This window comes from Serratia sp. SA088 (assembly GCF_049065515.1).
Taxonomy (GTDB): Bacteria; Pseudomonadota; Gammaproteobacteria; order Enterobacterales; family Enterobacteriaceae; genus Serratia; species Serratia nematodiphila.
Genome location: NZ_JBAKGW010000007.1, coordinates 165904 through 220898, shown reverse-complemented (window position 1 = coordinate 220898; position 54995 = coordinate 165904). Strand labels below are relative to the sequence as shown.

Sequence of the window (54995 nt, the reverse complement as noted above, 5' to 3'; positions counted from 1 at the left end):
TTGGCGTCTTTCGCTTCCACCAGCAAGATGGTGTTCTGCAACGGCTGCGTCAGAGTCGCGCCGCCGGAGTGCACCAGCAGGCCGCCGGAGAGACCCAGCCCTTCCTGACGGTATTTAGAGCTGTAGGCATAGCTACCGTCGATGTTACCGATGCTGCTGCTGTAGCCCAGGTTCAGGTTGCTGCTCTGGCCGGAGGACTGCGTATGCCCGGTGGAAACCGAGTAGTTCATGCGGCGGTCGTCCAGCAAGGTGCCGCTGATGCCGGTCGAATAGCTGTCGCCGCTCTGTTTGCTGTGCGCCGCACTGAAGTTGGCGGTGGTCGAGTTGTTGTTCTGCCCCCAATCCAGCGGGATCGACATCGTGAAGTTCACGCTGCGATCGGAATAGCCGTACTGGCCGCGCGTATCCTGTAGATAGACGCCGTAGGAAATGCGCTTGAAGCCGTCGTTATAACCCAGTTGAATCGTGCGATCGTTACCGGACACGCCCCAGTAGTTCTGGTGGCTCACGTTGGCATACAGGCTGGCGCCCGCCCACAGCTGCTGGCTAAGCGACAGCTCGACGCGTTCGCGTTTGTTGCCGTAGCGCGCGGTGTATCGGGTGCGTTTCTGATTGTTGCTCCAGGAAGGCTGGCCTGGCTGCAGATCGTTCGGATCCCAGTAATCGTTGGCATAAAAGCCGTTGCGCCAGCGGTTGCGCTCCTGGACCGCATCGCTGAGGTCATAATAACCGGAAGTCGCATAGCGATAGCCCGCCAACTGGAAGTTGGTGCCCATCTGGTTGAGCGACTTGGAGTACAGGAAACGGAAGCTCTGCCCCTGCTTGCGATCGCCGTTCGCCAGCTCGGTATCGGAAATAGAACCGTCCACGGAGATAGCCCCCCATGATCCCAGGCTCTTACCGATACCCACGGCGGCGGAACGGTAATGTTCGGCGATAATGGCGCCGCCGAATGGCGTCAGGCCATAGTTCATGCCGTACGCCGCGGTGCCTTGGATCAGTTTCGGCTGATAGCCGCCGTCGCCGGTGTGGTATTTACCGGCGGTCAGTTGGAAGTTCCAAATGCCTTCGCGCAGCATGTTGGCCACGGAAGAGTAGGCGACGCTGAACGTTTTATGCGAACCGTCGGCCTCATTCACGGTCACCTGCAGGTCACCATTGTTGGTATGCGGATAGACGTCGTGGATCTCGAAAGGACCCGGCGCGACGTTGGCGCTATAGATGACGTAACCGTTCTGGCGGATCTCGACGCGGGCGTTGGTCGCCGCCACACCACGCACCACCGGCGCATAACCGCGCAGGCTGTCCGGCAGCATGTCGTCAACGCTGGAGAGTTGCACCCCGCGGAACTGGAAGCTGTTGAACACGCTGTTGTTGGTGCTCGCCTGCCCCATCACCAAACGGCTGCGCCAAGGCACGATGTCGGTCTCGGCCCAGGAGGAGACGTTGGTCCAGTTGCTGCTGCTGCCACTCTGTTTGTCCCAGGTGGAGTTGTTGCGCAGGCGCCATCTGCCCAGGTTAACGCCGCTGTTCAACGCGAGGAACATGTACTCGTTGTCGTCAGCGTCATCTCGGCGGTAGCTGTTCTTGTTGTAGTTGAAGTTATAGTTGGCGAACAGCGCGTTGATGCCTTCATCGTACATGCTTGGCGGGATCGCGCCGATCGCGCTCAGATCCATCATGGTCTGAGGCACGGAGATGTTGATCTGCTGCACCGCCGCGTCATAGCTGACGGTGGCGTCTTTAACCAACGCAGGCAGATCAACGCAGCTGCCGGCCTGCAGCGTTTCCGGCAGTTTGATGCCGTAGTTGCGCAGGTCTTCAACTTTCAGGCAGGGTTGAGACGCGGCCAGGCCCTTTACCTGACGAAAAGTAACATCCTTATGATCAACCTGAGCCAGGTTTACATAGATGTCGAATGGGTAAACGCCCGGTTGCAAAGCATCGCCCTGGGCGACCGCTTCCGCGTTGCTCAGGTTTTCATCGCCGTGAATAAACGACATGTTAAACTCTGCCAGCGCCGCTTCACTCCATAACATCGGCGCACTGGCGGCAATGATTGCAATTCGGATCAGCTGTGTCAGCCGCGTCGTTCCGCCTGCTACTTTTCGTTGATTTGCCATTCCCTGTCTCTCTTATTGTACTGGAACGTCCTTGACTTCCGTTCTACCGCCAAAATCGTTGATATAACTGAAAGCAATCTTGTTGCCGACGCTGACGCCCGCCGGGATATTGATCGACAAGCGATCTTTCGGGCTCACCATGTTGGCGTCCACATCCACGGTCTTGCCCGCGCTGTTTTTCAAATGCAGCGCCCCAAAGGTAATATGCAGCGGGCCATCGTTAATCACTTGCAGACGTGAACCTTCACGCTGCCAGCGCAAGTTTTGTACTTGCTCGTCCAGCGTCGTTTTCAACGCCACCGGCCGGTAAAAAAGTTTGATTCGGGTACGCACCGCAACCTGAAGCACGTTTTCTTGCTTCGGCGCCGGTGGGATTTCCTGCACGTTAATCCACAGCAGGGTTTCTTTATCCTGAGGTAAGCCATTACCGGAATAGATAAAGCGCAAAACGGCGGTTTTGGCAGCGTCCAATTTCAGAATCGGCGGAACGACAACGACAGGCAGATTTTTCGGCACCTGGTTTCTGTCACCGGTGTCCAGCCAGGTCTGCACCATATAAGCTTCTGGCGCATCGTTATGAATGGGCAGCGAGGCGGATTTTTCATCGCCTTTATAGATCACGCGAGTGGCATCTACCTGGATACCGGCGTGGCTGTTAAAGGCGCTCAGCATCAGCAGAGCGGCAAAGAACTTTTTCATCGGTTTCCTCTACGGGCCATCCTTGGCCGTGTGTGTCCTGAAAGATGATTATTTGTATTCGATGGTGAACGGGCTGGTGGCGTTAGCCAGACCCGCGGTCACTGCTGCGAATGAACGGTAACGAGCCTGCAGGTTGAAGGTCGCTTTACCGTCAGCAGCGATGGTGACTTTCGCTACGTCGTCTTTGATGTTGGAACCGTCGCCGATAGCGAACGGTTTGCCGTTGTTATCGGTGATTTCGATACCTACGCCGGTCGCCGCAGCGCCGGTGCCACCAACGTTGCTTACGGACAGCAGGTCTGGGTTGCCGGCAACGGTGTTACCGTCGAAGCGCAGGCTGTAATCGCCGGCATCACATTTTTCCAGGGAGATCTGGAAAGCTTTAGATGCGGATTTGTCACCCACGTTTTGGAAAGCGGAAGTTGGGTAAGTACCCAGGTAAACTTCTTTATTCTGAGTATCGCTAGTCACCTGGCAGGTAGACTGTTTGATTTCACCGGTGAACTTAACAGTGCCGCTTGCTGCCATTGCGTTGGAAGCAGTTGCAGACAATACCAACACAGCCAAAGGCAATAATACTTTTTTCATTTCCAGCTCCATAGAACAATAAAATAATCGATTCAGTGGTGGGCTTATATATATTGCCACCACTGAGCATACACTCAGCGATTGCACTCCTTGCTGAAAAGGAGCGTTGCCTCGATGAACTCATTGCGGGACGCAATATATTCTAAGGTAATTCCTAATGTTAAATAGTTTAAAGCATTCACATCACCAAAGTTGATAGGAAAAAACTATCGACAAATACCTATCTATCGATATTGACGATTCAACCCAATGAGCATAATCTTTGTTCTAGAGAGCATAAGAGCTTATCAAGTCACCTTAAGCGCAATAAATCATTATATTATTCTGATATTTGCCGCAAATTCAGAATATATCACTATTGAAATTTGAGTGCCTATTGGGCAATAGCCGTGTGACGAAGTGGCGTTGAAGCATGGCGCCATTAATAAGAAATCTACCAATAACCAACGGAGTATTTTTCTTTTTCCACCCAAAAATCAATTGATTAAAAACAAACCCAGGGATTGCGCAATGAACGGGTCATTGAGAGAGAAAAATAGCGGCATTAATTACGTTTTTCAGCCGATGTTCGCGAAATCCGGGCAGTTATTGGCCGTCGAATGTTTATCTCGCTTCGCGCTAAACGGCAAATTCGCCCATTTCTCTCCAGAACAGTTTTTTCGCCATGCGGACGGTGAAACACGCATTGCTATTTTGTTGGAACAAATTGAGCTGATCGAAAAATATCAGCAGTGGTTTTATAAAAACCAAGTTATCGCTACTTTAAATGTGGATGACTATTCACTGAAATCTTTGGCCGACAGCGGTTTTTCCGCGCGAATTAATGCCCTGCGCTGTATTCATTTTGAGATCAGCGAAAATTCAACCCGGCTGGTGAAAGATCGCGTGCACGGCGATCCGTCATTGAATAGTTATTCATTTTGGCTCGATGATTTTGGTTCTGGCTATGCGGGTTTTTCCGCGCTGTACAACAGCCAGTTCCGCTTCGTTAAGCTCGACCGTTTTCTGCTTTGGGATTTCATGAAAAAGTCCGGCGGCGAGGGCTTGATGCGCGCGTTACTGCGCTTCTTTTACCTTAATCATTACAAGGTAATTATCGAAGGAGTTGAAACTCCCGAACACAAGAAATGGCTGGATGAAATGCCATATTACGCACTGCAGGGAAAGCTGTGGAAGGAATCCAGCATCAAGGATTTGAACTCGCTTCTTACAGCTGAATACTTTTAACTCGGTATTGGTGTTTGCCCTATGTCTAAAAATAACGTTCTTGTGATCAGTGAGTGTAAGTACAGCTATGTTGGCCTGTCGGTGCTGCTGAAGAAACACTACGGCGCGTACGATATCCGCCTGTTTTCCGATTTCATGCACGGCGGCGCCAAAGCAGAAAAGATCACCAAGCACGATATTGCGCTGATTTTCACCTCGCAAAACCTGGAACAGAGCGTCAACGTGATCGAAAGCCTGGTGTCCCTGCACCAACAGTACAAGAGCAAGACGCGCCTGCTGGTTTTTTATGACGACGAGCGCGTCGTGAAACTGCTGTCGATCCTGGGAATTTCCGTTGAATTGGTCTCTACCCGTATTCCGCTTTATTCGCTGCAGGAAAAAATCCAGCGGCTGCTGGAAAACAAGGAGCCGGGTGGCATCAGAGTGCAGAAAACCCGCGAGCTCAGCCCGGCGGAAAGCGACGTGATCTTCAACCTGCTGCGTGGCGACAGCCTGCTGCACATTGCGGAAAAGCGCGGCACACACCCGAAAACCATCTTCTCGCAAAAATACAGCGCGATGAAAAAGCTGCGGCTGCGTAGCATGAGCACCATCTTCGTCGCCGGCAAATAACCCCCCTGGCTTGTTGCGCGGTACGCCGCGCGGCAACCCACCCGCCCTCCGCCACGTTAAATTAATGTAACAACTGGCGACAAAGCAGCAACAGACACACAACATCCCCTCCTGTTGGTTACGATTTGCACACGGATTATCCGTGAGTCATGTCGTGTGGATTAAAATAAACATCAGGAGATGTTATGAAGTCGTCCTTATTCAGCCGCTATACCTGCTTTGTGCTGAGCATTTTGCTCACCCTGGTTTTCTTGATCATGATGCACAACCATCCGTGGTTCTGGCTGCCGGCCCTGGCCTGCGGTTGCCTGATGGTGCTGGGTATCTACGATCTCACGCAGCAGCGCCACGCTATCTGCCGCAACTACCCGATCATCGGCCGCCTGCGCTTCTTCTTCGAGTTCATCCGTCCGGAGCTGCGCCAGTATTTCCTCGAGCAGGATAATGAAGAGATCCCGTTTTCGCGCACCCAGCGCACGCTGGTGTATCGCCGGGCGAAAAACGAGATGGGTGACAAACCGTTCGGCACCCTGCTGGACGTCTACCAAACCGGCTATGAGTGCATCGGCCACTCCATGCGGCCGGTGGAAGCCGCCGACCCAACCAGTTTCCGCATCACCATCGGCGGCGCCGACTGCCGCCAGCCTTACTCCGCGTCGATCTTCAACATTTCGGCCATGAGCTTCGGCGCGCTCTCCGCCAACGCCATCCGCGCGCTCAACCTCGGCGCGGCCAAGGGTAACTTCTACCACGACACCGGTGAGGGCAGCATCAGCCGCTATCACCGCGAAAACAACGGCGATCTGGTGTGGGAGCTGGGCAGCGGCTATTTCGGCTGCCGCACCGCCGACGGCCATTTCGATCCGCGCCGCTTTGCCGAACAGGCGCAAAGCCCGCAGGTGAAAATGATTGAAATCAAGCTCAGCCAGGGTGCTAAACCCGGCCACGGCGGCATTCTGCCGGCGAAGAAGGTAGATGCGGAAATCGCCGCCACCCGCGGCGTGCCGGAAGGCGTGGATTGCATCTCGCCGGCCTCGCACAGCGCCTTCACCACCCCGCTGGAAATGATGCAGTTCATCCAACAGCTGCGCGAGCTGTCAGGCGGCAAACCGGTCGGTTTCAAGCTGTGCATCGGCCACCCGTGGGAGTTCGTCGCCATCGTCAAGGCGATGCTGCACACCCGTATTCTGCCGGACTTCATCGTGGTGGACGGCAAGGAGGGCGGCACCGGCGCCGCGCCGCTCGAACTCTCCAACTATATGGGCATGCCGCTGCGCGAAGGGCTGCTGTTCGTGCATAACACGCTGGTGGGCTGCGGCCTGCGCGACCAAATCAAGATTGGCGCCAGCGGCAAGATCATCAGCGCCTTTGACATCGCCAGCGTGCTGGTGCTCGGCGCCGACTGGGTGAATTCGGCGCGCGGCTTTATGTTCGCCGTCGGCTGCATCCAGTCGCAAAGCTGCCACACCAACCACTGCCCGACCGGCGTAGCGACGCAAGATCCGCTGCGGCAAAAGGCGCTGGTGGTGCCGAACAAGGCGGAACGCGTCTACCACTTCCATCAGAATACGGTGAAAGCGCTGGCAGACATGCTGGCGGCGGCCGGCGTCAGCCGCCCGGAGCAGCTGACCTCGCACCATATGCTGCGCCGCATCACGCCGACCGAGATCAAGGTATACGCCGATATCTATTATTACCTGGAGCCTGGCGCGCTGCTGCAGCCGGAGATCAAAAGCGAGTTCTACGCCCGCATGTGGCGCATGGCGACGCCCACCAGTTTCGATCAGGCGATCTCGCTGCCGGCGGCATGATGGGATAAGGGATAAAAGAGAGTTGCCCCCTCGCCTTGGGGAAGAGCATATGGAGAGGGGTTGCTTGCTACGGCGGCCCTCCCCCTCAACGGCGAGAGGGCGTGTCGGTTACTGCTTGCGCACCGGCGCATCGCCGGCGACGTAGTAGTCGGCAGTGCTGCGCGGCAGCGGCGCGCGCTGGCGAATGCGATCGGCTAACTTCTCGGCGATCATGATGGTGGTGGCGTTCAGGTTGCCGGTGATGATCAGCGGCATGATTGACGCATCCACCACCCGCAATCCTTCCATGCCGTGCACCCGGCCCTGGCCGTCGACCACCGCCATCTCGTCTTCGCCCATCTTGCACGAGCAGGACGGGTGGAAGGCAGTTTCGGCGTGCTCGCGCACGAAGGCGTCCAACTGCTCATCGGTCTGCACCTCCGGCCCTGGGCTAATCTCGCGGCCGCGGTATTCGTCCAGGGCCGGCTGCGCCATGATTTCGCGCGTGATGCGGATAGCGTCGCGGAACTCCTGCCAATCCTGTTCGGTCGACATGTAGTTGAACAGAATGCTCGGATGCTGACGCGGATCTTTCGATTTCACCTGCACCCGGCCGCGGCTCGGCGAACGCATCGAACCGACGTGGGCCTGGAAGCCATGCTCTTTCACCGCGTTGCTGCCGTTATAGTTAATCGCCACCGGCAGGAAGTGATACTGAATGTTCGGCCAGGCGAACTCTGCGCGGCTGCGGATGAAACCGCCGGCCTCGAACTGGTTGCTGGCGCCGACGCCGGTGCCGTTGAACAGCCATTCCGCGCCGATTTTCGGCTGATTGAACCATTGCAACGCCGGGTACAGCGACACCGGTTTCTTACAGGCGTACTGCAGATACATCTCCAGGTGGTCCTGCAGGTTTTCCCCTACCCCCGGCAGATCGTGCACCACGTTGATGTCCAGACTTTTCAGCAGCGCCGCCGGGCCGACGCCCGAACGCTGCAGAATTTGCGGCGAGGCGATGGCGCCGGCGCACAGCAGCACTTCGCGGCGCGCTTTGGCATGGGTCAGCTGATTGCTGTCGCCCTGCAGATAGTTGACGCCCACCGCGCGCTTGCCGTCGAACACGATATGGTCGGTCAGCGCATGGGTGACGATCTTCAGGTTCGGCCGAGAACGCGCCTGATCCAGATAACCGCGGGCGGTGCTGGCGCGGCGCCCCTTCGGCGTCACGGTGCGATCCATCGGGCCGAAGCCTTCTTGTTGGTAACCGTTCAGATCGTCAGTGCGCGGGTAACCCGCCTGCACGCCGGCTTCCACCATGGCGTGGAACAGTTCGTTGTTACCGGCCTTCGGCGTGGTGACGCTCACCGGGCCCTCACCGCCGTGGTAATCGTTCGGGCCGATATCGCGCGTTTCCGCCTTGCGGAAATACGGCAGACAGTCCAGATAGGTCCAGTCTTCCAGACCCGGCGCCTTGGCCCAGTTGTCGAAATCCATCGCGTTGCCGCGAATGTAACACATGCCGTTGATCAGGGACGAACCGCCCAGCCCTTTGCCGCGGCCGCATTCCATCCGGCGGTTGTTCATGTGCGGCTCAGGATCGGTTTCATACGCCCAGTTATAGCGGCGGCCCTGCAGCGGAAACGCCAGCGCGGCCGGCATCTGGGTACGGAAATCCATCCGGTAATCCGGGCCGCCGGCTTCCAGCAGCAGGACGCTGACGTCGGCGTCTTCGGTCAATCGGGTGGCTAACACGTTGCCGGCGGAACCGGCACCGATAATGATGTAGTCAAATTCCATTCATTATCTCCTTACTTTATTGGCCTGCATGAGACGAAAACGCGAAACGCGGATCCGCAACAGGCGGTATATTTGGCTCTCGGGGAGTGTCTGCCGCAGCCAACCCGGCTGCGGCTCGAAAGACGACGGGGATAGTTAAAATACCGAGGCGTAATCGCCCAGCTCAACCTGCACCGATTTGATCTGGGTGTAGTGCTCCAGCGTGGTCAGGCCGTTTTCGCGGCCGACGCCGGACTGCTTGTAGCCGCCGACCGGCATTTCCGCCGCCGACTCGCCCCAGGTGTTGATCCAGCAAATGCCGGCTTCCAGCTGGTGGATCACGCGGTGCGCGCGGGCCAGATCGTGGGTCACCACGCCCGCGGCCAGGCCGAAGGTGGTGTCGTTGGCACGGCGCACCACTTCCTCTTCGCTCTGGTAGCTGAGGATGCTCATCACCGGCCCGAAGATCTCTTCGCGCACGATTTCCATGTCGTCGCGGCAGTCGCTGAATACCGTCGGCGCCACGTAAGCGCCCTTGCCGAACTCACCGTGGGTGACGCGTTCGCCGCCGCACAGCAGGCGCGCGCCGCTGTTCTTGCCGCTCTCGATAAAGCGCAGCACCGATTCCATGTGCGCAAAGCTGACCAGCGGCCCGAAGTTGGTTTGCGGATCGGTCGGATCGCCGAGGCGAATGCGCTTCACGCGCTCGAGAATTTTCGCCTCAAACTGCGCCTGCAGCGCCGCCGGCACAAAGACGCGGGTGCCGTTGGTGCACACCTGGCCGGAACTGTAGAAGTTGGCCATCATGGCGATATCGGCGGCGCGATCCAGATCGGCATCGTCAAAGATAATCAGCGGCGACTTGCCGCCCAGTTCCATGGTGACTTCTTTCAGCGTCGAACCCGACGCGTTGGCCATCACCTTCTTGCCGGTTTTCACCCCGCCGGTGAAAGAGACTTTGGCGATGCCCGGATGGTCGGTCAGGTACTGCCCCACCTCCGCACCGCTGCCGGTCACCACGTTGAACACGCCGTCCGGCAGGCCGGCTTCGGTGTAGATTTCCGCCAGCTTCAGCGCCGTAAGCGACGTGACTTCGCTCGGTTTGAAAATCATCGCATTGCCCGCCGCCAGCGCCGGCGCGGACTTCCACAGCGCGATCTGAATCGGGTAGTTCCAGGCGCCGATGCCGGCCACCACGCCCAGCGGTTCGCGGCGGGTGTAGACGAACGAGGTATCGCGCAGCGGGATCTGTTCGCCTTCAATGGCCGGGATCAGGCCGGCGTAATACTCCAGCACGTCGGCGCCGGTGACGATGTCCACCGCGGTGGTTTCCGACATCGCTTTGCCGGTATCCAGCGTTTCCAGCGCCGCCAGCTCATCGTTGCGCTCGCGCAGAATATCCACCGCGCGACGCAGGATGCGCGAACGCGCCATCGCCGTCATCGCCGCCCACACCTTCTGCCCGCTGGCCGCGCTGGCCACCGCACGATCGACGTCTTCAGCGCCGGCGGACTGGACTTCAGCCAGAACTTCGCCGTTCGCCGGGTTAATGGCGTTGAAGGTTTTTCCAGCGGTGCTGTCTACATAGGCGCCATGAATATAGAGCTTCTGCAAGCCAAAACGGGACATAGGATCTCCTTGAGTTATCCTCCGGGCGGCGTTTGCCCCCGGAGTTGGAACGTGATGTATTCGGTCGTGAGCGCCAGCGCCTGCGCCTGATTGAACGCGGAGCCGCGCAGCGCGCTGCGCAGCCACAGCCCATCGATCAGCGCCGCCAGCCCCTTGGCCGCCAACCGCGCCTGCGGCTGCGGCATAACGCGGCGAAACTCGGCGCACAGGTTGGAATAAAGCCGGCGGCCGTTCACCTGTTGCAGCCGGTTGAGCTGCGGCTGGTGCAGGCTGCTGGCCCAAAAGGCCAGCCAGGTCTTCATCGCCGCGCTGTTGATCTGGCTGTCGTCGAAGTTGCCGGCGACGATCGCCTGCAGCCGCGCCGCCGGGCTGTTATCGGTCAGCGCCTGCAACCGCAGCTTCACCGCCTCGCCCAGGTGGCTGATCAGATAGCGCATCGTGGCTTCCAGCAGGCCGTTCTTGTCCTTGAAATAATGGCTGATGATGCCGTTGGAAACGCCGGCCCGCCGCGCGATCTGCGCGATGGTGGCGTCATGCATTCCCACTTCGTTTACCGCGGCGAGCGTGGCATCAATCAACTGCTGCCTTCTGATTGGCTGCATTCCTACCTTTGGCATATTTCGACTCTCACAAAACCGACTTCGGCCTTATCTCAGCGGGCAAATTTCACTGCCGTTTCGCCCGTGATTCAGGTCATCATGCGGACTATTAAACTTTTTTTTGATTGAACGTTCAATAAAAATTGCATATATTTTATTGCCGCCTGGTTAAAAATTTGTACTATCTGGTTGTGGAACTGGCTGATTTTTGTGAGGTAATTAACGAATCTGACCAAAATCAGTGGCTGTAAGCGGTTCCCACCGCGAAGCGCTCCGGTGCTTCGGCAACAGGCGAAAGCGGCGTTACTCAGGCCATTCCCATGGGGATGGTCGCCGCCTTCATTCGCCCGTTTTTCGGCGGCGCCAACGCGCCCCGAAATGCGGAGCGGCACGATTTTACTCAGTTCAGAGGATGACGATGACAACACGCGAAACCTCCTCCAAACCGCAGCAGGACCGCCTCAACCCTGTGGTTTTCTTCACCTCGGCGGGGCTGATCCTGGCCTTCTCGCTGATGACCATCTTTTTCACCGACTTCTCCGGGCAGTGGATCACCCGCACGCTGAATTGGGTGTCGACCACCTTCGGTTGGTACTACCTGCTGGCGGCGACGCTGTACATCGTGTTCGTGGTGTTTATCGCCGCCTCGCGCTTCGGTTCCATCAAGCTCGGGCCGGAGCAGTCCAAGCCGGAGTTCAGCCTGATGAGCTGGGCGGCGATGCTGTTCGCCGCCGGCATCGGCATCGACCTGATGTTCTTTTCGGTCGCCGAGCCGGTGACCCAGTACATGATGCCGCCGGAAGGCGACGCGCAAACGCTGGAGGCCGCGCGCCAGGCAATGGTCTGGACGCTGTTCCACTACGGCCTGACCGGCTGGTCGATGTATGCGCTGATGGGCATCGCCCTCGGCTACTTCAGCTATCGCTACAATCTGCCGCTGACCATCCGCTCGGCGCTGTACCCAATCTTCGGTAAGCGCATCAACGGCCCGATCGGCCACAGCGTGGACATCGCCGCGGTGCTAGGCACCATCTTCGGCATCGCCACCACGCTAGGCATCGGTGTGGTGCAGCTCAACTACGGCCTCAAGGTGTTGTTCGAGATCCCGGAAAACCTGACGGTGCAGGGCTCGCTGATCCTGCTATCGGTGATCATGGCCACCATCTCGGTGACTTCGGGCGTTAACAAGGGCATCCGCATCCTGTCCGAGCTGAACGTGCTGCTGGCGCTGGGCCTGATCCTGTTCGTGCTGTTCTTCGGCGACACCGAGTTCCTGCTCAACGCGCTGGTGCTTAACGTCGGCGATTACGTCAACCGCTTTATGGGCATGACGCTCAACAGCTTCGCCTTCGATCGGCCGGTGGAGTGGATGAACAACTGGACGCTGTTCTTCTGGGCCTGGTGGGTGGCGTGGTCGCCGTTCGTCGGCCTGTTCCTGGCGCGCATCTCGCGCGGGCGCACCATTCGTCAGTTCGTGGTCGGCACGCTGATCATACCGTTCGTGTTTACCCTGCTGTGGCTGTCTATCTTCGGCAACAGCGCGTTGTACCAGATCATCCACGGCAACGCCGAGTTTGCTCAGGAAGTGATGCAGTTCCCGGAGCGCGGCTTCTACAGCCTGCTGGCGCAATACCCCGGCTTCACCTTCAGCGCCTCGGTGGCCACCATCACCGGCCTGCTGTTCTACGTCACCTCGGCGGACTCCGGCTCGCTGGTGCTGGGTAACTTCACCTCGCGCCTGGCCGACATCAATAATGATGCGCCGAACTGGCTGCGGATTTTCTGGTCGGTGGCCATCGGCCTGCTGACCATCGGCATGCTGATGACCGACGGTGTGCCGGCGCTGCAGAAAACCACGGTGATCATGGGTCTGCCGTTCAGCTTCGTGATCTTCTTCGTGATGGCCGGGCTGTACAAATCGCTGCGGGTGGAGGACTACCGCAAGGCCAGCGCGCTTAGCACCCTGGCGCCGGTGCCGGTCTCCAGCCACGACGTGCTCAACTGGAAACAGCGCCTGTCGCGGGTGATGAACTACCCGGGCACGCAGTACACGCAGAAAATGTTGGATAAGGTTTGCCGCCCGGCTATGCAGGACGTGGCGCGCGAGCTGGAGTTGCGCGGCGCGAAAGTGGAGTTCAGCGAAGTGCCGCCGACCGAAGACGAACGCCTGAATCACCTGGAGCTGCTGGTGCACCTGGGCGAGGAACAGAACTTCATCTATCAGATCTGGCCGATGCGCTACTCGGTGCCGGGCTTCACCTACCGCGCCCGCTCCGGCAAGTCGCACTACTACCGGCTGGAAACCTTCCTGATGGAAGGCACCCAGGGCAACGACCTGATGGACTACAGCAAGGAACAGGTGATTGGCGATATCCTCGACCAGTACGAGAAGCACCTGAACTTCCTGCACATTCATCGCGAAGCGCCGGGGGGCACCCTGACCTTCCCGGATATGTGACGGTCAATCAATAACCAGAGGGCGTAGCCAGGCTACGCCCTTTTTTATGCCTGCTCGGCCGGCAAGTCGGCTTTCAGCAGCACCAGGGAGCCGGCCAACAACACCAGATCCTTGATTAAAAAGCTGGTGGCGCCGGCCATGGCGGGAAAACCGCCGGCGGAGGGCTCCCAGGCGCCCGGCGTAGAAAAGATCAGCGTCAACGTGGTCAGGTAGGTCACCGTCGATCCGATCGCCCCCAGCAACCCCAACCGCCGCGACCTGAATCCCGCCAGCAGCAGCAAACCGAAGCTCCACTCGGCGACGCCCAGCGCATAACTGGCGCCGCGAATGCCGAACGCCTGGTGCATCCAGCTCAGCAGTGGGCTGTTGCCAATCAGTGGCACCAGCCCCTGCGCCTCGTAATCAAACCACTTGGCGTAACCGAAGGCGGCGAAAATCACCACCAACGCCGCGCGCATAAAGATAACGTCCCCGTTCGAGCGCTGAAAGCGCCGTAACCAACTCGCCAGCATCATCCTCTCTCCTTATGTTGCCCGCAGCCGCAGCGGATCTGCCGCTTGCGGCCACGGGGTGCGGCGGCTTAGTGCCCCATCGCATCCTTCTTCATCTCATCTTTCTTCATGCCGTCTTTGGCCATACCGTCTTTCGCCATGCCATCCTTTTTCATGGCGTCTTGGCCCATCTTGTCTTTCTTCATGCAGTCCTTGCCCATGCACTCTTTCTTCATGCCGTCGTGCGACATCTGGCTCATGCCGTCCTTTTTCATCGCGTCTTTACTCATGCCATCGGCGGCGTTGGCGCCGGCCACACCCAGCATCAGCGCGCTGCACATCATCATTGCGAATAACTTTTTCATGGTATTTCCTTCCGTCATGTCAAAGGCACCGGAGTGCCGGAGAATGGCCGGCGGCCGCCTCAGCTGCCGCCAAACCAGTTGTAGCCCTGGTCTTCCCAGTAACCGCCCGGGAAGCGGTTGGTGACCTCGATCACCTGAATGTGTTTCGGATTCTTGTAGCCCAGCTTGGTCGGCATGCGCAGCTTCATCGGGTAGCCGTACTTGCGCGGCAAGATCTGGCCGTCGTAGGTCAGCGCGATAATCGTCTGCGGATGCAGCGCGGTGGCCATATCGATGCTGGTGTAGTAGTCGTCGGCGCATTTGAAGCTGACGTAGCGGGCGCTCAGATCCGCGCCGATTACCTTAAGAAAGGTGGCGAACGGCACGCCGCCCCACTTGCCGATGGCGCTCCAACCCTCGACGCAAATATGACGCGTCACCTGGCTGACCTGCGCCATCCGATGCAGCTGCGGCAGGCTCCAGGCGCGCTTGTCCTGCACCAGCCCCGCCACCTCCAGCCGATAGTCGTCGCCGTTGATGTCGGGCGCGTCCTCCTCGGCGTAAAAGGCGTTGAACGGGAATGGCCGGGTGATCATCGATTCCGGGTAGACCGGCGCCAGGCGATCGCCGTTGAACAGCCAACCCTGCACCCGATCGTTGAGGCGCGAAATGCGGCTCAGCGCCTGCTCGACGTTAGCGTTGCCGCTGAGATCGCAGCCGGTGAGCATGGCGATGCCGCCCAGCGTCAGACCGTTGCGCAGAAAGCGGCGGCGGGACGACGCGGTCAACAAGCGCTGCGCTTCTTTGACGATCGCCTGCCCTTCAACGATCGTCATGGTCTGTTTATCCTTTTTCATCGTGAACTCCTTAACGTCCGCGCAGCATGGCCAGCAGCGTGCGGGGCACCAGCGCCACCATCACCAGATGGATCGCGACGAAGGCCACCAGCGCCGACATGGCGAAAAAGTGGATATATCGCGCCGCCTCATAGCCGCCGAGCAGCGTGCGCAGCAGCGGAAACTGCACCGATTTCCACAGCACCAGTCCGGACAGCGCGCTTATCACGCCAAGGAGCATCACCGACAGATAGGCCACGCGCTGCACCATGTTGTAGTGACGCAAGTCGGCGTGCTGCAGCCGGCCGCGCAGCGCCGCGCCGACATCGGCGAGAAACTGCTTCGGGCTGAGCGGCCAATATTTGCGTTTGAAACGCCCGCTGGCGAGGTTCAGCAGCAGGTAGCACAGCCCGTTGACGCCAAACAGCCACATGCCGGCGAAGTGCCACTGCAGCGCGCCGCCCAGCCAGCCGCCAAGCGTCAGCTCGTTGAGAAAGCTGAAGTTGAACAGCGGCGAGGCGTTATAGATGCGCCAGCCGCTGGTGACCATGATCAGCATCGCCAGCGCATTCAGCCAATGCGTCAACCGCAGCCAGAGAGGATGTACCGTCTGTCGTTGTTCCGGGGTGAGGGTGAAGCTCATAGCGATTCCTGCCAGCTAACGATGCGATGAACCGAGTATTCCCCGGATTTGTTCCCCAAGACCTCACGCAAAGTTAAATAAAATGTGATAACTCCGCCGGTGGCGGTTGTGTAGACTTCAGAGAGAATCGGGCTAATCAGCGGTAATGAGAATGGACAAGCCAAAACGAATTTTGATCGTCGAGGACGACGGCGACATCGCCGATCTGCTGCAGCTGCATCTGCGTGACGAGGGTTACGCCATCAGCCACGCCGCCGACGGCAATCAGGGCATGGCGATGCTGGAACAGGGCGGCTGGGACGCCCTCATCCTCGATCTGATGTTGCCGGGCGTCGACGGATTGGAGATTTGCCGCCGGGCGCGCACCATGACGCGCTACACGCCGATCATCATCACCAGCGCGCGCTCCAGCGAGGTGCACCGTGTGCTGGGGCTGGAGCTGGGCGCTGACGACTATCTGGCCAAACCTTTTTCCATGCTGGAGCTGGTGGCGCGGGTCAAGGCGCTGTTTCGCCGTCAGGAGGCGATGAGCCGCAACCTGCGCCTGGACGCCGGCGCGCTCAGCTTCAACGATCTGACCATCGATCCTATCGCCCGCGAGGTGCGCCTGCACCAACAGCCGATCGAGCTGACGCCGCGCGAATTCGACCTGCTGTACTTTTTCGCCCGCCACCCGGGCCAGGTATTCTCGCGCCTCAGCCTGTTGAATCAGGTCTGGGGCTATCAGCACGAAGGGTATGAGCACACCGTCAACACCCATATCAACCGGCTGCGCATCAAGATTGAGCGCAATCCGGCGGAACCCGAGCGCATCCTCACGGTGTGGGGCATGGGCTATAAATTCGCGGCCGCGCCGCAAGAGTGAGCCATGAAAAACCTTACGTTAGCGCAACGCCTCACGATTATCTTCGCGCTGCTGATCGTCATCGGCTGCGCCTTTTCCGGCTGGATGCAGGTGCGCAGCAATACCCAGTACAGCCAGGCGGTGATCCAGCGCCTGTCCGGCAACCTGGCGCAGCATATCGCCGACAGCAATCCGCTGCTGGGGGTGAACGGGCCGGATCCGCAGGCGGTGCATACCCTGTTCGATCAGCTGATGGCGGTGAACCCCAGCGTTGAGGTTTATCTGCTCGACAAACAGGGCGCAATCATCGGCAACGCCGCGCCGGCCGGGCATCTGAAACGGCAGCGGGTCGCGCTGCCGCCGCTGCAGGCGCTGCTCGATGGCGCGCAGATGCCGGTGTATGGCGACGATCCGCGCAGCGCGGACGGGCGCAAGGTGTTCAGCGTTGCGCCGCTGAAGGTCGACGGCCGGGTCGAGGGCTATCTGTATGTGGTCTTGCTCGGTGAGGAGTACACGGCGCTGGCCAGCAACGCCCAGTTCAATTCGGCAGCCAGGATGGCGCTGTGGACCTCCGGGGTGATGGTGCTGTTCAGTCTGCTGGCCGGCGGTTTCGCGTTTTACTGGGTCACTCGCCCCATCCGGCGCCTGACCCGCCAGGTCAATGCGCTGGACAGCGGCGGCATCGAGGCGGTGCAGGCCTACGCGGCGCTGCCGGCGGTGCCGGCCGGGCGCGACGAGGTCAGCCAGCTGCAACAGGCCTTCCACCGCATGGCGCAGCGCCTCGCCGAACAGTGGCAAACGCTGGCGCAGCAGGATCGGCTGCGGCGCGAATTCATCGCCAACGTCTCGCACGATCTGCGCACCCCGCTCACCTCGCTGCACGGCTATCTGGAAACGCTGTCGGTCAAGGCCGCCACCCTGAGCGACGCCGATCGGCGCCGCTATCTGGAGATCGCCCTGGCGCAGAGCCGCAAAGTGGGCAAGCTGGCGCAGGAGCTGTTCGAGCTGGCGCGGCTGGAGTACGGCGTGGTGAAACCGCAGAAAGAGCCCTTCTCCCTCAGCGAGCTGTTGCAGGACGTGTTCCAAAAGTTCGAGCTGGCGGCGGAGGCGCGTAATCAGCGGCTGCACGCCGATATTGCTCCCGGCGTGCCGCCGGTGTTCGCCGATCTCAGCATGATTGAGCGGGTGCTGACCAATCTGCTGGACAACGCCATTCGCCATACGCCGCCCGGCGGCGATATCGGCGTGCGGCTGTGGCGGCAGGAAGATAGGGTGATGGTGCAGGTCAGCGACAGCGGCCCCGGCATTCCGCAGACGCTGCGCGCCGATCTGTTCGTGCGGCCGTCGGTCCTGAGCGGCGCCCGGCGCCCTGCGGGCGGGCTGGGGTTAATGATCGTGCGGCGCATTCTGCAACTGCACGACAGCGATATTCAGCTGATCGAACAACCGCAAAGCGGTGCCTGCTTCCGCTTTGCCATTCCGCCGCGTGAGTCCGGCACAACGGTTATTGCGCGAGCGGGAAGCGCAGGCTGAAAATGAGGCTGGCGGCAGACGCGCGCCCGGTACATTCGGCGCGCACCTCACCGCCGTGCAGCGTCATGATGGCGCGTACGATAGACAGCCCGAGGCCGCTGGCATGGCTGCCGGCGCTACGCGCGGGATCGGCGCGGTAGAAACGATCGAACAGTTTTTCCAGCTGTGCCGGCGCGATCGGCGGCCCCTGATTGATGACCTGCACCCACCAGGCATCGGCGCGCCGTTCAGCCCGCAATACGATCAGGCTGTTTTCATCGGCATAGCGCACCGCGTTGGCCACCAGATTGCTCAGCGCCCGCTGGAACAACATCGCGTCCGCCTTCAGCTCGCCTTCCCCTTCGCAGCTCAGCGCGATGCCGCGTTCTTCCGCCAGCCCTTCGAAGTAATCCGCCACCCGCCGCAGCTCGGCCGCCACATCCAGACGACTGTAGTTCAGCGCAGACTGCGCCTCACCGGCGCGCGCCAGAAACAGGATGTTTTCCACCATGCGCGAAATACGCTCCAGCTCATCCATATTGTTCGACAATAGGGTTTCGTACTCCTCCACGCTGCGGGGTTGATACAGCGCCACCTGACACTGGCCCATCAACGCGCCCACCGGGGTGCGGATCTCATGGGCCAGATCGGCGGAAAACTGCGTCAGCCGCTGATAGCCTTCATTCAACCGATCGAGCATCGCATTAAACGCCCGGATCAATTGCTGTAACTCCTTCGGTGCCCCCTGTTCGCTGAGGCGCGTCGACAATGTATTGGGCGCGATCTCCGACGCCTGCGCCGCCATGCGCCATAGCGGCCGCAATCCGCGGCGCATGACCCCATAGCCCAGCAGCGCAATCAGCAGGAAAGCCACAACGACCGCCGCGACAATGCGCCACAGGTAACGCGCCAGCATTTTCTGTTCGTTGACCATCACGTGCGCGGCGGAAATCTGCAGCAAACTGCCGTCTTCCAGGCGCACCATTGCCGACGCCGCGCGCAGCGGCACCCCCTGCGCCGTTTCCCCGCCGCGCACGGCGGCCAGCGTCTGCGCCTGTTCGGGCAGCGTCGGCGCGATCGGCGGCAGGGCCACCCTGGCCGGATTCACATTGATGAGCGGTTTTTGCCCCGGAATTTGGAAAATCAACACATCCTGTTCATTGCCCAGCATATTTTCGAACAGGCCGTTATTAGCCGTCAGGCGCGCCAAAGGAAAGCGCTGCCCCAATAAATGGCGGAAATACTCTACGCGCCCGGTCACCTGCAGATCGCTGCGGAGCGTCATTTCCTGACGCATGGCGCCGAACAGATACCAGCCCGCCCCGCTCACCACGCAGGCGGCCACCAGCGCGAACAGCATGGCGGTGCGCAGCGTCAGCGACACCGGCCGACGTGAAGCGCGGGCGTTCACGAGCGCGGCTCGCAAACATAGCCGATGCCGCGCACGCTGTGGATCAGCTTGACGTCGAACGGCCGGTCGATTTTGGCGCGCAGGCGTTTGATCGCCACATCAACCACATTAGTGTCGCTGTCGAAATTCATGTCCCACACCTGAGAGGCGATCTGCGTGCGCGACAGCACTTCGCCTTCGCGCCGCACCAGCAGATGCAGCAGCATGAACTCCTTGTTGGTCAACGGGATCACCTGATCCTGGCGCACCGCCCGGCGGCGCAGCACGTCCAACTGCAGATCGGCGATGGCGTAATGATCGGCTTCGCGCGCCGGCCCGCGGCGCAGCAAGGTGCGCAAACGCAGCACCAGCTCGGTAAAGGAAAAGGGTTTGATAAGATAGTCGTCCGCGCCCAGCTCCAGACCGTGGATGCGATCCTGTACGCCGTCGCGGGCGGTGAGAAACAAGATCGGCACGTCGCTTTTCTTGCGCAATACCTCGATGATCTGCCAGCCGTCCAGCCCCGGCAGCATCACGTCGAGCACGATCGCATCGTAATCCTGCTCCAACGCGCGAAACAGCCCGTCGGTGCCGGTGCGCGCCAAATCGACGCCGTAGCCCGCTTCCCCGAGCCCTTTCTTCAGGTAATCCCCTGTGCCGATATCGTCTTCAACTACCAGTATTCGCATGCTCGCCACCTCGTTACGTCTGCAAAAATACTAGCAGCTTCGGCGGACAAACTTGATGACATTAATGTCATCAAACGGCCATGGCGCTGACCCAGTAGGTCAACCATGCTTAACCGGCAAACTCATTTCAGGAGAACGTTATGATTACCCGCCATCGTATAGCCGGTTTACTGTTATCCACCTTGCTGCTGTCCAGCGGCTTGGCCGCCGCCGCCCAACCGCCGGGCAAGGTGATTGCGCCGCTGCGCGGCACCATCAGCCAGGTTGCCGACGGCAATTTGCAGCTGACCGATCGCAAAGGCGAGACCCTCAGCGTCAAGCTGAACGATCAGACCAAAGTGCTCAGCGTCTCCAAAGCCACGCTGGACGACATCAAACCGGACAGCTTTATCGGCACCGCCGCCGTGCCGCAACCGGACGGCACGCTCAAAGCGCTGGAGGTGCATGTGTTCGCCGCCAGCCTGCGCGGCACCGGCGAAGGGCACTCGGCCTGGGAATCCGCCGACGGCAAAGTGGACACCATGACCAACGGCACCGTCGGCAAACTGGTGAAATCCAACGGCCGTACCCTGACCGTCACCTACGGCAACCAGCAGAAAACCGTCGTCGTGCCGGAAGACGTGCCGATCGTGACGCTGGATCCGGGCGATCTGAGCCTGCTGAAACCGGGCGTGCACATCGTGCTGTTCTCCGCCGCCAACGAAAAGGGCGAGCGCATCGCCACCCGCATTTCCGCCGGCAAAGACGGCACCGTGCCGCCGATGTAACCGGAGGAATGTCATGAAGACCAACGCGTCGCCGCCGGTGCATCGCTGGCCGGTTCGCATCACTCATTGGATCAACCTGTTCGCCATGGTGTGCATGTTCATGAGCGGTTGGGAAATCTACAACGCCTCGCCGCTGTTCGATTTCCGCTTTCCGCCGCAGATGACGCTGGGCGGTTGGCTGGGCGGCGCGATTGGTTGGCATTTGGCGGTGATGTGGCTATTGGCGCTCAACGCCGTCTGCTATCTGCTGTGGAGCCTGTTCAGCGGTCATTTTCGCCGCGATCTGTTGCCGCTTCGCATCGGCGCGCTGCGGCAGGATATCTGGCTGGCGTTGACGCTGCGCCTGCGCCACCGGCATGGCCACTATAACGCCATTCAGAAACTGATGTACCTCGGCGTACTGGCGCTGGGGCTATTACTGGTGCTGTCCGGCCTGGCGATTTGGAAACCGGTTCAGCTGCAGGGATTGGTCGCGCTGTTTGGCGGCTTCGACTTCGCGCGCTACGTGCATTTCTTCGCCATGGCCGGCATCGGCCTGTTCGTGGCGATCCACGTCTTCATGGTGATCGTCGTGCCCAAAACGCTGTGGGCGATGATAACGGGTGGCAAACATGAATGAGAAAAAACCGCGGGCAACCGCGCCAAAACTGGAACCGGACCAAAAAAAGCAGTTGGTCAATCTGCAGCGCCGCCTGATGCTGCGTTCCGGCCTGACGCTGGGCGGCATCGCCATGCTTACCGGTTGCAACCTGCAAGACGGCGATCGGGTGGATAAAGTGCTGTGGGCCATGTCGCGCTGGAACGACCGGGTGCAGGCCTGGCTGTTCAGCGGCCAACGGCTGGCGCAAACTTATCGGCCGGATCAGATTACCCACCCTTTCCCCTTCAACGCGTTTTACCCGGAATATAACGTCCCCGAGATCGATCTCGCCGGCTATCGGCTTGAGGTCGCGGGGAAAGTGGAGAAAAAAGCGCCCTGGACGCTGGAACAGCTGCAGCGGCTGCCGCAGCAAAGCCAAATCACGCGCCTGATCTGCATTGAGGGGTGGAGCGCCATTGGCCAATGGGGCGGCGTGCCGCTGCGCACCTTTCTGCAGCATGTCGGCGCGGATCTGAATGCCGGTTATGTCGGCTTCAAATGCGCCGATCGTTACTACTCCAGCCTCGACATGGCCACCGCGCTGCACCCGCAGACCATCCTGGCGCTGGACTTCGGCGGCAAGGCGCTGCCGGCGGACTATGGCTACCCGCTGCGGCTGCGTGTGCCAACCAAGTTGGGGTTCAAAAACGCCAAACATATCGCCGCGATCTTCGTCAGCGACGTCAATCCGGGCGGCTACTGGGAAGATCAGGGCTACAACTGGTTCAGCGGCATTTAGTTTTGCGCGGCGCTGCGCATAAGCCTCATCGGCGGCTGGAGGAGCCTCTCCGTCGCGGTTAATAATCTGTTTGTCACAAAGGGGATAACTATAGGAAAGATAATAGTAAAAAGGATTTTATAATGGAGATTGATGTGAGGGAGGTCAATGCACGACCTGTCACGGAGTATAGGTATCGAATAACGGTTTATAAAAAAGCCAGCAGCGTTGCTGCGTATTACCTTGATTTTAAAAAAGCGACGTTAAGGATGCGTCAATGGCTTATTGGGGCTTATCCTGCCTCGGAAGTATTGGACAATGCTTACGTCATGGAACTGTACGATGTAAGAGCATTGGAAAATCGCGCCGAAGTAACGAGATCCTTATTTGATACCTATACCAGGATGGCGTACACCCGGTATGAACGAGAACAACTCTTCATTAATGGCATCGGCCTGGCGATCGTCACTTTTGTGACGCAATACCAAGCAAGATTAGTTTTCAGCGTACCGCTCAGGCCAGCGTTAGCCAGAATTTATGACTCGCTCTTGAAAAAACACGCGCATCGCGTACATTATTTGTACAACCAAGCGCTTATTGAGGACGGATTATATGTCATCGAAATCCCGCCTGTTAACGGCAGAATCCCACCCAACCCCTATGAGCATGAAGGAACGGCACCAAAAAGAGATGCAAGCCTTCCACGAAGAATGGGCTGAACAAAGGCGCCGCGAATGGCGTGAACGCGGCGGCGTTGAAGCCAGTGAACCGCCCGCACGTGGCATCGATACCGAACTTTCATCCTGATCCCGCTTCGTTCTTATTCCTCTTCTCCCGCCGTCAGCAATGCAATCCCCGCGTGCTCAATGGCCTCCCGCGCGGCGGCGGGCAACCCCTCGTCGGTAATGACGGCGTCAAAGGCGGCGATCGGCAGCGCCAGGTAAGTCGCGACCTTGCCGTATTTGGACGTATCGCTGAGCAGAATGCGGCGGCGGCTGGCCTCGACGATGGCCTTCTTCACCATCACCTTGTCTTCGTTCGGCGTCGACAGGCCGCGCATGCTCCACGAAGAGGCGGAGATGAACGCCAGATCGATAAACAGACCGCGCAGCGCCTGCGCCGCCGCTTCGCCGACGCAGGAGCGGTTTTCCCGGCACACGGTGCCGCCGGTGTGGATGATTCGGCACTGGCTGTGTTCGATCAGGAAGCCGGCGATGACAAAGTCGTTGGTCACTACCGTCAAATCGTCACGTTCACCGATCTGTTTCGCCAGCGCCAGCGTGGTGGTGCCGGCATCCAGATAGATACAGCTGTTGGCGGGAATTTGTCGCGCCGCCAGCCGGCCAATGGCGATTTTCTGCCGGCTGAACATCCCCTCTTTGGCCTGGTGCGAAGGTTCGCTCGCCACCCGCTCGGGCGCCTGCACGCCGCCCGAGACCGACTGCACCGCGCCCTGTTCCTCCAGTTTTTGCAAATCACGGCGGATCGTCATGTGCGACACCCCCAGCCGTTCGGTCAGCTCGGCAATGCTGACGACGCCGCGTTCGGATACCAGCGCAAGAATTTGTTGATGGCGTTCTACAGGTATCACGGTTCCCTCTCGTTGCTGCGGTGATAATAATTGTGATTTTACGTCAATTTTCGTTCGCCGATAGCCCTAAATTTTCGCGGCGTGACGGCGCACGCAGTTAGGCCAGGTAAACATAAACTTATTTAAAAACATAATAGTAATGTTGATTCAGGCCAGAAATCAGACGAAAAATCCGTTTCACACATTGTTAATTATTGTGATATCGATCGCGGATAAACCGTCGCCAAGCGCTTACATTTAACACAACAAAACAAATTATCACTAAAATTAACAGGAGTGCAGTATGACACACCCAGGGAATTATGCCGTCTGCATCATCGGACTGGGCGCGATGGGCATGGGCGCGGCGCGTTCGTGCCTTCGCGCCGGATTGACCACCTACGGGGCGGACCTGAATCCGCAGGCGCTGGCGACGCTGCAACAGGCCGGCGCGCAACAAGCGTCTACCAGCGCGTGCGACTTCGCGGCCAAGTTGGACGCCGTGCTGCTGCTGGTGGTGAACGCCGCCCAAGTGAAGCAAATCTTGTTCGGCGAACAAGGCCTGGCGCCAAAGCTCAAGCCAGGCACTGCGGTGATGGTCTCTTCGACCATTTCCGCCGATGACGCCAAACAGATCGAGCAACGGCTGCTGGACTACGGGCTACCAATGTTGGACGCGCCGGTTTCCGGCGGAGCGGCCAAGGCGGAGGAAGGCCAGATAACGGTGATGGCCGCCGGCGCCGACGCTACCTTCGAGCGTCTGCAACCCGTGCTGAACGCCATCGCCGGCAAGGTTTACCGCATCGGCGAGACCATCGGTCTGGGCGCGACGGTAAAAATCATCCACCAGCTGTTGGCCGGCGTGCACATCGCCGCCGGAGCCGAAGCCATGGCGCTGGCCGCCCGCGCCGGCATCCCGCTGGACGTGATGTACGACGTGGTCACCCACGCCGCCGGCAACTCCTGGATGTTCGAAAATCGCATGCGCCACGTGGTCGACGGCGACTATACGCCCAAATCGGCGGTGGATATCTTCGTCAAGGATCTCGGGCTGGTGGCGGATACCGCCAGGGCGCTGCACTTCCCGCTGCCGCTGGCCTCCACCGCTTTCACCATGTTTACCGCCGCCAGCAACGCCGGTTACGGTAAAGAAGACGACAGTGCGGTAATCAAAATCTTTGCCGGCATCGATCTGCCGCAAAAAAAGGAGGCGCTCTGATGCTGCTTGGCGTAATCGCGGATGACTTTACCGGCGCGACCGACATCGCCAGTTTTCTGGTGCAAAACGGCCTGCCGACGGTGCAGCTGAACGGCGTGCCGCAGGACGAAACGCAGGTAAACGCACAGGCGGCGGTCATCAGCCTGAAATCGCGCTCCTGCCCGGCAAAACAGGCAGTCGAACTGTCGTTGCAGGCGCTGGCCTGGCTGCAAAAACAGGGCTGCCGCCAGTTCTACTTCAAATACTGCTCCACCTTCGACAGCACCGCACAGGGCAATATCGGCCCGGTGACCGACGCCCTGCTCGCCGCGCTGGGGGAAAATTTCACGGTTGTTTCCCCGGCGCTTCCGGTAAACGGCCGCACGGTCTATCAGGGCTACCTGTTCGTCGGGGAGCAGCTGCTGTCTGAGTCCGGCATGCGTCATCACCCGGTCACGCCAATGACCGACAGCAACCTGCTGCGCCTGATGGAGTCCCAGGCCGCCGGGCGCTGTGGGCTGGTGACGGCGGCGGAAATGGATCGCGGCGCCGAGGCGGTCAGCGAGAAGCTGCGCCAATTGGCGCAGGAAGGCGTGCGCTATGCGGTGCTGGATACGCTCAACGAGCGGCATCTGCTTACCCAGGGTGAAGCGTTGAAAACGATGAAGCTGGTGACCGGCGGTTCGGGCCTGGCGATCGGTCTGGCGCGGCAATGGGCGCAAAGCGGCGCTCGTTCGGCAGAGGCAGCCGGCGCGCCGCAGGGGGAAAAGGCAGCAGTGCTGTCGGGCTCGTGTTCTGTGATGACTAACCGGCAGGTGGCGCACTACCGCGAGCGCGCTTCGGCGCAGGCCATCGATATCGGCCGTTGCCTCGAACCACAGGCACGCGCCGCCTACGCCGCCGAGTTGGCGCACTGGGCGCAGCATCACGCCGGGGAGGCGCTTGCCCCGCTAATCTACGCCACTGCGCCGCCGGAAGCGCTGCAGCAAACGCAACGGCAGCACGGCGCCGCCGCCAGCGAGGCGGTGGAAGCGCTGTTCGCCGAATTGGTGGTGCAACTGCGCCGGTTGGGATTCAACCGCTTTATCGTCGCCGGCGGCGAAACCTCCGGCGTGGTCACGCAGGCGCTGGGCATTCGCGGCTTTCATATTGGCCCCAGCATTTCTCCCGGCGTTCCCTGGGTGCGCGCCAGCGATCGGGCGATTTCCCTGGCGCTGAAATCAGGCAATTTTGGCGATGAAGCCTTCTTCTCGCGCGCGCAAACGGAGTTTCCAGTATGAGCATGACGACCGAACAGCAAGCGCGCGAAGAGATGGTGCGTCTCGGCGCCTCGTTTTTTCAACGCGGTTACGCCACTGGTTCCGCCGGCAACCTCTCGCTGTTGCTGCCGGACGGCGCGCTGCTGGCGACGCCGACCGGCTCTTGCCTGGGCGAGCTGCAGGCCGATCGCCTGTCTAAAGTGAGCCTGAACGGCGATTGGCTGTCCGGCGACAAGCCGTCGAAAGAGATCAGCTTTCACCGAGCGCTGTATCTGAACAATCCGGAATGCAAAGCTGTGGTGCACCTGCATTGCACCTACCTCACGGCGCTATCTTGCCTGCAAGGGCTGGACGTCGACAACGCCATCAAACCGTTCACCCCCTATGTGGTGATGCGCGTCGGCAAGGTGCCGGTGGTGCCCTACTATCGTCCTGGCGACGAAAGGCTGGCGCAGGATCTGGCGCGCCTGGCGCCGGCCCACCGCGCCTTTTTACTGGCCAACCACGGGCCGGTGGTGACCGGTAAAGACCTGCGAGCGGCGGCGGACAATACCGAAGAGATGGAAGATGCGGCGCGGCTGATCTTCACCCTCGGCGATCGTCCGATCCGCTATTTGACCGATGATGAAATTGCCGAATTACGGAGCTGACTCATGCCTAAATTTGCCGCCAATTTATCGATGATGTTTAACGAAGTGCCGTTCCTCGAGCGCTTCGCTGCCGCTGCCGAACAAGGCTTCAGCGCGGTGGAATTCCTGTTCCCTTACGAGCATCCCGCTGAGCTGTTGGCCGAAAAGCTGCGCGAACACGGCCTGCAACAGGTGCTGTTCAATACCGCGCCCGGCGATGTCGCCGCCGGCGAATGGGGGTTGGCGGCGCTGCCGGGCCGCGAGCAAGATGCGCGCGCTGATATCGATCGCGCGCTGGCCTACGCCATCGCCCTCGCCTGTCCCTGCGTGCACCTGATGGCCGGCGTGGTGCCCGCGGGCGCGGATCGGCAACGTTATCTCGACACCTTTATCGCCAATGCGCGCTATGCCGCCGACGCCTTCGCCCCGCACGGCGTCAAGGTGCTGATCGAAGCGCTCAGCCCACCGGTCAAGCCCGACTACCTGTTCGCCAGTCAACATCAGGCGGCGGAGGTGGTGGCGGCGATCGAGAGACCGAACGTGTTCATTCAGTTCGACTTTTTCCACGCGCAGTTAGTGGACGGCAATATCAGCGGGCTGCTGGAGACGCTGGCCGGGCGCTACGCGCATATCCAGATAGCCTCAGTGCCGGATCGTCACGAACCGGACGAGGGCGAACTGAATTACCCATGGCTGTTCGACAGGCTGGATGCGCTCGGCTATCAGGGCTGGATCGGTTGCGAATATCGGCCGCGCGGCGACACCGCCGCCGGGCTCGGCTGGCTGAAGCCTTACCGCTAACGTCGCACGCCGACACCAGGAAAACGATTTTATAACAATGAAACGCACCCGTATCGCCACGCGGCGATCGCGGTGCCCAACGCTTACCCAACGAAAGGCTTTTTTCATGTCTACCTCTCTGCTGTTGCTGATTGCCGTACTCGGCGTGGTGCTGCTGTTATTGATGGTGATTAAGGCGAAGGTGCAACCCTTTGTCGCGCTGTTGGTGGTCAGTCTGCTGGTGGCGTTGGCCAGCGGCATTCCGACCGGTGAAGTGATGAAAGTGATGACCGCCGGGATGGGCGGCGTGCTCGGCTCGGTAACCATCATCATCGGTCTGGGGGCGATGCTCGGGCGTATGATCGAACACTCGGGCGGCGCCGAGTCGCTGGCGCAACGTTTCAGCCAGGGGCTGGGGCCGAAACATACCGTCGCCGCGCTGACCCTCGCCGCATTTATCCTCGGCATTCCGGTATTCTTCGATGTCGGCTTTATCATTCTGGCGCCGATTATTTACGGCTTCGCCAAGGTCGCCAAAGTGTCGCCGCTGAAGTTCGGCCTGCCGATGGCCGGCGTGATGTTAACGGTACACGTCGCGCTGCCGCCGCACCCCGGCCCGGTCGCCGCCGCCGGCCTGCTCAACGCCGACATCGGTTGGCTGACCATCATCGGCCTCGCGATCTGTATTCCGGTCGGCGCGATCGGCTATTTCGCCGCCAACTACCTCAACCGCAAAACCTATCCGTTATCGATAGAGGTGCTGGAACAGCTGCAGCTGGCGGCGCCGGAGCCGCGGCCGGAAGGGCGAGCGCCGCTCAGCGATCGCATCAACCCGCCCGGCGCTGGCCTGGTGGCGGCGCTGATCGTCATCCCGATCGCCATCATCATGCTCGGCACCGTCTCCGCCACGCTGTTGCAGGCAGGCTCGGCGCTGCGCGATGCGCTGTCGCTGCTGGGGTCGCCGGCGGTGGCGCTGATGATAGCCCTGCTGCTGGCCTTCTATTTCCTGGCGCTGCGCCGCGGCTGGAGCCTGCAACACGCCGGTGACGTGATGGGCGCCGCGCTGCCGACCGCCGCGGTGGTGATCCTGGTGACCGGCGCGGGCGGCGTGTTCGGCAAGGTGCTGGTGGAATCCGGCGTCGGCAAGGCGCTGGCCGAAGTGCTGACGGCCATTGGCCTGCCGCTGGTGCCCGCCGCGTTTATCATTTCGCTGGCGCTGCGCGCTTCGCAAGGTTCCGCCACCGTGGCGATCCTGACCACCGGCGGCCTGTTGTCGGAAGCGGTCAGCGGGTTGAATCAGCTGCAGCTGGTGCTGGTGACGCTGGCGACCTGTTTTGGCGGGCTGGGGCTTTCCCACGTCAACGACTCCGGTTTTTGGATCGTCACGCGCTATCTGGGGCTGTCGGTGGCCGATGGCCTGAGGACCTGGACGGTGCTGACCACCCTGCTCGGCCTGAGCGGCTTTCTGTTCACCTGGCTGTTGTGGCTGGCGGTGTGATTTCTCTGGCATACTGAACGCCGTTGTTTTTCATCGCCTTTCACCCTGTGCAGGAGCAGCAACATGACCGTAATCAACACCGCGCCAACGCTTATCACCGAACGCCTGCGGCTGGACGCGCACACGCTGGACGACTTCGACTCGCTGGCCGCTCTGTGGGCCGATCCGCTGGTGGTGCGCTATATCGGCGGCACGCCGCGCGACCGGGAAGACTCCTGGGGGCGCCTGATGCGCTACGTCGGCCACTGGGCGCTGTTGGGATACGGGTATTGGGCGGTGCGTGACAAACAGAGCGGCGAGTATCTCGGCAGCATCGGCTTCTCCAACTTCCTGCGCGACATCACCCCGGCGCTCGACGCGCCGGAAATGGGCTGGACGCTGGTGAGCTCGGCGCACGGCAAAGGCTACGCCACCGAGGCGCTGCGGGCGGCGCTGGCCTGGGGTAAAACGCACCTGCCCGGCAAGCAAACCGTCTGCATCATCTCACCGGAAAACCAGGCTTCGCTGGCGCTGGCGAAAAAAGTCGGCTTTAGCGAAAGCCACCGCAGCGAGTATCACCAGAGCCCGATCGTCGTGATGCATTGCCCGCTTTGAATGCCTAAGCGCGTTGCGCCGCCAACGCCGTCTGAATGAAGTTGTCCCGCAGCGCATCGGCGCGCTGCGGATCCCAGGCGATACCGACCTGCCACTCCGTCTCCTCGCCGCTCAGCGGTAAAATGTCGATGCCGGCCGGCGCGATATGCGTGATGCTGTGCGGCAGCAGCGCGACACCGACGCCGGCGGCAACCAGCGCCAGCAACGTCTGGATATCGCCGGCCTGCTGCACCACGTTCGGCGTCAACCGGTGGGCGGCGATAAACCGCAGCGACTGATCGCTCAGCCCGCGCCCGCGTTTGGGAGTCAACTGCAACAGCGGCAGCTGATTGAAACGCGCCATCAGATCGTCGGCGCGCAGCGCCAGCGCGCCCGGCGCGGCCAGCACCAACCGATCGCTCAGCAATGCCACGCCGCACAGCGGCGTATTGACCGGCAAGCGCACGAACCCCGCCTGCAACTCTCCCTGCAGCAACAGCTGATACTGGCGTTCCGACGGCAAGTCCTCCAGGCCGATCGCCACCTCGGGAAACCGTTGGCGAAAGGCCGCCACCAGCTGCGGCGCCAGATGAAAGCTGGAAAGGCCAAATCCCAGCGTCAGCCGCCCCGCTTCCCCGAGCGCCACCCGCCGCGCGCGCCGCTGAAACTGCTGGTACTGCTCCACCAGCGCCTGCGCTTCCGGGTAGAGCCGCTGCCCGCCGGCGGTGAGCACCGCCCCCTGTCGGCCACGCTCGAACACTCGAACGCCGAGCTGGGTTTCCAGCGCCTGAATTTGCTTGCTCAGCGCCGGTTGGCTGATGCATAGCCGGCTCGCCGCCTGCCGATAGTTGCCCTGCTCAGCCAGCGCCACCAGGGCGCGCAGTTGTTTTATATCCATTCCATTAGGTTATCGAATAGGGAATTTAATTGATTATACAGTAATCAAACCACCTGCTGTAATCAACGCAGACCCTCATCGGAGAAACACCATGACCATCTCATTACGCGCCGCCACGGTGCAATTCCAGCATCGCGCCAACGATAAGAATTACAACCTGTCGACCATCGAGCGCTTTATCGCTCAGGCGGCCGAGCAGCAGGTACAGCTGCTGGCCTTCCCGGAAATGTGTATCACCGGCTATTGGCACGTGCGCCATCTGTCCGACGCCGAAGTGCGGGCGCTGGCGGAACCGATCGCGTCCAGCCCTTCGCTGGCGCGCATTCGCCCGCTGGCTGAGCGTTACAACATGGCGATCGGCGTCGGGCTGATCGAGCTGGGCGACGACGGCCGTTGCTACAACGCCTACGCCGTATGCCTGCCGGACGGCGCGCTGCATGTGCACCGTAAACTGCACGCCTTCGAACACCCGGCTATCGCCAGCGGCGATCGCTATACGGTGTTCGACACTCCCTGGGGCGTGCGCGTGGGCGTATTGATCTGTTGGGACAACAATCTGGTGGAGAATGTGCGCGCGACGGCGCTGCTGGGCGCGGAGGTGTTGATGGCCCCACACCAGACCGGCGGCACCCATTCGCGCAGCCCGCACGGCATGAAGCCGATCCCACAGGCGCTGTGGCAGCGGCGAGCGGAAGATCCGCAGGCGATAGAAGCCGCCTTTCGCGGCGAACACGGCCGCGGCTGGCTGATGCGCTGGCTGCCCTCGCGCGCTCATGACAACGGGCTGTTTTTGTTATTCAGCAACGGCGTGGGCCGCGATGACGATGAGGTACGCACCGGCAATGCGATGATCCTCGATCCCTACGGCCGCATCGTAGCGGAGACCTGGGCGGCGGAAGACCGGCTGGTCAGTGCCGATCTCGATCTGACGCTGATCCCGCTCAGTACCGGACGCCGCTGGATTTACGGACGCCGCCCCGAGCTGTACGGTTTACTGACCGAACCGCAAGGCTATGAGCGCGATGCCCGCAGCGCGCGCTTTTCGACGCAGCCTACGGGGCGCAGCGACTAATGACAGATAAAAAAAATCCGCCCGAAGGCGGATTTTTTATCCGCGCGGCAACCTGTGCCGCGCATTCACGCCCGCAGGCATGAAGAAATCTTAGAAGCGGTAGCCTACGCCAACGTTCCAGCTGCCAACGTCCACGCTGCGGATGCGGCTCTGCTCGTAGCCAACGTCCAGGGCAACGTTTTCGATTGGGTTGAACTGCAGACCTGCACCGTAGGTGAAGCCGTAGTCGCTGTTGCCACCTTTGTTACCGCCAGCCTGGGCGTTGTCGATGTTTTTGCCGTAGCCAACACCGATCACACCGTAGATGCTCGCCCAGTCGTTGAAGCGGTAAGCTGGACCTGCGGTGATGGAATCGTACTGAGATTTCTTGTAGAAACCGCTTTCAGAACGATTTTTTTCCAGGTGGGTGAAGGAGCCGATCACACCCAGTGGGTTGTTGTCGAACTCGTAACGGTATTTCAGGTTGAAACCGTTGGCCTTGTTAGCAACGCCTTGGAGATCACCCTGCGCATAGCCAGCGGATACGGTGCTCTGACCAGCGAATGCGGTACCTGCGCTAACTGCTAATACGCAAGCTGCTACTGCGGAAAGACATGCAATTTTTTTCATAACCACCTCAAACGCGTTTTATTATTAAGTACATCCATTTGTTCATGCTTTGAAAATATAACAAAAATTAGCGTGAAACTCTGCCTTGAAATGAGTGTCTAATGCTTTATATCGTGTAACAGAAGATTTCAAGAACAGTGTATCTACTTCTTTTCGCTCTATTTTCGGCCGTATTCTACGGCTTTCTGTGACAAAAATCACCAATTTAATATCCAGATAATTCTTAAGAAAAAGCGCACTTTTTGACCAAATTCGCCACATCTCATCCGAGGATCGGCGGATTTCACCGCGATGCGCGCTTTTCTCAGACAGATTTTCGCCATTTCATTTACACTGCTCGCATCCCCGTTTCGACCGTTTTCTCAAGGCTGAGGAACGGCGCAAAAAAGGCCCGTTAAGGATGTCGTTATCTACTTCCGGCAGAGCGCCCTCCGCGCTGCTGCCCATCTGTCTGTTAATCATCGCCATGGTGTCTATCCAAAGCGGTGCCTCGTTGGCCAAAAGCCTGTTCCCGATCGTGGGCGCGGAAGGCATTACGACGCTGCGTCTTTTCATCGGCACCCTGATTCTGTTCATTATCTTCCGCCCGTGGCGTATGCGCATCGTCGCCGGCAGCCGCTTGCCGCTGCTGATTTACGGCCTGTCGCTCGGCGCGATGAACTACCTGTTCTACCTTTCGCTGCGCACCGTGCCGCTCGGCATCGCCGTGGCGCTGGAGTTTACCGGCCCGTTGGCGGTAGCCATGTTCTCGTCGCGGCGGCCGATCGACTTTCTCTGGGTGGCGCTGGCGATCGCCGGGTTGTGGTTCCTGTTGCCGCTCGGCCACGGCGTAGGCGGGATCGATCCGTTCGGCGCCGCCTGTGCGCTCGGCGCTGGCGCCTGCTGGGCGGTCTATATCATTTTCGGCCAAAAGGCCGGCGGCGATCACGGACCCGGCACGGTGGCGCTCGGTTCGTTGATCGCTGCGCTGGTGTTCTGCCCGATCGGCGCCTGGCAAACCGGCAGCGTGCTGTTCAACCTCGATATTCTCCCGGTGGCGCTGGCGGTGGCGATCCTCTCCACCGCGCTGCCTTATTCGCTGGAGATCATCGCGCTGCCCAAAATTCCGGCGCGCACTTTCGGCACCTTAATGAGCCTGGAGCCGGCGATGGCGGCTCTGTCCGGCATGCTGTTCCTCGGCGAACACCTAAGCGGCGTGCAATGGTTGGCGCTGGCGGCGATTATCGCCGCCTCCATGGGTTCCGCCCTGACCATTCGCCCCAAACCGCGCCTCGAAAGCCTTTCCTGATCGCCTGACTCGCCTGCCGTCCGCAACGCCGGAATGCAGGCGGGTTAACTGTTTTCCTCGTGACAAATCGGCATACTTCCCCTTAGCCTGTATCGCAGGCTCTTTGGACTTTCGCTCACATGGAGAATAACAGTGATTCACAACAGCCTGTTCAACCCACGCTTCGGCCGCGGACTCGCGCCGGCGCTGGTTTCAACCCTGACCGAGTTGCGCCGATGCGACCTGCCCGAACTGGCGCTGGGCCATCACCCGATCGACGGCGACAACATCTTTATGGACGTGATGACGCTGACCACCGCGCCGGCGGCGGAGAAGCGCGCCGAAATGCATCAGGAGTACATCGCGCTGCATCTGCTGATCAGCGGCGAAGAACGCATCGAATACGGCCTGGCGGGCGACTGGCATCGCGAACATCCGCATGCAGAAAATAGCGATCTGCTGCTGCTGGACATCAAACGCCACCCGCAAACCCTTCACATGACGCACGGCATGTTCGCGATCTTTTTCCAGATGGAACCGCATAAGACCGGCTGCCTGTGGCAGCGGCCGCAGCACATCAAGAAAGCGGTGGTGAGGATCCATCACCGCCTGCTGCTGTGAGCCTGCGGCAGCGTCCGTAGAAAATCGGCGGCCTGGCGGGGAGAGCGCAAGCGCTTGAAACGGCCCCCTATATCGGTACGGGCCATCTCCGCCAGGTATTTTCGCCGGTTCTTCGAGTAAGTGCGGATCGTCCACAGCACGATCGACTCGCGGCTAAAGAAAGAACGGCGGAAACTTTCCCGATTGCCGGTGCCCGGCCACAGCTCGCTTTTGCCGGCCGCGCGTCGGCATGCGCGGCGCACGGCCTGCCACAGCGTGCGGCAGAAACCGTAGTCCAGCCACAGGATATAATCGACCTCGCGCCACTTGATAGGTTGCGTGCGGCTGTAGTTGCCGTCCAGCACCCAACCTCCTCCCGCTTCGGCCAACGTCTGCTCAAGCCGCGCCAGAAACGCGCCATCGGGCGTCCCCTGCCACTCGGGCCGCCAATAGAGTCTGTCCATCTCGATATAGGGAACGTCAAGACGTTCCGCCAGTTGACGCGCCAGGGTGCTTTTACCGCTGCCGCTGGTGCCGACGACGTTAATTTTCATCACTCGCCAATAAAGACTGGGGATAATTTCCATACTTTAGCCGTATCAATTACGTCTATCAATCTGAATAGGCTTGGCATTAACACCACGATAACAAAGTGGATATTTAACCAAACCTGCGCGCCCGCAGAAAATAAGATAACGGGGATAAATTGTCACTAACAAAAATAATAATAAAAAACAAAATAACAATAAAATTCATAAAATTACACAATAGAAAAAACCAAATAAAAATATTGCCATTAGGCCACCCCTATTTGTGCAATAGCCATTTTCGTGCGGCAAAAATAAACATCCCTGCTATAATTAATCCCGTAACGAAATAGGACAACGACTAATCAAGAGGATATCTGATATGAGTACCGCTAAACTGGTGAAAACGAAATCTTCTGATCTGCTGTATACCCGTAACGATCTGGACGAAAAAGTTAAACTGGCCGCCATCAAGGCGCTGAACCATCAGGTCGTGCAATTCATCGATCTTTCGTTGATCACCAAACAGGCGCACTGGAACATGCGCGGCGCGAACTTCATCGCGGTCCATGAAATGCTGGACGGCTTCCGCACCGCCATCATCGAGCATCAGGACACCTTCGCCGAGCGCGTGGTGCAGCTGGGTGGCGTGGCGCTGGGCACCGTACAGGTGGTCAACGATCGCACGCCGCTGAAAAGCTACCCGACCAATATCCACAGCGTGCAGGAACACCTGAAAGCGCTGGCCGATCGCTACGGCGCGGTCGCGAATGACATCCGCAAAGCCATTACCGAAGTGGAAGACGAAGACACCGCCGATATGTTCACCGCCGCCTCGCGCGATCTGGACAAATTCCTGTGGTTCATCGAATCCAATATCGAATAACACGAAAGCGTTGCAGATCGCCCGTCGTTCCGGGCAGCGCAGGCTGGGCTTTGCCCGGCCTGTTTTCTTTTGCGCGACCGTTGCATTGTACAAAAAACGGCCCATATTAAACGGTAGGGTTTCCTTGTCAGGAGGTGATTATGGCCAGCGGCTGGGCGGCGGACGGCGCCGTACAAGATCAGATTGATTCCACCGTCGACGATGCGGTGCAGCGCGCGCGTGAAGCGCTCGGGCACGGCGAGAGCGAACGCTATTGCCAGGAATGCGGAGAACCGATCCCCGAGGCGCGCCGCAAGGCGCTGAAGGGCGTGCGTTTTTGCGTCGCCTGCCAGGCCGAACAAGACAAAAAACACGCGGCCACCAGCCTGTACAACCGGCGCGGCAGCAAAGACAGCCAGTTGCGTTAGCATTATCTGCTCCCCTTTTGCCCCTCTCGCAGTCACCCTTGCACCGTCAATGGATCATGAAAGTTAGAGTTAGTTATCAATATTGAAGCAAAAACGTTAAAGAACGGTTGTTTCACAGCCAAAATTTGGTTAATGATAGCCCCGTGCACCAAGATAATTCTTACGCACCATTTCGGTGCCTCATTGTGGTGCATAACCATAACTATTCGCCGTCACGGCACAACATCACGCAGTAACTCTTTGTTTTTATATTAGTTGAAAACATGGCACGATTTTTTCATGGCACCAACTGCAATATAAAAAATGGGTAATCCGCAACCTGTACAGGAATTCCTCTCATGAAGTCGATTTTTAAAGTCTCCCTGGCCGCACTCTCTCTGGCCTTTGCCGTAAGTTCCCACGCAGCAGACAAACTGGTGGTCGCCACCGACACCGCTTTCGTTCCTTTTGAGTTCAAGCAAGGCGACAAATACGTCGGCTTCGACATCGACCTGTGGGCCGCGGTCGCCAAAGAGCTGAAGTTGGACTACACCCTGAAACCGATGGACTTCGGCGGCATCATTCCGGCGCTGCAGACCAAAAACGTCGATCTGGCGCTGGCCGGCATCACCATCACCGATGAGCGCAAGAAAGCCATCGATTTCTCCGACGGCTACTACAAGAGCGGCCTGCTGGTGATGGTCAACGCCGACAACAACAGCGTGAAAAGCATCGACGATCTGAACGGCAAAGTGGTGGCGGTGAAGAGCGGCACCGGCTCGGTGGATTACGCCAAGCAGCACATCAAAACCAAGGATCTGCGTCAGTTCCCTAACATCGACAACGCCTACATGGAACTAGGCACCAAGCGCGCCGACGCGGTGCTGCACGACACGCCAAACATCCTATACTTCATTAAGACGGCCGGCGCCGGCAAGTTCAAAACCGTCGGCGATTCGCTGGAAGCGCAGCAGTATGGCATCGCCTTCCCTAAAGGCAGCGACGAGCTGCGCGAGAAGGTGAACGGCGCGCTGAAAACGCTGCGCGAGAACGGCACCTATAACGAGATTTACAAGAAGTGGTTCGGCACCGAACCTAAGTAAGCTGTGAATTTGGCAAGCGATTAACTTAAGCACAGGGGGCGCTTAACCCCCTGCGCTTTGTTGTATCTGATACCCACGTTTGGGATCACCGGGAGAAATATCATGCAGTTCGACTGGAGCGCCATCTGGCCCGCCATTCCTATCTTGTTAGAGGGCGCCAAAATGACCCTGTGGATTTCGGTCCTCGGTCTGATTGGCGGCCTGATCATCGGCCTCGTCGCCGGCTTTGCCCGCACCTACGGCGGTTGGATCGCCAACCACATCGCGTTGGTGTTTATCGAAGTGATCCGCGGCACGCCGATCGTGGTGCAGGTGATGTTCATCTACTTCGCCTTGCCGATGGCGTTCACCGATTTGCGCATCGATCCTTTCACCGCGGCGGTGGTGACCATCATGATCAACTCCGGCGCCTACATCGCGGAAATCACCCGCGGCGCGGTGCTGTCTATCCATAACGGTTTCCGCGAGGCCGGCCTGGCGCTCGGCCTGTCGCGCCGCGAAACCATCCGCTACGTCATTATGCCGCTGGCGCTGCGCCGCATGCTGCCGCCGCTGGGCAACCAGTGGATCATCAGCATCAAAGACACCTCGCTGTTCATCGTGATCGGCGTGGCGGAGCTGACCCGTCAGGGTCAGGAAATTATTGCCGGTAACTTCCGCGCGCTGGAAATCTGGAGCGCCGTGGCGGTTATCTATCTGATTATTACCCTGGTGCTGAGCTTCGTGCTGCGTCGTCTGGAAAGAAGGATGAAAATCCTGTGATTGAATTTAAAAATGTCTCCAAGCATTTTGGCCAAACCCAGGTGCTGCACAACATCGATTTGAAGATCGACAAAGGCGAAGTGGTGGTGATCATCGGGCCGTCCGGCTCCGGCAAATCCACCCTGCTGCGCTGCATCAACAAGCTGGAAGAAGTCACCAGCGGCGATCTGATCGTCGACGGCCTGAAAGCCAACGATCCGAAAGTGGACGATCGGCTGATCCGCCAGGAAGCCGGCATGGTGTTCCAGCAGTTCTATCTGTTCCCGCACCTGACGGCGCTGGAAAACGTCGCCTTCGGCCCGATCCGCGTGCGCGGCGCGAAGAAGTCCGATGCGGAAAAGCTGGCGCGCGAACTGCTGGCCAAGGTCGGTCTGGCGGAGCGTGCCCACCATTACCCGTCCGAACTGTCGGGGGGCCAGCAGCAGCGCGTGGCGATCGCGCGCGCGCTGGCGGTGAAGCCGAAAATGATGCTGTTCGACGAGCCGACCTCCGCGCTCGATCCGGAGCTGCGCCATGAAGTGCTGAAGGTGATGCAGGATCTGGCCGAGGAAGGCATGACGATGGTCATCGTTACCCATGAAGTCGGCTTTGCCGAAAAAGTGGCGTCGCGCCTGATCTTTATCGACAAGGGCCGGATTGCCGAAGACGGCAACCCGCACGATCTGATCAATCATCCGCCAAGCCCGCGTCTGCAGGAGTTCCTGCAGCACGTGTCCTGATCCTGGCGGTTTAACGGCGGGCGCACCACGCGCCCGCCGCTTTCATTCCGCACGCTCTCCCACGCCCCGTCGCGCCACCTTTCCTACTATATTCATTGTTTTTCATCGTATTGCTTTTACATCCGCCGATCAAAGAACGCCAAAGAGAGGAACCATGCCGCCAAACGCAGACTCCCGACGAGGTTCTCATCTGCGAGAACACCTTCTTTTCCTGCTGCTGTTGCTGACCCTGAACGTCTTCGCACCACCGGCGCTGGCGCAAAATGCGCCGCCCGCGCCCGCCGACAAGAGCGAGCAGCAGAAAGCCGCCTACGCCGCGCTGGCCGATCTGCTGCAAGACGACAAAGCACGCGCGGAACTCATCAACCACCTGAAACAGACCGCCGGCGACGCCCCCGCCGCCGCGCTGGCAACGCCGGAGGAATCGACGCCCGCTACGCTGAGCGACAGCCTGAACTCGCTGGCGCAGGAAGGCATCGGCACCTTTAACCAAAAGCTCGGCGCGCTGCAAAAGCTGATCGACTCCGGCCCGAAGCGCGTTTTCAATCCCGCCGGCTTTTTCCGCGCGCTGGGCTACTTTCTGCTGACGGTGGCGGTCACCTTTGCGCTGTTCCACCTGATCCGGCGGCTGATCGCGCCGCTGTACAAACGCATGGGCAGTTGGGGACACAATGCGCGGCTACAGCGCGGCCCGTGGTATAAACGCCCCGCCGCCATTCTCGGCGCTTTCGCCATCGATCTGCTGGTGCTGCTGCTGGCGCTGGCGGCGGGCAATCTGTTCGCCCGCCACGTCCACGCCGACAGCGCCACCATTCTGCGGCTGCAGACCCTATTTCTCAGCGCCTTCGCGGTGATTGAATTTTTCAAGGCGGTGCTGCGGCTGATTTTCGCCCCCCGCTTCGACTATCTGCGCCCCTTCCCCTTCAGCGACCGGAGCGCGCACTACTGGAACACGCGCCTCGCCTGGCTCAGCGGCCTGATCGGCTACGGCCTGATGGTGGTGGTGCCGGTGGTGGCGGTCCAGATAAGCTACCCGGCCGCCGCCACCGTCAACCTGGTGGTGATGCTGGCGCTGACGCTGTACGCCATTTGGCTGATCCTGCACAACCGCAAGCCGATACAGCAACAGATCAACCTGCTGGCCGAGCGGTCGATGGCGTTTTTCAGCGTGATCCTGCGCGGGCTGGGGCATATCTGGCATCTGTTGGCGATCGCCTATTTTCTGGTGTTGTTCGTGCTGTCCCAGTTCGACATCGGCAACAGCCTGCGCTTTATGATGAGCGCCACGGTGAAAAGCCTGTTGGTGGTCGGCGTCGGCGCGCTGCTGTCCGGCATGCTGACCCGCTGGATTTTCCGCCGCATTTCACTGCCGACCGACGTCAATCTGCGCTACCCGATGCTCGAGCGGCGCATCAACTCCTACATCCCCAACGGGCTGAAGATACTGCGGGTGATGGTGGTGCTGGCGGTGACGCTGTTCCTGCTCGATGCCTGGCACCTGATCAACCTGTACCAGTGGGCGGGCAGCGAAAATGGCCAGCGGACGCTCGGCGGGCTGGTGCATATCCTGCTGATCCTGTTGATCGCCGTGTTCAGCTGGACGCTGATGGCCAGCATCATCGAGCACCGTCTGGCGCTGGAGCTGAGCAACGGCGTGCGGCCGAGCGCGCGCGAACGCACGCTGCTGACGCTGTTTCGCAACGTGCTGGCTATCGTTATCAGCACCATTACCGTGATGATCGTGCTGTCGCAGGTGGGATTGAACATCGCGCCGCTGCTGGCGGGCGCCGGCGCGCTGGGGCTGGCCATCAGCTTCGGCGCCCAGACGCTGGTGAAAGACGTGATTACCGGCGTGTTCATCCAGTTCGAAAACGGCATGAACACCGGCGAGTACGTCACCGTCAGCGGCATCACCGGCACCGTGGAGCGCATGACCATCCGCTCGATCGGCCTGCGCGACGACTACGGCGTCTACCACATCGTGCCGTACTCCTCGATCACCACGCTGGCCAACTATGCGCGTGAGTTCGGGGTATACCGCGCCAACTACACCGTCAGCCGCGACGAGGACATCGATCGGGTCAATGAGGTGCTGCATCAGGCCGTCGCGGCGCTGAAGCAAGATGAACAGGTGAAGCATTTCCTGATTGGCGAGCCGGTCTTCAACGGCGTGGTGGCGCTGGGAGACCGCTCGTTCACCACCCGCGTGACGGTGCGCACACAGGCGCTGAAACAGTGGGTGGTGCAATACGCCCTCGATCGGCTGGTGAAAATCCATTTCGATCGGGCCGGCATCGGCATGCCGCAGCAGGCGATGCAGATCTCCCGCGCGCCGCAGCCGCACGAAGAACAGGCACCGCCCGCGGCTCCCGGCGGTTAGCGCCCGCGCCCGCAGGGCTGAGCGGCCAGGAAGGCCGCAACGTCCTGTCGGTAGGCGTCGTATTGCACCGAGCGCGGCGCAAACAGGCCTACCACGTTGATCAGCCACGGATGGCGGGCGAACAGCGGTTTGATCATCACGTGGTCGGCTTCGTCGATGCGCGTCACCGTCAGCAGCGAGGCCGGGATCGTTTGCCGATACACGCGCTCGGTTTCGTCCGCGTCCACGTTGACGTCGCGCCCGCCCAGGATCAGGTGCACCGGCGTGTTGAAATTCCGCAATCCCGCCGTCGCGTCGCTGGCCATGTTGGCGCGGATAAAGCGCCAGCGGTCGGCGCTCAATGCGGCGGAGCCATACTCGCGGCGGTACTGCGCGTAGCCGTCCGGTTGCTCGAGCAGCGTCTGGATATGGCGCCAGTGCGCTTCGCGCGCCTGGATTTTCGCTTCATCTTCCCCCGCCGCCGCCATCGCCGCGCGGGTGTTGTAACGCCCCTGCCGCAGCCAGTTGATCGCCGGCGCCAGCGCCAGCGTGAAGGCGATATCGGGGCGTAAACGCGCCACCTCCGGCATCACCCACCCCGCCTGGCTGGTGCCCCATAGCCCCACGCAGCGCGCATCGAAGCGCCCGTCTCGCCGGGCCCAGTCGATGATATCGGCGGTTTCCCGCGCACGATCCGCCATGGTCTGATGCAGCCAGTTGCCGCCCGAGCCGCCAACGCCCGGCTTATCGAAGGATAAAACCGCATAGCCCTGCTGCGCCATCGCCTCCCAAATGCCGAAATAGCCTTCGTCGCGGCTGGCGTTAGCCGGCCCATCGCCGTGCACGAACACCACAACGCCGGGCTTGACCGGCGCATGCTGCGGCAACACCAGCGTGCCGGTCAGCCGGTTGCCGCCGGCGATCACCGTGATCGGTTCGGTGACGAAGCGAAAGTCGTTGACGAAAATGACCCACCCGAGCGCCAGCAGAAACAGCACCACACTGCACAGTCCTATTTTGCGCACGTCGCCTCCCCGCATAGTCTCTCCATCAACACCCAGTCGGCCTGACCGAACAGCCATCCCAACGCAGCGTAATGCTCTTCTCGCCGCACCTGAAAACCACAGCGCCGATACAGGCGCAGCGCATCCACGTTGCGCCGGCTGACGTGCAGGCTCAGGCGCCGCCCAGAACCCTGCCCGGCAGCGTAGTCGTTCATCCACTGCAGCAGCCGCCTGCCCACCCCTTTGCCGCGCTGATTCTCGGCCACCGCCAGGTAAGAGAGATACAGTTCATCGGCCGCCGGGGTGTGCCGCAACACCGCCATTTGCAGATACATGCGCCAAACGTTCAGCCAACCATAGCGGCGGCACAGCCGCCAAATCGGCAAGGCATGCGGACGCCGCCCGGCGTTGTTCTCGCCAGCGGCCGCATTGAGGGCAAAGGCCGCCACCACCTGTTCATCCTGCTTCACCACGAAGCTGCGCTCCCGGCTGCCGCCTTGCTTCCAACACCACAGCCGATAGAACAGACGCCACTGAAGGCGGGGGCTCAGACGGCGCGCGCGCTGAAACTTGTCGCAGAACGCGGCGTAGATCAGCGCCGCCGTTTGCAGGCGGTCAGCATCGCGGTACGGCTCAATGTGCAGCATATCCACCTCGACTAGGGATGCCGGTAGAGCAGCTGTTCCAACAGCCGCACCGGCGTGGTCTCCTCCGGCGCGGACGACGCAAAGATTGCCTGCCGCCAGGCCTGACTTTCGATCACGTCCAGCACCAGCTGCGCGAGCGGTAACGGCGCTATCGTCGGTGCAATCTCACCGGTTTGCTGAGCCTCGGCGATAACCGTCGCCAGCGCCTCAATCAGCTGCCGCTGGTTGGCGCCGAACGGCTCGGCCAACGCCGGGTTGCGCGCCACCTCCGCCACGATCTCCGCCGACAGCTGCACATTGGCCGGCTCAGCGACAAAAGCGTGATAGGCGGTAAAAAAGGCCGACAGCGCCTGCTTCGGCCGCTTTCTCTCGGCCCACAATCCGGCGGCAAACTCGGTGAATACGCCGTTTTCCAGCAGCGCAATCTCGCCGATCAACGCCTCCTTGCCGGTAAAGTGGTTATAGAGGTTGCCGACGCTGACGCCCGCCGCCTGCGCGATATCCCGCATGCTGGTCTGGTGAAATCCCTGATGGGTAAAGCTGTGCAGCGCGGCCTTGACAATCTTTTCTCGATTTCCCATCGACAACTCCCGAAACGGTGAAGGGGGGCGCCTGGCGCCATCGAATAAACATTAATGAACGAACGTTCGTTCACATTTAAGGATAGCATAGGCCGGTAAAATTGAACCACGGCTCAACGGCGTGTGAATCGGCGGGAAGATAAAAACGCCGCCCCCGTTTTCGGCGGGCGGCGTGGTGAAAACTCAGTGCAGCGCGTCGCCCTGCTTCACCGACGTAAACGCCTGCATCAGTTTCACGACGTCGTGCATGCCGATGTTGACCTGGTTGATCACTTCCCCGGCATCGTGGGTCAGCGCCACGCCGCCGCCGGCCTGCTCTACGCAGGTTGCCATGCCGGCAATCGCCGCCGCCACGCCTTGCTGGATAGACTTGGTCATGCGCTCAATCTCGGTCGCCGCCTTGCGCGACTGTTCCGCCAGCGTGCGCACTTCGTTGGCGACCACCGCAAAACCGCGCCCGTGCTCACCGGCATGGGCGGCTTCGATCGAGGCGTTAATCGCCAGCAGGTTGGTTTGGGAGGCGATTTTACGAATGGCTTCGACGATGGTGCCGATCTGCTGAGAACACTTACCGAGCTCGGTGACCACGTCCGAGGTTTCGCGCGCCGCCGCTTCGACCTGCTGCATGCCTTTCACCGCCTGTTGCACGATGATCGCGCCCTGCGCCGCCTGCCGATCGGTATCGAGCGACAGATGATGCGCGTTACGCACCATCTCTTCTTCGTGCTGCTGCTGTTGCATCAGCCGGGTGATGTCCTGGGCAATCTTCACCACTTTCACCACCTGGCCTTCGTTGTCGAGGATCGGGTTGTAACTGGCCTCCAGCCATACCCGTTCGCCGCGCCGGTTGAGACGCTCAAAACGCCCGGTGATGAACTCGCCGCGCGCCAGGCGCTGCCAGTGCCGCCGATAATCGTCGGAAGCGGCGAACTCCGGCGGGCACAGCACCGCATGCGACTGCCCGCACGCCTCTTCCAGCCGATAGCCCATCAGCGCCAGCATATTGTCGTTGGCGCTGACAATGGTGCCCTGCGGCGTGAAAGCGATCATCGCCATCGAGCGATTCAGCGCCGCCAGCAGGCTGCGGTGTTCCTGCGCCTGGGTCACTCGCTCGGTCACTTCGCTGGCGATCTTGACGATTTCCACCACCTTACCCTGTTTATTCAGCACCGGCGCGTAGGTGCCCTGCAGCCATACCGCCTCGCCGTTTTTCGCGATGCGCTTTATGGTGTCCGTGATGGGTTGCCCCTTATTCAGCGTCTCCCAATGCTTGCGATATAACGGGCTGGCGACATAGTTCGGATCGCAGAAAATACGGTGATGCCGGCCAATCACGTCATCGCGTTGAAATCCCAGCGTGCTGAGGAAAAGATCGTTGGCGCGCAATACCGTGCCGTCGGGCGAGAAGACGATCATCGGAACGGCGTGTTCTATCGCGCCCAGCTCGGCGCCTTTGTGGGTAGTTAACTGACTGAATCGTAACAGCATAAGGTGTAGTCCTTGTGGCAGAAGATGGCGCTTTTCTTATTTTTGCCTGGCCACATGCCGCGCCCACACGCAGACGTGCCATCGCGGAAGGAACGGGCAGCGCCGTTCCTTCTGGTTATTGCTATTAACCGGATTAAATTTATTTATTCAGTAAAGTAATTATTAGAATTTAAATAAACTAACAGCCTAAGATTTTTATTACTAAACCCGTATTGAGAATAACGTAAGTGATGAAAATTGAAAGGTAAAATGCGGATTTTTGTCGGCGCCGGCAGGATAACCGGCGCCGGAAGGGTTAGCGCCAGCGTTCGGCTGCCCAGGCGGCCTGTTGCTCGGCGTCGTGGAAGGTCCAGGCGACGAAGCGGCTGATCTTCTGCCCTTGCGCCATCTCGATGGTGCGTACCTCGGCCGCGCCCGCCACGTTCAACGCATGGTAGATGGCCGGCAGCGTGGTGTTTTTCGAGATGAGTGAGGTAAACCACAGGCAGTGGTTGGCCTTGCCGACGCTCTCTGCCACCATCTTGCGCACAAAGGCTTCTTCGCCGCCTTCACACCACAGCTCATTGTTCTTGCCGCCGAAGTTTTGCACCGGCTTGGCGGCCACTTCCCCTTTGCCCAATTTGTGCAGCTTGCGGCGGGTGCTGGCGCGCGCTTCCTGCTCGGACGCATGGAACGGCGGGTTGCACAGGGTGGCGTCGAATTTCTCGGCCGCGCCGATGATGCCGCTAAAAATCAGCTCAGGCTGTTTTTGCAGCCGCAGACGCACACTGTTACGCAGCGTCGGGTTCATCTCGACGATCATCTTGGCCGAGTTGAGCGACACCGGATCGATTTCAGACCCGGTGAAACGCCAGCCGTATTCGCGCAGGCCGACGATCGGGTAGATGCAGTTGGCGCCGACGCCGACGTCGAGGATCGCCACACCCTTGCCGCGCGGGATCTCGCCGCCGTTGCTGGTCGCCAGCAGATCCGCCAGGTGGTGCAGATAATCGGCGCGGCCGGGGATCGGCGGGCACAGGTAGTCCGCCGGAATATCCCAGTGTTCAATGCCGTAAAAGTGTTGCAGCAACGCACGGTTGAGCATTTTCACCGCCGCCGGATCGGCGAAGTCCACCGAGACATCGCCCCAGGCGTTCGGCTTCACGAACGGCGCCAGCGCCGGGCAGCTGGCGATCAGCGCCGGGAAGTCGTAGCGCGAACGATGACGGTTGCGCGGATGCAGGCCGCTTTTCTGCTGCGGGAAGGTTTTCTTTTTTTCCACCGTGACGGGCTCTCTTGAAGGTATTTCCGACGCGTAAGATAACACATCCGGCCCGCAATGGCGCAGCGGCGGGAAACCCGGCACAATGAAAGCTTCATCGATTGCCACAGGGTCCCCCATGAGCCGTGAATCTCGTTATTATTATGAACCCGCCGCCGGCCACGGCCTGCCGCACGATCCGCTGAACGCCATCGTCGGCCCGCGCCCCATCGGCTGGATCTCTTCCCGCAGCGCCGCCGGCTTGCGCAATCTGGCGCCCTACAGCTTTTTCAACTGCTTCAACTATCGCCCGCCGATCATCGGTTTCGCCAGCACCGGCTGGAAAGACAGCGTGGCGAATATCGTGGAAACCGGCGAGTTCGTTTGGAATCTGGCGACGCGCCCGCTGGCGGAAGCGATGAACAACAGCGCCATCAACCTGCCGCGCGGCGAGGATGAATTCGCCTTCGCCGGCGTCACGCCACTGCCCGGACGCCGGGTCAAAGCCGAGCGCGTGGCCGAAAGCCCGGTGAACTTCGAATGCCGCCTGACCCAGTGCATTCAGCTGCAAACCGCCGCCGGTGAACAGGTGGAAACCTGGCTGGTATTGGGCGAGGTGGTGGCGGTGCACCTCGATCCGGCGCTGCTGGACGAACACGGCGTCTACCAGACCGCCGCCGCCGAACCGATCCTGCGCGCCGGCGGCCCGACCGCCTACTATGGCATTTCCGAACAGCACCGTTTCGATCTGGCGCGCCCGACGCGCTGATCGTCTCCCCCCGTTTAGGCAGAAGATGAACGGGGGAGTAAACAATCAAAAAATCTGAACAAAACAATCAACACTCTCCGATTTCATCCCGCCTGTCACTGCGCAATAATCTTCCCATCGAAAGGCAACCCCCTTTCTCCCTAATTCACTTTGACAGGAATGACGAACATGAAAACCATCAAAACTTTTGCTGCTGCTATCGCCCTGGCTACCGTTTCTTTCACTACTTTCGCCGCTGAGCACGTCAGCGCCCAGGATGCCGCCCAATTCGAAAAAGCCGGCGTGATCGTCGCCAGCGGTGCGACCGACCTGAGCAGCCTGAAGTCGCAGCTGGCCGCCAAAGCCGATGCGGCAGGTGCCAAGGCCTTCACCATCACCTCCACCAGCGGTAACAACCTGATGCACGCCACCGCGGTTATCTACAAATAATCACCGCCCCAGACGTCAAAAAGCCCGCCGGCTATCACCCCGGCGGGCTTTTTTTATGTTCGCGTACGTCAGCGCTGAATGGGTACGACAGCGAGTTTATTACCATCCGCTTTATCAGCAACCACTGTAAATTCAGTCCAATATTTGCGCGGCGCCTCATTTGACGCATTGCCGACCGTCGCAATCTCAACCGAATAGCTATGCCCAATCTGGAACCCGCCGAAAGCCTCCGTCAGGCATTCGCCTGGCATGACCGCTATCGGTTGCTGACCTGGCGCAACCGAAGTGGACCATTCCGCCTTCCCGCCGGCCCCCGGTTGATAAATTCCGATGCCCACCAGCTCGCGTTTTCCGGCAATATCGTCCGGCACGCTAACGCATACGCGATTATTTTTAACGCTGACGTTTGCCGGATAGAACCAGGGACGCTCCTGCACACAGCCGCTCAGTAATACCAGCGCCAATAAAAAAGTCAGTTTTTTCATTTCATTGCCTTAGGGTTACGCGGCTCTCGTAGGAACAACCGTAACACGGTTTCATAGCGAGTTTTAAGATCTGGCCCTTCCAAGCCAGTCATCCGTTTGTTACGACGCCACTCTTCTCTACTAAAACGAATAAGTAAAAAGTAATCGGCAAGGATGGAGGCCTGTTGCTCCATTCCGTAGTCAGCGAGAGTGTTATAGTTGGGAAGAGAGTATTCATAAGTTGCCGCCCAGCTCATGGTACCTCTGAGCAACACATTCATCTTCATTTGATACTGCCAAACATGCGCCATTTCATGGATAAACCAATGTTGAAAACCCGCGCTCTCTCTTGAATAATCTTCACGAAAATTCTTTGGAGTGAAATAAATTTCGCCGTTCGGTGTAACGGCCGTATTGTCATTTTGCAAACCAAAAGGGAAATAACCCGCGTTATGCACACTCACCCTCGAGTAATCGATAGCATTCTTAAAAATGATCTGGGCAATTCCTATCTCACCCACGGTGAGCTTTCGCGCCATTCCTTTAGCCGTAATCATATCGCCAGCTCCATTGACAAGTGAAAGCATACCCTAGCATAAATAGCCACCTTGTACGGGAATGCCCTGATAGTTTGGGATAATTCTCCCGGAAAAATTGATGGTCTCCCCTCGTTATTGCGGAACAAATTTTTATTTATGATGGACTAAATAAAATATATTTATTCTTTGAATAAGTAAGGTAACTGGTTTCTTACCGTCTGCTTCTTCAGCACCCCACGCGTAAACGAACCGGACAATGCTGCCGAAAACGGGTAGAAACCCCGTATTTAATGGGGTTTGCAGGGGGGATGAGCACACATTTTTTTACCACCCCATTGCTGGACTAACGGGAGAGGATGATTATCATGTTACGCAGACTACAGATGCAGAGAGCGTTGTATGCAACATATCATTGAAGGTTTCCTCAGTTTCCAGAAAGAGATTTTCCCACAGCGTAAGGAACTCTTTCGCAGCCTGGCCTCCAGCCAAAATCCTAAAGCGCTTTTCATCTCCTGTTCTGACAGCCGCCTGGTGCCCGAGCTGGTGACGCAGCAAGAACCTGGGCAACTGTTCGTTATCCGCAACGCCGGCAACATCGTTCCTTCCTTTGGCCCGGAGCCGGGCGGGGTTTCTGCGACCATCGAGTATGCGGTGGTGGCATTGGGTGTTACTGATATCGTGATTTGTGGCCACTCGAACTGTGGCGCCATGAAGGCTATCGCGTCCTGCCAGTGCCTCGACCCCATGCCTGCGGTAGCTCACTGGCTGCACTATGCGGATGCGGCCAAAGCAGTGGTCGAGAAGAAAACCTGGAATAGCGAAACAGACAAAGTTAACGCTATGGTGGAAGAGAACGTTATTGCTCAGCTAAATAATATCAAAACCCATCCTTCTGTGGCGGTGGGTCTGCGCAACAGCGGGCTGCGCCTGCACGGCTGGGTGTACGACATCGAAAGCGGCGAAATTCGCACGCTGGATAGAAACACCAAGAGCTTCGTGTCTCTGGCCGATAATCCCGACGTCTATTTCGAATAAAATCACGCCTGGTTTTAACCATTAAATAAAATCCACGCTTCCGCGTGGATTTTATTGTCAGCCTTAAACCAAACGCGCCTCTATCGCTGCGGCGAAGTCGCGGCACATCCGTTCGTCACCGTCGGCGTTGTCTGCCAATACCGTCTCGCCATCCACCACCCGAATATGCGCCTGCAAATCGAAATCCGCCGGCGGCTGCGGGCGGGCGGCGGCGGCGGCCATCGTCTGCTGCGCCTCATGCCACGCCTGCGCCACCGTCTGGTTGCAGGCCTGCGCCAGATAGTCCGGATTAAACCCTTCGCCGGTCAGGCTGCGCAGCGTGTCGTCGTGGCTGACGCTGTTGCCCGGCAACCAGTAGTGTTGCGCCAGATCCGGGCCGATGGCCGGGTTGTCCGTCAGATAACCGTCGCGCTGCAGGAAGAAGTGGCGGGTTTGTTCCACCGCCATCATCGCCAGCAGGTAGCCCTGATAAGAACAGGCGGACTCCAGCGACAGCAGATGCGGGATCGCCAGCGTCGGGCGCGGGCTGCCGCTGATGCCGAGGATCTTCTGCTCAACCTCGCGCGCCAGCGCGGTGATGGCTTCCGGCGTGCGCTGCTCGTCATCCCACTGATACAGCGCCCACTCGAAGTACGGCACCAGCAGGATATGGCGTTCGTTGAACGCGCGCATCGGCTGACGCGCCGCGATGCCGGCTTCGATCAACGCATCCGGCACTGCCTCACCGGCGGCGTTTTTCGCATAGCGTTTCAGCCAATCGGCGTCGTCCAGCAGGCTGTCGCAGAACATCGACTGGGTTTCGGCATAGGCCATCGAAGTCGGCGGGAACTCCTGCGAGAAGCACGGCGCATTCTGGCGAATGTTGGCGAAGTGCGCCGCGTGGCCGCCCTCGTGGAACAGCGTGTTGAGCCCGTAAGCGCCGCTGCCCACCTGCCCCGGCTGCGCCAGGCTAGTGAAGTTGATGCGCGCCGGCACCCACTCCCCCTGGCGTACAAACGGCGGCACCGGGCCGTGCATGAAGCCGTTCTCATACTTGCCTTTACGCACCAGCAGATCGAGGTTCATCTCCGCGCCGCCAAAACCGATGTGCAGGCGTTTGAAGCTGTCGACCCAGCGTTCCAGCGAACGGGAAAACGGGAAGTAAGGATCCAGTTGGCGGGTGACGTCGCCGGCGCTGGCGAAGCGCACGTTCCACGGCTCCAGCGCCTGGCTGCCCTTCTCGGCCGCCAGCTGTTGCAGACTGCGCGCGTTGGCCTCGCGGGTTTCCCGCTCGAAACGATCCAGAATGGCGAACAGCTGCTCCGGCGTCATGCGCTCGGTCTTGTTCACCTTGTAGTCGAAATAGTTGCGATAACCCATCTGGCGCGCAAAGCGGTTGCGCAGGCCGATCAGCTCCGGCAGGCCGTTATGCAGCAGCCATTGCTCCAGATCGCGCAGCGCCTGCTGCGAGCTGCGGCGATACTCTTCGTTCGGGTTGGTCGCCTGGTTGGTCAACAGCTCGCCGAGCGAAGCCGCCACGCGCTGGCCGTCGGCGTTCAGATGGGTGACCTGATAGCCCTTGCGGCGCGAGTAGAGATCGGACTCGGCGTGGATGATCTGATCCAACAGCGCCTGCGCCTGCGGATCTTCAATGGCGTTGCAGTCGAAAAAGCGCAGCCAACCTTGCAGGCCGTGGATCAGCGCATCGCGCTGCGCCTCCTGCGGCAACGCTTCCAATCCGGCCAGCAGAGTGCGGATCTCCGCCAGCCGGCGCGGTTCGGCGATAAAGCGCTTATAGGCGCTTTCGGCGGCGGAAAAGCGCGCCGAGACGTCTTCACCGCCGGTGCCCATGTAGTTTTGCCAGAACAGCTCTTCTTTGGCGCGGTGTACGTCGAGGTAATCCTGGTTCAATTGATTGAAGTAATCGAGAGCCTGTTGCATAACCGTCCTTCTCAGCCGATGAGGAAATATCCCAGTATAGTCGCGCTCAGGCCTGATGCAGGCGCTGCAGCCCCTGCTCCAGCGTCTCGCTCTCGCCGGCGGCCACCAGACAACAGGCGATCTGCCGCTGAATGGCCAGCGGGATCGCCACCTCGCCGGCCAGGCAGCGCTCGGTCCAGCGCGCGGTGGTTTCCGCGTCTTTCGCCGCCGGCAAGAGCGGCGTTTCATCCTGCAAGGTGCGTTCCAGCAAGATGCGCTGTTCGCCGCCGACGATATGGTGAATCTGCGGGCAGCGCAACGGGTTGGCGTAGGCTTCGCCTTCCGTGCCGTGCATCAACAGCCCGCGGGCGCCGATCTGACGGAAAAACGACGCCACCCGGCCGACATACTCCGGGTGTGAGACACTGGCGAGGCGCAGCGCATCCTGTTCGCCGAACGGCGTCGCCAGCTTGGCCAACGTATGGGCGCTGTTGCGCACCCCCATGCGCCAACGCAGCCCGAGTTGCCGCGCCAGCGGCGCCGACAGCGTGGAAACTGGCATGAATACCGCCTCGCCGTTATCGAGACGCTGTTGGGCGTGAGCGGTCTGTTCCGACCATGGCAGCCCAAGCGCGCGGAAAATCTCGGCGCTGGTCACGCGGGTGCTGTCGTCCAGCACGCCATGCACCACCACCGGCAGGCCCACTTTCGCCAGCAGCAGCGCCAGCAGCGGCGTCAGGTTGGCCTGCTTGCGCGCGCCGTTGTAGCTCGGCAGCACCACCGGCAATGGCCTCCCCTGCGGCGCCTGCAACGGCAAGACCTGCTGTTGCATCGCCTGGTAAAAACCCAGCATCTCTTCTTCGGCTTCGCCCTTGATACGCAGCGCGATCAGAATGCCGCCCAACTCCAGCTCGGGGACCTCCCCGGCCAGCATCGCCTGATACAGCTCAAAGGCGGTCTGTCGATCCAGATCGCGCGCATGGTTTTTGCCGCGGCCTATTTCTTTGATAATTTTGGTGTAATCCATCCGAAGGTTCCCTCAGCCCACTCTTCGGTTAGCATACCCTATCCGCGCCGCCGCTCAACCTCCGCCGCCAGTCGCCGCTGCGCTTCATCGCCATCGCGCAGCCCGGCGATCACCCCGCCGGCATCCTCGGCGCTGCGGTTTTGGCTCATTTTCCATTTGCCTTCGCGCCGGGTGACGGCGATCTCAATACCGACGATGCCTTTAAGCTGTGCGGCGATGTAGTTGGCCGGCGCATCCTCGAGCCGCCAGGGTTCAGGACGCCGCCCTTCCTGCTGCGCGGTGAGATCGATCAGTTGGCGGCGCAGCCAGGCCGGGTCGTCCGTCACCGTCGGCACGCCATGCAGTTGCACCACGCTGTAATTCCAGGTCGGCACCACCTTGCCGGTCTGGCGCTTGCTCGGGTACCAGCCGGGCGACACATAGCCCTCCTGGCCCTGAAAAATCACCAGACATTCCGCCGCCTGTTGCAAACGTCGCCAGTGCTCGTTGGCGCGCGACAGGTGCGCCCGCAGCCGGATCTGCCCCTGTTCGACATCGGCCACAAACGGCAGCGGATCGGCCGTCAATCCCTGCTTGCCGTGGCTGACCAACAGCCCCAGCGGGTGGGCGCGCACCAACGCCAGTTGGGCATCCAGATCGTCTTCGCGAAATGCGGCGGGTTGAAACATCAGTGTGGCTCCTTATCGCGCTCTCATGATGACGACAGTAAAGCACCCGCCGGCGGCCTACTTAAGATCCGCTTTCTGAGTATTTCGAGTGATCCGGTTTAACAAGATCAGGGCGACGCCCATCGCCACCAAATTACAGAGCATCGCACCGGCAAAGGCCTGGGCATAGCGTTCCGCCGCGCCGCCGCTCGCCAACAGCGGCACAAAACCGACGCCGCTGACCACGATACCCAGCGCGCCCCCCACCTGCTGCACGGTGGCCACCAGACCCGCCGCCATGCCCGCCTGCCGCTCCTGCGCCAAACCCAGCACCAGATTCAGCAGCGGCGTCATGCTCAGCGCCTGGCCGAATCCCAACACCACCAACCCCGGCAGCAGCCGCAGCGGATGCGCCAGCGCCGCCCCCCACAGCGCCTGCGCCATCAATAGCGCCAACCCGGCGGCGTAAATCGCCACGCCCACGCTCAGCACGCCGTTGCCCCAACGCAGCGTCAGCCGGGGCGCCAACATCGAGGCCAGCATAAAGGCCGCGCTGGCCGGGGCGAACAGGCTGCCCGCCTGAAAAGGCGTCAGCCCCGCCCCCGCCTGCAGCAGCAGCGCGAAGCACAAGAAAAACGAGGAAGCGGTGGCATAAATCGCCAGCACCACCGCCATACCCGGCGCGAAGCCCGCCTGGCGGAACAGCGCCGGATCGAGCACCGCATCATCACCGCGCTGCGCCAGGCGGCGTTCCCAACGCAGGAAGCCCCACAGCGTCAGCAGCGCCAATGCCAACATCGGCGCGATCCACCACGGCCAACCGCGCGCCGGGCCTTCCAGCAACGGCAGCAGCAACAGCGACAGGCCGGCCGCCGCCAGCCACAGGCCGACGCCGTCCAGCCGCTGCGCCTGCGCCACCCGCGATTCGGGAATGCGCCGCGCCGCCCACAGCGCCAGCGCGCCGATAGGCAAATTGATCAAAAAGATCATGCGCCAGCCGCTGCCGAACAGGTTGGCCTCGATGATAAATCCGCCGAGGATCTGGCCGAAGATTGCCGCCAACCCCAGTGTCATGCCCAGCCAGGCGAAAGCGCGCCGCCGCTGTTGCGGCGCGTACAGCACCCGCATCAAGGCGTAAATTTGCGGGAACAACAGCGCCGCCGCCGCCCCCTGAAGGATACGCGCGGCGATCAGCAGGCTGAGCGATCCCGCCAGTCCGCACAACAGGGAACTCAGCGTGAATCCCAGCATGCCGAGGCTGAACAGACGCCGACGCCCGAAGCGATCGCCCAGACGCCCACCGGCGATCAACAGCACCCCAAACGCCAGTTCATAACCGGCGACGATCAAACCGATACCGGCGAAATCGGCGGCGAACTGTTGCTGGATCACCGGCGCCGCCACGTTGACCACAAACAGATCGAACACCGTGACGAAGCCGCCCAACAGCAGCACCGGCAGGCCGGGCAATCCCCGCCGTTCAACAGATAATGAATGTTCCATACCACCTCCAGAGATTATGATGGTCGCAGTATGGAATAGAGTTTAAACTGTTACTATATAGCCATTTATACTATTACTAACAGCAACAGGATGGCCGACATGCCCCCACGCACCCTCGAACGCACCCGCCACGAACTGGGGGATTTTCTGCGGCAAAAGCGAGAACAACTGTCGCCGGAGGCAGTCGGCTTGCCGAGCGGCAGCCGCCGCCGCACGCCGGGCTTGCGGCGCGAGGAGGTGGCGGCGCTGGCCGGCGTCGGCCTCACCTGGTACACCTGGCTGGAGCAAGGCAGGGAAATCAATGCGTCGGTGACGTTTTTGGAAAATCTGGCGCGGGTGCTGCAGCTCGACGCCGCCGGCCGCTACCACCTGTTTTTATTGGCGCATCAGCGCCCGCCGGTGCCGGTCGGCCATCAGTGGTGCCAGGTTTCGCCGTTGGTGCGGCGCCTGCTGGACGACCTGACGCTGCGGCCGGCCTACGTCATGAACCTCAGTTGGGACATCATCGCCTGGAATCCGGCGGCGCAGCGGCTGTTCGCCATCGGCGAGCGCCCGGCGCAAGAGCGCAACATGTTGTGGATGCTGTTTGCCGATCCGCAGCTCAATGCGCGCCTGCTGGAGTGGCGGGCGCAGGCGCCGCAAATCCTGGCCAG

57 protein-coding genes (2 of these 57 only partly in view) are annotated in these 54995 nt (G+C 60.2%); 29 read left to right on the top strand and 28 right to left on the bottom strand.

Annotated elements, in window-relative coordinates:
* The 3 genes in view from ACOWVD_RS18660 to ACOWVD_RS18650 are tightly spaced (at most 48 nt apart) and all read right to left on the bottom strand, a layout consistent with a single transcriptional unit that may run on beyond the window.
* Positions 1-2123, bottom strand: the 5' portion of a protein-coding gene (locus ACOWVD_RS18660) for a fimbria/pilus outer membrane usher protein (RefSeq protein WP_049241256.1). 472 nt of this gene lie to the left of the window's left edge; the window shows 2123 of its 2595 coding nt (coding positions 1-2123); its start codon is at positions 2121-2123; its stop codon lies beyond the left edge, outside the window.
* A gap of 12 nt (positions 2124-2135) precedes the next feature.
* Positions 2136-2822, bottom strand: coding sequence for a fimbrial biogenesis chaperone (locus tag ACOWVD_RS18655; protein WP_049241254.1), 687 nt, complete (start codon positions 2820-2822; stop codon positions 2136-2138).
* A 48-nt stretch (positions 2823-2870) separates the two neighbouring features.
* Entirely contained in the window at positions 2871-3410 is a 540-nt protein-coding gene (locus ACOWVD_RS18650) for a fimbrial protein (RefSeq protein WP_049241252.1), read from the bottom strand.
* 510 nt (positions 3411-3920) lie between these two features.
* Between ACOWVD_RS18650 and ACOWVD_RS18645 the strand changes: the two genes are divergently transcribed.
* From ACOWVD_RS18645 to ACOWVD_RS18635, 3 genes are all read left to right on the top strand, one after another.
* Positions 3921-4637, top strand: a complete 717-nt coding sequence (locus ACOWVD_RS18645) for an EAL domain-containing protein (RefSeq protein ID WP_049241250.1) — start codon at positions 3921-3923, stop codon at positions 4635-4637.
* A gap of 21 nt (positions 4638-4658) precedes the next feature.
* Positions 4659-5249 carry a LuxR family transcriptional regulator gene (locus tag ACOWVD_RS18640; protein WP_049241249.1) on the top strand — a complete coding sequence of 197 codons (591 nt, stop codon included), beginning with the start codon at positions 4659-4661 and terminating at the stop codon, positions 5247-5249.
* Between the two features lie 185 nt (positions 5250-5434).
* Complete coding sequence (locus ACOWVD_RS18635) at positions 5435-7060, top strand: FMN-binding glutamate synthase family protein (protein ID WP_015377182.1); 1626 nt, start codon at positions 5435-5437, stop codon at positions 7058-7060.
* Between the two features lie 108 nt (positions 7061-7168).
* On the opposite strand, the gene betA is transcribed toward ACOWVD_RS18635, so the two are convergent.
* From betA to ACOWVD_RS18615, 4 genes are all read right to left on the bottom strand, one after another.
* Entirely contained in the window at positions 7169-8836 is a 1668-nt protein-coding gene (betA, locus tag ACOWVD_RS18630; protein WP_049241247.1) for a choline dehydrogenase, read from the bottom strand.
* Between the two features lie 135 nt (positions 8837-8971).
* Entirely contained in the window at positions 8972-10444 is a 1473-nt protein-coding gene (gene betB, locus ACOWVD_RS18625; protein ID WP_004939102.1) for a betaine-aldehyde dehydrogenase, read from the bottom strand.
* 14 nt (positions 10445-10458) lie between these two features.
* Positions 10459-11061, bottom strand: a complete 603-nt coding sequence (gene betI, locus ACOWVD_RS18620) for a transcriptional regulator BetI (RefSeq protein ID WP_004939107.1) — start codon at positions 11059-11061, stop codon at positions 10459-10461.
* Between the two features lie 71 nt (positions 11062-11132).
* The gene (locus tag ACOWVD_RS18615; RefSeq protein WP_126181001.1) at positions 11133-11471 is read right to left on the bottom strand and encodes a hypothetical protein; all 339 of its coding nucleotides are present in this window, start codon (positions 11469-11471) and stop codon (positions 11133-11135) included.
* On the opposite strand from ACOWVD_RS18615, the gene ACOWVD_RS18610 reads away from it, so the two are divergent.
* Entirely contained in the window at positions 11462-13501 is a 2040-nt protein-coding gene (locus tag ACOWVD_RS18610; RefSeq protein WP_004939112.1) for a choline transporter, read from the top strand. The two genes, ACOWVD_RS18615 and ACOWVD_RS18610, sit on opposite strands and share 10 nt — an antisense overlap.
* 44 nt (positions 13502-13545) lie before the next feature.
* On the opposite strand, the gene ACOWVD_RS18605 is transcribed toward ACOWVD_RS18610, so the two are convergent.
* The 4 genes from ACOWVD_RS18605 to ACOWVD_RS18590 all read right to left on the bottom strand — a co-directional run bounded on the left by ACOWVD_RS18605 (position 13546) and on the right by ACOWVD_RS18590 (position 15815).
* The gene (locus tag ACOWVD_RS18605; protein WP_421105723.1) at positions 13546-14016 is read right to left on the bottom strand and encodes a YkgB family protein; all 471 of its coding nucleotides are present in this window, start codon (positions 14014-14016) and stop codon (positions 13546-13548) included.
* Positions 14017-14081: 65 nt separating this feature from the next.
* A complete protein-coding gene (locus ACOWVD_RS18600) occupies positions 14082-14357 on the bottom strand; it encodes a pentapeptide MXKDX repeat protein (RefSeq protein ID WP_033633740.1) in 276 nt (91 codons plus the stop codon).
* A 59-nt stretch (positions 14358-14416) separates the two neighbouring features.
* On the bottom strand, positions 14417-15193 hold the full coding sequence (locus ACOWVD_RS18595; RefSeq protein WP_044031628.1) for a molybdopterin-dependent oxidoreductase: 777 nt from the start codon (positions 15191-15193) through the stop codon (positions 14417-14419).
* A gap of 10 nt (positions 15194-15203) precedes the next feature.
* Positions 15204-15815, bottom strand: coding sequence for a cytochrome b/b6 domain-containing protein (locus ACOWVD_RS18590; RefSeq protein ID WP_033633742.1), 612 nt, complete (start codon positions 15813-15815; stop codon positions 15204-15206).
* A 151-nt stretch (positions 15816-15966) separates the two neighbouring features.
* Between ACOWVD_RS18590 and ACOWVD_RS18585 the strand changes: the two genes are divergently transcribed.
* Positions 15967-16680 carry a response regulator transcription factor gene (locus ACOWVD_RS18585; RefSeq protein WP_021504276.1) on the top strand — a complete coding sequence of 238 codons (714 nt, stop codon included), beginning with the start codon at positions 15967-15969 and terminating at the stop codon, positions 16678-16680.
* Between the two features lie 3 nt (positions 16681-16683).
* Positions 16684-18192: a sensor histidine kinase gene (locus ACOWVD_RS18580; protein WP_049241241.1), complete on the top strand. Its 1509-nt coding sequence runs from the start codon at positions 16684-16686 to the stop codon at positions 18190-18192.
* Here the strand turns inward: ACOWVD_RS18580 and ACOWVD_RS18575 are convergent.
* Positions 18164-19582 (bottom strand): heavy metal sensor histidine kinase, encoded by a 1419-nt coding sequence (locus ACOWVD_RS18575; RefSeq protein WP_197763641.1) that lies wholly within the window; start codon positions 19580-19582, stop codon positions 18164-18166. The two genes, ACOWVD_RS18580 and ACOWVD_RS18575, sit on opposite strands and share 29 nt — an antisense overlap.
* Positions 19579-20250 carry a heavy metal response regulator transcription factor gene (locus ACOWVD_RS18570; protein WP_021504273.1) on the bottom strand — a complete coding sequence of 224 codons (672 nt, stop codon included), beginning with the start codon at positions 20248-20250 and terminating at the stop codon, positions 19579-19581. The genes ACOWVD_RS18575 and ACOWVD_RS18570 overlap by 4 nt, the downstream gene beginning before the upstream one ends.
* Before the next feature lie 140 nt (positions 20251-20390).
* Here ACOWVD_RS18570 and ACOWVD_RS18565 point away from each other — a divergent pair, with 140 nt between their 5' ends.
* The 4 genes from ACOWVD_RS18565 to ACOWVD_RS18550 all read left to right on the top strand — a co-directional run bounded on the left by ACOWVD_RS18565 (position 20391) and on the right by ACOWVD_RS18550 (position 23094).
* Positions 20391-21017, top strand: a complete 627-nt coding sequence (locus ACOWVD_RS18565; protein ID WP_033633745.1) for a hypothetical protein — start codon at positions 20391-20393, stop codon at positions 21015-21017.
* Positions 21018-21030: 13 nt separating this feature from the next.
* Entirely contained in the window at positions 21031-21636 is a 606-nt protein-coding gene (locus ACOWVD_RS18560; protein WP_033633746.1) for a cytochrome b/b6 domain-containing protein, read from the top strand.
* Entirely contained in the window at positions 21629-22396 is a 768-nt protein-coding gene (locus ACOWVD_RS18555) for a molybdopterin-dependent oxidoreductase (protein WP_004939173.1), read from the top strand. Before ACOWVD_RS18560 ends, ACOWVD_RS18555 begins: the two co-directional genes overlap by 8 nt.
* Positions 22397-22518: 122 nt before the next feature.
* A complete protein-coding gene (locus ACOWVD_RS18550) occupies positions 22519-23094 on the top strand; it encodes a hypothetical protein (RefSeq protein WP_049241234.1) in 576 nt (191 codons plus the stop codon).
* A 101-nt stretch (positions 23095-23195) separates the two neighbouring features.
* On the opposite strand, the gene ygbI is transcribed toward ACOWVD_RS18550, so the two are convergent.
* Positions 23196-23966 carry a DNA-binding transcriptional repressor YgbI gene (ygbI, locus tag ACOWVD_RS18545; RefSeq protein WP_049241232.1) on the bottom strand — a complete coding sequence of 257 codons (771 nt, stop codon included), beginning with the start codon at positions 23964-23966 and terminating at the stop codon, positions 23196-23198.
* A gap of 283 nt (positions 23967-24249) precedes the next feature.
* Here ygbI and ltnD point away from each other — a divergent pair, with 283 nt between their 5' ends.
* From ltnD to ACOWVD_RS18515, 6 genes are all read left to right on the top strand, one after another.
* On the top strand, positions 24250-25164 hold the full coding sequence (gene ltnD / locus ACOWVD_RS18540) for an L-threonate dehydrogenase (protein WP_164095316.1): 915 nt from the start codon (positions 24250-24252) through the stop codon (positions 25162-25164).
* Positions 25164-26423, top strand: a complete 1260-nt coding sequence (otnK, locus tag ACOWVD_RS18535) for a 3-oxo-tetronate kinase (RefSeq protein WP_164095315.1) — start codon at positions 25164-25166, stop codon at positions 26421-26423. Before ltnD ends, otnK begins: the two co-directional genes overlap by 1 nt.
* Positions 26420-27052 carry an aldolase gene (locus ACOWVD_RS18530; RefSeq protein ID WP_015377162.1) on the top strand — a complete coding sequence of 211 codons (633 nt, stop codon included), beginning with the start codon at positions 26420-26422 and terminating at the stop codon, positions 27050-27052. Before otnK ends, ACOWVD_RS18530 begins: the two co-directional genes overlap by 4 nt.
* Positions 27053-27055: 3 nt before the next feature.
* Positions 27056-27832 carry a 2-oxo-tetronate isomerase gene (otnI, locus tag ACOWVD_RS18525; protein ID WP_049241227.1) on the top strand — a complete coding sequence of 259 codons (777 nt, stop codon included), beginning with the start codon at positions 27056-27058 and terminating at the stop codon, positions 27830-27832.
* Between the two features lie 106 nt (positions 27833-27938).
* A complete protein-coding gene (locus ACOWVD_RS18520; protein ID WP_421105722.1) occupies positions 27939-29309 on the top strand; it encodes a GntP family transporter in 1371 nt (456 codons plus the stop codon).
* A gap of 63 nt (positions 29310-29372) precedes the next feature.
* On the top strand, positions 29373-29903 hold the full coding sequence (locus ACOWVD_RS18515; RefSeq protein WP_004939196.1) for a GNAT family N-acetyltransferase: 531 nt from the start codon (positions 29373-29375) through the stop codon (positions 29901-29903).
* 4 nt (positions 29904-29907) lie between these two features.
* Here ACOWVD_RS18515 and ACOWVD_RS18510 read toward each other — a convergent pair whose 3' ends face one another.
* Complete coding sequence (locus ACOWVD_RS18510) at positions 29908-30780, bottom strand: LysR family transcriptional regulator (protein ID WP_164095314.1); 873 nt, start codon at positions 30778-30780, stop codon at positions 29908-29910.
* A gap of 91 nt (positions 30781-30871) precedes the next feature.
* On the opposite strand from ACOWVD_RS18510, the gene ACOWVD_RS18505 reads away from it, so the two are divergent.
* Positions 30872-31852 (top strand): nitrilase family protein, encoded by a 981-nt coding sequence (locus ACOWVD_RS18505; RefSeq protein ID WP_164095313.1) that lies wholly within the window; start codon positions 30872-30874, stop codon positions 31850-31852.
* A 90-nt stretch (positions 31853-31942) separates the two neighbouring features.
* Here the strand turns inward: ACOWVD_RS18505 and ompX are convergent, their stop codons facing one another.
* Positions 31943-32461 carry an outer membrane protein OmpX gene (gene ompX / locus ACOWVD_RS18500; protein ID WP_004939201.1) on the bottom strand — a complete coding sequence of 173 codons (519 nt, stop codon included), beginning with the start codon at positions 32459-32461 and terminating at the stop codon, positions 31943-31945.
* A gap of 400 nt (positions 32462-32861) precedes the next feature.
* Here ompX and rhtA point away from each other — a divergent pair, with 400 nt between their 5' ends.
* Both rhtA and nanQ read left to right on the top strand, forming a co-directional pair.
* Complete coding sequence (gene rhtA, locus ACOWVD_RS18495; protein WP_004939202.1) at positions 32862-33749, top strand: threonine/homoserine exporter RhtA; 888 nt, start codon at positions 32862-32864, stop codon at positions 33747-33749.
* A 132-nt stretch (positions 33750-33881) separates the two neighbouring features.
* Complete coding sequence (nanQ, locus tag ACOWVD_RS18490; protein ID WP_049241221.1) at positions 33882-34349, top strand: N-acetylneuraminate anomerase; 468 nt, start codon at positions 33882-33884, stop codon at positions 34347-34349.
* Here the strand turns inward: nanQ and ACOWVD_RS18485 are convergent.
* Positions 34331-34882, bottom strand: a complete 552-nt coding sequence (locus ACOWVD_RS18485; protein WP_160125253.1) for a shikimate kinase — start codon at positions 34880-34882, stop codon at positions 34331-34333. The two genes, nanQ and ACOWVD_RS18485, sit on opposite strands and share 19 nt — an antisense overlap.
* Positions 34883-35237: 355 nt before the next feature.
* Here ACOWVD_RS18485 and dps point away from each other — a divergent pair, with 355 nt between their 5' ends.
* The 6 genes from dps to ybiO all read left to right on the top strand — a co-directional run bounded on the left by dps (position 35238) and on the right by ybiO (position 41091).
* The gene (dps, locus tag ACOWVD_RS18480; RefSeq protein ID WP_004939215.1) at positions 35238-35741 is read left to right on the top strand and encodes a DNA starvation/stationary phase protection protein Dps; all 504 of its coding nucleotides are present in this window, start codon (positions 35238-35240) and stop codon (positions 35739-35741) included.
* 140 nt (positions 35742-35881) lie between these two features.
* Positions 35882-36148, top strand: a complete 267-nt coding sequence (locus ACOWVD_RS18475) for a DksA/TraR family C4-type zinc finger protein (protein ID WP_015377155.1) — start codon at positions 35882-35884, stop codon at positions 36146-36148.
* Positions 36149-36486: 338 nt separating this feature from the next.
* Positions 36487-37230, top strand: a complete 744-nt coding sequence (gene glnH / locus ACOWVD_RS18470) for a glutamine ABC transporter substrate-binding protein GlnH (protein ID WP_004939223.1) — start codon at positions 36487-36489, stop codon at positions 37228-37230.
* Positions 37231-37332: 102 nt separating this feature from the next.
* Entirely contained in the window at positions 37333-37992 is a 660-nt protein-coding gene (gene glnP / locus ACOWVD_RS18465; protein ID WP_004939229.1) for a glutamine ABC transporter permease GlnP, read from the top strand.
* Positions 37989-38711, top strand: a complete 723-nt coding sequence (gene glnQ, locus ACOWVD_RS18460; RefSeq protein WP_004939230.1) for a glutamine ABC transporter ATP-binding protein GlnQ — start codon at positions 37989-37991, stop codon at positions 38709-38711. The genes glnP and glnQ overlap by 4 nt, the downstream gene beginning before the upstream one ends.
* A gap of 154 nt (positions 38712-38865) precedes the next feature.
* Positions 38866-41091: a mechanosensitive channel protein gene (ybiO, locus tag ACOWVD_RS18455; RefSeq protein ID WP_273875114.1), complete on the top strand. Its 2226-nt coding sequence runs from the start codon at positions 38866-38868 to the stop codon at positions 41089-41091.
* Here ybiO and ACOWVD_RS18450 read toward each other — a convergent pair.
* The 5 genes from ACOWVD_RS18450 to rlmF form a co-directional block, all read right to left on the bottom strand.
* The gene (locus ACOWVD_RS18450) at positions 41088-42095 is read right to left on the bottom strand and encodes an alpha/beta hydrolase family protein (protein ID WP_100396093.1); all 1008 of its coding nucleotides are present in this window, start codon (positions 42093-42095) and stop codon (positions 41088-41090) included. The genes ybiO and ACOWVD_RS18450 overlap by 4 nt on opposite strands.
* A complete protein-coding gene (locus ACOWVD_RS18445) occupies positions 42083-42721 on the bottom strand; it encodes a GNAT family N-acetyltransferase (RefSeq protein WP_421105721.1) in 639 nt (212 codons plus the stop codon). The genes ACOWVD_RS18450 and ACOWVD_RS18445 overlap by 13 nt, the downstream gene beginning before the upstream one ends.
* 11 nt (positions 42722-42732) lie before the next feature.
* Positions 42733-43302 (bottom strand): TetR family transcriptional regulator, encoded by a 570-nt coding sequence (locus ACOWVD_RS18440; RefSeq protein ID WP_197843042.1) that lies wholly within the window; start codon positions 43300-43302, stop codon positions 42733-42735.
* A 183-nt stretch (positions 43303-43485) separates the two neighbouring features.
* Complete coding sequence (locus ACOWVD_RS18435; protein WP_164095310.1) at positions 43486-44790, bottom strand: methyl-accepting chemotaxis protein; 1305 nt, start codon at positions 44788-44790, stop codon at positions 43486-43488.
* Positions 44791-45085: 295 nt separating this feature from the next.
* The gene (rlmF, locus tag ACOWVD_RS18430; RefSeq protein WP_170310338.1) at positions 45086-46051 is read right to left on the bottom strand and encodes a 23S rRNA (adenine(1618)-N(6))-methyltransferase RlmF; all 966 of its coding nucleotides are present in this window, start codon (positions 46049-46051) and stop codon (positions 45086-45088) included.
* A gap of 118 nt (positions 46052-46169) precedes the next feature.
* Between rlmF and ACOWVD_RS18425 the strand changes: the two genes are divergently transcribed.
* The gene (locus ACOWVD_RS18425) at positions 46170-46799 is read left to right on the top strand and encodes a flavin reductase family protein (RefSeq protein WP_049200915.1); all 630 of its coding nucleotides are present in this window, start codon (positions 46170-46172) and stop codon (positions 46797-46799) included.
* Positions 46800-46967: 168 nt separating this feature from the next.
* Positions 46968-47228 carry a multiple stress resistance protein BhsA gene (gene bhsA / locus ACOWVD_RS18420; RefSeq protein WP_015377148.1) on the top strand — a complete coding sequence of 87 codons (261 nt, stop codon included), beginning with the start codon at positions 46968-46970 and terminating at the stop codon, positions 47226-47228.
* Positions 47229-47296: 68 nt separating this feature from the next.
* Here bhsA and ACOWVD_RS18415 read toward each other — a convergent pair whose 3' ends face one another.
* Positions 47297-47713, bottom strand: a complete 417-nt coding sequence (locus tag ACOWVD_RS18415; RefSeq protein WP_048795879.1) for a putative T6SS immunity periplasmic lipoprotein — start codon at positions 47711-47713, stop codon at positions 47297-47299.
* A complete protein-coding gene (locus ACOWVD_RS18410; RefSeq protein ID WP_049241212.1) occupies positions 47710-48249 on the bottom strand; it encodes a hypothetical protein in 540 nt (179 codons plus the stop codon). Before ACOWVD_RS18410 ends, ACOWVD_RS18415 begins: the two co-directional genes overlap by 4 nt.
* A 381-nt stretch (positions 48250-48630) precedes the next feature.
* Between ACOWVD_RS18410 and ACOWVD_RS18405 the strand changes: the two genes are divergently transcribed.
* The gene (locus ACOWVD_RS18405; protein WP_004939270.1) at positions 48631-49266 is read left to right on the top strand and encodes a carbonic anhydrase; all 636 of its coding nucleotides are present in this window, start codon (positions 48631-48633) and stop codon (positions 49264-49266) included.
* Positions 49267-49329: 63 nt separating this feature from the next.
* Here ACOWVD_RS18405 and ACOWVD_RS18400 read toward each other — a convergent pair whose 3' ends face one another.
* Genes ACOWVD_RS18400 through ACOWVD_RS18385 form a run of 4 tightly spaced genes read right to left on the bottom strand, consistent with a single transcriptional unit; the run spans position 49330 to position 54342 of the window.
* Positions 49330-51186, bottom strand: coding sequence for a M3 family metallopeptidase (locus tag ACOWVD_RS18400; RefSeq protein WP_021503915.1), 1857 nt, complete (start codon positions 51184-51186; stop codon positions 49330-49332).
* A gap of 46 nt (positions 51187-51232) precedes the next feature.
* Positions 51233-52192, bottom strand: a complete 960-nt coding sequence (gene ybiB / locus ACOWVD_RS18395; protein WP_049239870.1) for a DNA-binding protein YbiB — start codon at positions 52190-52192, stop codon at positions 51233-51235.
* A gap of 38 nt (positions 52193-52230) precedes the next feature.
* Positions 52231-52860 carry an FMN-binding negative transcriptional regulator gene (locus ACOWVD_RS18390; protein WP_049239869.1) on the bottom strand — a complete coding sequence of 210 codons (630 nt, stop codon included), beginning with the start codon at positions 52858-52860 and terminating at the stop codon, positions 52231-52233.
* Positions 52861-52917: 57 nt separating this feature from the next.
* Positions 52918-54342: an MFS transporter gene (locus tag ACOWVD_RS18385; protein WP_049239868.1), complete on the bottom strand. Its 1425-nt coding sequence runs from the start codon at positions 54340-54342 to the stop codon at positions 52918-52920.
* 99 nt (positions 54343-54441) lie between these two features.
* Between ACOWVD_RS18385 and ACOWVD_RS18380 the strand changes: the two genes are divergently transcribed.
* On the top strand, positions 54442-54995 hold the 5' portion of the coding sequence (locus ACOWVD_RS18380; protein WP_004939285.1) for a helix-turn-helix transcriptional regulator. 286 nt of this gene lie beyond the right edge of the window; the window shows 554 of its 840 coding nt (coding positions 1-554); it begins with the start codon at positions 54442-54444; its stop codon lies off the right edge, out of view.

Excerpts from the sequence above, each read along its gene's own strand:
- ACOWVD_RS18655 (WP_049241254.1), bottom strand. The coding sequence starts at position 2,822 with ATGAAAAAGTTCTTTGCCGCTCTGCTGATGCTGAGCGCCTTTAACAGC.
- ACOWVD_RS18650 (WP_049241252.1), bottom strand. The coding sequence starts at position 3,410 with ATGAAAAAAGTATTATTGCCTTTGGCTGTGTTGGTATTGTCTGCAACT.
- ACOWVD_RS18645 (WP_049241250.1), top strand. The coding sequence starts at position 3,921 with ATGAACGGGTCATTGAGAGAGAAAAATAGCGGCATTAATTACGTTTTT.
- ACOWVD_RS18640 (WP_049241249.1), top strand. The coding sequence starts at position 4,659 with ATGTCTAAAAATAACGTTCTTGTGATCAGTGAGTGTAAGTACAGCTAT.
- ACOWVD_RS18635 (WP_015377182.1), top strand. The coding sequence starts at position 5,435 with ATGAAGTCGTCCTTATTCAGCCGCTATACCTGCTTTGTGCTGAGCATT.
- betA (WP_049241247.1), bottom strand. The coding sequence starts at position 8,836 with ATGGAATTTGACTACATCATTATCGGTGCCGGTTCCGCCGGCAACGTG.
- betB (WP_004939102.1), bottom strand. The coding sequence starts at position 10,444 with ATGTCCCGTTTTGGCTTGCAGAAGCTCTATATTCATGGCGCCTATGTA.
- betI (WP_004939107.1), bottom strand. The coding sequence starts at position 11,061 with ATGCCAAAGGTAGGAATGCAGCCAATCAGAAGGCAGCAGTTGATTGAT.
- ACOWVD_RS18610 (WP_004939112.1), top strand. The coding sequence starts at position 11,462 with ATGACAACACGCGAAACCTCCTCCAAACCGCAGCAGGACCGCCTCAAC.
- ACOWVD_RS18605 (WP_421105723.1), bottom strand. The coding sequence starts at position 14,016 with ATGATGCTGGCGAGTTGGTTACGGCGCTTTCAGCGCTCGAACGGGGAC.
- ACOWVD_RS18600 (WP_033633740.1), bottom strand. The coding sequence starts at position 14,357 with ATGAAAAAGTTATTCGCAATGATGATGTGCAGCGCGCTGATGCTGGGT.
- ACOWVD_RS18595 (WP_044031628.1), bottom strand. The coding sequence starts at position 15,193 with ATGAAAAAGGATAAACAGACCATGACGATCGTTGAAGGGCAGGCGATC.
- ACOWVD_RS18590 (WP_033633742.1), bottom strand. The coding sequence starts at position 15,815 with ATGAGCTTCACCCTCACCCCGGAACAACGACAGACGGTACATCCTCTC.
- ACOWVD_RS18585 (WP_021504276.1), top strand. The coding sequence starts at position 15,967 with ATGGACAAGCCAAAACGAATTTTGATCGTCGAGGACGACGGCGACATC.
- ACOWVD_RS18580 (WP_049241241.1), top strand. The coding sequence starts at position 16,684 with ATGAAAAACCTTACGTTAGCGCAACGCCTCACGATTATCTTCGCGCTG.
- ACOWVD_RS18570 (WP_021504273.1), bottom strand. The coding sequence starts at position 20,250 with ATGCGAATACTGGTAGTTGAAGACGATATCGGCACAGGGGATTACCTG.
- ACOWVD_RS18565 (WP_033633745.1), top strand. The coding sequence starts at position 20,391 with ATGATTACCCGCCATCGTATAGCCGGTTTACTGTTATCCACCTTGCTG.
- ACOWVD_RS18560 (WP_033633746.1), top strand. The coding sequence starts at position 21,031 with ATGAAGACCAACGCGTCGCCGCCGGTGCATCGCTGGCCGGTTCGCATC.
- ACOWVD_RS18555 (WP_004939173.1), top strand. The coding sequence starts at position 21,629 with ATGAATGAGAAAAAACCGCGGGCAACCGCGCCAAAACTGGAACCGGAC.
- ACOWVD_RS18550 (WP_049241234.1), top strand. The coding sequence starts at position 22,519 with ATGGAGATTGATGTGAGGGAGGTCAATGCACGACCTGTCACGGAGTAT.
- ltnD (WP_164095316.1), top strand. The coding sequence starts at position 24,250 with ATGACACACCCAGGGAATTATGCCGTCTGCATCATCGGACTGGGCGCG.
- otnK (WP_164095315.1), top strand. The coding sequence starts at position 25,164 with ATGCTGCTTGGCGTAATCGCGGATGACTTTACCGGCGCGACCGACATC.
- ACOWVD_RS18530 (WP_015377162.1), top strand. The coding sequence starts at position 26,420 with ATGAGCATGACGACCGAACAGCAAGCGCGCGAAGAGATGGTGCGTCTC.
- otnI (WP_049241227.1), top strand. The coding sequence starts at position 27,056 with ATGCCTAAATTTGCCGCCAATTTATCGATGATGTTTAACGAAGTGCCG.
- ACOWVD_RS18520 (WP_421105722.1), top strand. The coding sequence starts at position 27,939 with ATGTCTACCTCTCTGCTGTTGCTGATTGCCGTACTCGGCGTGGTGCTG.
- ACOWVD_RS18515 (WP_004939196.1), top strand. The coding sequence starts at position 29,373 with ATGACCGTAATCAACACCGCGCCAACGCTTATCACCGAACGCCTGCGG.
- ACOWVD_RS18510 (WP_164095314.1), bottom strand. The coding sequence starts at position 30,780 with ATGGATATAAAACAACTGCGCGCCCTGGTGGCGCTGGCTGAGCAGGGC.
- ACOWVD_RS18505 (WP_164095313.1), top strand. The coding sequence starts at position 30,872 with ATGACCATCTCATTACGCGCCGCCACGGTGCAATTCCAGCATCGCGCC.
- ompX (WP_004939201.1), bottom strand. The coding sequence starts at position 32,461 with ATGAAAAAAATTGCATGTCTTTCCGCAGTAGCAGCTTGCGTATTAGCA.
- rhtA (WP_004939202.1), top strand. The coding sequence starts at position 32,862 with ATGTCGTTATCTACTTCCGGCAGAGCGCCCTCCGCGCTGCTGCCCATC.
- ACOWVD_RS18485 (WP_160125253.1), bottom strand. The coding sequence starts at position 34,882 with ATGAAAATTAACGTCGTCGGCACCAGCGGCAGCGGTAAAAGCACCCTG.
- dps (WP_004939215.1), top strand. The coding sequence starts at position 35,238 with ATGAGTACCGCTAAACTGGTGAAAACGAAATCTTCTGATCTGCTGTAT.
- ACOWVD_RS18475 (WP_015377155.1), top strand. The coding sequence starts at position 35,882 with ATGGCCAGCGGCTGGGCGGCGGACGGCGCCGTACAAGATCAGATTGAT.
- glnH (WP_004939223.1), top strand. The coding sequence starts at position 36,487 with ATGAAGTCGATTTTTAAAGTCTCCCTGGCCGCACTCTCTCTGGCCTTT.
- glnP (WP_004939229.1), top strand. The coding sequence starts at position 37,333 with ATGCAGTTCGACTGGAGCGCCATCTGGCCCGCCATTCCTATCTTGTTA.
- ybiO (WP_273875114.1), top strand. The coding sequence starts at position 38,866 with ATGCCGCCAAACGCAGACTCCCGACGAGGTTCTCATCTGCGAGAACAC.
- ACOWVD_RS18445 (WP_421105721.1), bottom strand. The coding sequence starts at position 42,721 with ATGCTGCACATTGAGCCGTACCGCGATGCTGACCGCCTGCAAACGGCG.
- ACOWVD_RS18440 (WP_197843042.1), bottom strand. The coding sequence starts at position 43,302 with ATGGGAAATCGAGAAAAGATTGTCAAGGCCGCGCTGCACAGCTTTACC.
- ACOWVD_RS18435 (WP_164095310.1), bottom strand. The coding sequence starts at position 44,790 with ATGCTGTTACGATTCAGTCAGTTAACTACCCACAAAGGCGCCGAGCTG.
- ACOWVD_RS18425 (WP_049200915.1), top strand. The coding sequence starts at position 46,170 with ATGAGCCGTGAATCTCGTTATTATTATGAACCCGCCGCCGGCCACGGC.
- bhsA (WP_015377148.1), top strand. The coding sequence starts at position 46,968 with ATGAAAACCATCAAAACTTTTGCTGCTGCTATCGCCCTGGCTACCGTT.
- ACOWVD_RS18415 (WP_048795879.1), bottom strand. The coding sequence starts at position 47,713 with ATGAAAAAACTGACTTTTTTATTGGCGCTGGTATTACTGAGCGGCTGT.
- ACOWVD_RS18410 (WP_049241212.1), bottom strand. The coding sequence starts at position 48,249 with ATGATTACGGCTAAAGGAATGGCGCGAAAGCTCACCGTGGGTGAGATA.
- ACOWVD_RS18405 (WP_004939270.1), top strand. The coding sequence starts at position 48,631 with ATGCAACATATCATTGAAGGTTTCCTCAGTTTCCAGAAAGAGATTTTC.
- ACOWVD_RS18400 (WP_021503915.1), bottom strand. The coding sequence starts at position 51,186 with ATGCAACAGGCTCTCGATTACTTCAATCAATTGAACCAGGATTACCTC.
- ybiB (WP_049239870.1), bottom strand. The coding sequence starts at position 52,192 with ATGGATTACACCAAAATTATCAAAGAAATAGGCCGCGGCAAAAACCAT.
- ACOWVD_RS18390 (WP_049239869.1), bottom strand. The coding sequence starts at position 52,860 with ATGTTTCAACCCGCCGCATTTCGCGAAGACGATCTGGATGCCCAACTG.
- ACOWVD_RS18385 (WP_049239868.1), bottom strand. The coding sequence starts at position 54,342 with ATGGAACATTCATTATCTGTTGAACGGCGGGGATTGCCCGGCCTGCCG.